Origin of the sequence: Allosphingosinicella sp. (assembly GCF_046295735.1) — a bacterium.
GTDB lineage: Bacteria > Pseudomonadota > Alphaproteobacteria > Sphingomonadales > Sphingomonadaceae > Allosphingosinicella.
Genome location: NZ_JBKBMQ010000008.1, coordinates 1 through 53945, shown reverse-complemented (window position 1 = coordinate 53945; position 53945 = coordinate 1). Strand labels below are relative to the sequence as shown.

General features: G+C 69.7%; 56 protein-coding genes, 1 tRNA gene and 1 pseudogene (1 of these 58 running past the window's edge). 32 read left to right on the top strand and 26 right to left on the bottom strand.

The window, feature by feature from the left end; all coding sequences use genetic code 11:
* The 5 genes from ACK4K7_RS08945 to ACK4K7_RS08925 all read right to left on the bottom strand — a co-directional run.
* A protein-coding gene (locus tag ACK4K7_RS08945; RefSeq protein WP_431865316.1) for a transketolase crosses the window boundary here: on the bottom strand, positions 1–1880 show its 5' portion. It extends 436 nt beyond the left edge of the window; only the first 1880 of its 2316 coding nucleotides appear in the window; it begins with the start codon at positions 1878–1880; its stop codon lies beyond the left edge, outside the window.
* A gap of 55 nt (positions 1881–1935) precedes the next feature.
* A complete protein-coding gene (locus ACK4K7_RS08940) occupies positions 1936–3546 on the bottom strand; it encodes an alkaline phosphatase D family protein (protein WP_431865314.1) in 1611 nt (536 codons plus the stop codon).
* A gap of 233 nt (positions 3547–3779) precedes the next feature.
* Positions 3780–5159, bottom strand: a complete 1380-nt coding sequence (locus tag ACK4K7_RS08935) for a dihydrolipoamide acetyltransferase family protein (protein ID WP_431865311.1) — start codon at positions 5157–5159, stop codon at positions 3780–3782.
* A gap of 6 nt (positions 5160–5165) precedes the next feature.
* Positions 5166–6170: an alpha-ketoacid dehydrogenase subunit beta gene (locus ACK4K7_RS08930; protein WP_431865526.1), complete on the bottom strand. Its 1005-nt coding sequence runs from the start codon at positions 6168–6170 to the stop codon at positions 5166–5168.
* A 5-nt stretch (positions 6171–6175) separates the two neighbouring features.
* Positions 6176–7456 carry a 3-methyl-2-oxobutanoate dehydrogenase (2-methylpropanoyl-transferring) subunit alpha gene (locus ACK4K7_RS08925; protein ID WP_431865310.1) on the bottom strand — a complete coding sequence of 427 codons (1281 nt, stop codon included), beginning with the start codon at positions 7454–7456 and terminating at the stop codon, positions 6176–6178.
* A 215-nt stretch (positions 7457–7671) separates the two neighbouring features.
* Here ACK4K7_RS08925 and ACK4K7_RS08920 point away from each other — a divergent pair, with 215 nt between their 5' ends.
* Positions 7672–8175, top strand: coding sequence for a SixA phosphatase family protein (locus ACK4K7_RS08920; protein ID WP_431865308.1), 504 nt, complete (start codon positions 7672–7674; stop codon positions 8173–8175).
* Here the strand turns inward: ACK4K7_RS08920 and ACK4K7_RS08915 are convergent.
* The gene (locus tag ACK4K7_RS08915) at positions 8172–8828 is read right to left on the bottom strand and encodes a uracil-DNA glycosylase (RefSeq protein ID WP_431865307.1); all 657 of its coding nucleotides are present in this window, start codon (positions 8826–8828) and stop codon (positions 8172–8174) included. The genes ACK4K7_RS08920 and ACK4K7_RS08915 overlap by 4 nt on opposite strands.
* Before the next feature lie 23 nt (positions 8829–8851).
* Here ACK4K7_RS08915 and folK point away from each other — a divergent pair, with 23 nt between their 5' ends.
* From folK to ACK4K7_RS08890, 5 genes are all read left to right on the top strand, one after another.
* Positions 8852–9355: a 2-amino-4-hydroxy-6-hydroxymethyldihydropteridine diphosphokinase gene (gene folK, locus ACK4K7_RS08910; protein WP_431865306.1), complete on the top strand. Its 504-nt coding sequence runs from the start codon at positions 8852–8854 to the stop codon at positions 9353–9355.
* A 17-nt stretch (positions 9356–9372) separates the two neighbouring features.
* A tRNA-Lys gene (locus ACK4K7_RS08905) sits at positions 9373–9448 on the top strand.
* 141 nt (positions 9449–9589) lie between these two features.
* Positions 9590–10990, top strand: a complete 1401-nt coding sequence (locus tag ACK4K7_RS08900; RefSeq protein ID WP_431865305.1) for a TolC family protein — start codon at positions 9590–9592, stop codon at positions 10988–10990.
* Positions 10987–12711: a type I secretion system permease/ATPase gene (locus ACK4K7_RS08895; protein WP_431865303.1), complete on the top strand. Its 1725-nt coding sequence runs from the start codon at positions 10987–10989 to the stop codon at positions 12709–12711. Before ACK4K7_RS08900 ends, ACK4K7_RS08895 begins: the two co-directional genes overlap by 4 nt.
* 1 nt (position 12712) lies before the next feature.
* The gene (locus tag ACK4K7_RS08890; RefSeq protein ID WP_431865301.1) at positions 12713–14017 is read left to right on the top strand and encodes an HlyD family type I secretion periplasmic adaptor subunit; all 1305 of its coding nucleotides are present in this window, start codon (positions 12713–12715) and stop codon (positions 14015–14017) included.
* Positions 14018–14038: 21 nt separating this feature from the next.
* Here ACK4K7_RS08890 and ACK4K7_RS08885 read toward each other — a convergent pair whose 3' ends face one another.
* The 3 genes from ACK4K7_RS08885 to ACK4K7_RS08875 form a co-directional block, all read right to left on the bottom strand.
* On the bottom strand, positions 14039–15187 hold the full coding sequence (locus ACK4K7_RS08885) for an aminotransferase (protein WP_431865299.1): 1149 nt from the start codon (positions 15185–15187) through the stop codon (positions 14039–14041).
* A gap of 95 nt (positions 15188–15282) precedes the next feature.
* On the bottom strand, positions 15283–16056 hold the full coding sequence (locus ACK4K7_RS08880) for a hypothetical protein (protein WP_431865298.1): 774 nt from the start codon (positions 16054–16056) through the stop codon (positions 15283–15285).
* 73 nt (positions 16057–16129) lie between these two features.
* Positions 16130–17392 carry a S8 family serine peptidase gene (locus ACK4K7_RS08875; protein ID WP_431865296.1) on the bottom strand — a complete coding sequence of 421 codons (1263 nt, stop codon included), beginning with the start codon at positions 17390–17392 and terminating at the stop codon, positions 16130–16132.
* A 109-nt stretch (positions 17393–17501) separates the two neighbouring features.
* Here ACK4K7_RS08875 and ACK4K7_RS08870 point away from each other — a divergent pair, with 109 nt between their 5' ends.
* Genes ACK4K7_RS08870 through ACK4K7_RS08860 form a run of 3 tightly spaced genes read left to right on the top strand, consistent with a single transcriptional unit; the run spans position 17502 to position 19515 of the window.
* A complete protein-coding gene (locus ACK4K7_RS08870; protein WP_431865294.1) occupies positions 17502–17990 on the top strand; it encodes an RNA polymerase sigma factor in 489 nt (162 codons plus the stop codon).
* A complete protein-coding gene (locus ACK4K7_RS08865) occupies positions 17987–18703 on the top strand; it encodes a zf-HC2 domain-containing protein (protein ID WP_431865293.1) in 717 nt (238 codons plus the stop codon). The genes ACK4K7_RS08870 and ACK4K7_RS08865 overlap by 4 nt, the downstream gene beginning before the upstream one ends.
* Positions 18704–18747: 44 nt before the next feature.
* Positions 18748–19515, top strand: a complete 768-nt coding sequence (locus tag ACK4K7_RS08860; protein ID WP_431865292.1) for a transporter — start codon at positions 18748–18750, stop codon at positions 19513–19515.
* A 61-nt stretch (positions 19516–19576) separates the two neighbouring features.
* Here ACK4K7_RS08860 and ACK4K7_RS08855 read toward each other — a convergent pair whose 3' ends face one another.
* Positions 19577–20713 carry a cell wall hydrolase gene (locus ACK4K7_RS08855; RefSeq protein ID WP_431865291.1) on the bottom strand — a complete coding sequence of 379 codons (1137 nt, stop codon included), beginning with the start codon at positions 20711–20713 and terminating at the stop codon, positions 19577–19579.
* A gap of 167 nt (positions 20714–20880) precedes the next feature.
* Here ACK4K7_RS08855 and ACK4K7_RS08850 point away from each other — a divergent pair, with 167 nt between their 5' ends.
* On the top strand, positions 20881–21777 hold the full coding sequence (locus ACK4K7_RS08850) for an iron-containing redox enzyme family protein (RefSeq protein ID WP_431865289.1): 897 nt from the start codon (positions 20881–20883) through the stop codon (positions 21775–21777).
* Between the two features lie 11 nt (positions 21778–21788).
* On the opposite strand, the gene ACK4K7_RS08845 is transcribed toward ACK4K7_RS08850, so the two are convergent.
* On the bottom strand, positions 21789–22634 hold the full coding sequence (locus ACK4K7_RS08845) for an alpha/beta fold hydrolase (protein ID WP_431865287.1): 846 nt from the start codon (positions 22632–22634) through the stop codon (positions 21789–21791).
* Between the two features lie 50 nt (positions 22635–22684).
* On the opposite strand from ACK4K7_RS08845, the gene ACK4K7_RS08840 reads away from it, so the two are divergent.
* Positions 22685–23371 carry a hypothetical protein gene (locus tag ACK4K7_RS08840; RefSeq protein ID WP_431865286.1) on the top strand — a complete coding sequence of 229 codons (687 nt, stop codon included), beginning with the start codon at positions 22685–22687 and terminating at the stop codon, positions 23369–23371.
* A gap of 84 nt (positions 23372–23455) precedes the next feature.
* Positions 23456–25471 (top strand): ATP-binding protein, encoded by a 2016-nt coding sequence (locus tag ACK4K7_RS08835; protein ID WP_431865285.1) that lies wholly within the window; start codon positions 23456–23458, stop codon positions 25469–25471.
* A gap of 9 nt (positions 25472–25480) precedes the next feature.
* On the opposite strand, the gene ACK4K7_RS08830 is transcribed toward ACK4K7_RS08835, so the two are convergent.
* Both ACK4K7_RS08830 and ACK4K7_RS08825 read right to left on the bottom strand, forming a co-directional pair.
* Positions 25481–26395, bottom strand: coding sequence for a hypothetical protein (locus tag ACK4K7_RS08830; protein ID WP_431865284.1), 915 nt, complete (start codon positions 26393–26395; stop codon positions 25481–25483).
* Positions 26396–26410: 15 nt separating this feature from the next.
* Positions 26411–27385 (bottom strand): diacylglycerol/lipid kinase family protein, encoded by a 975-nt coding sequence (locus ACK4K7_RS08825; RefSeq protein WP_431865283.1) that lies wholly within the window; start codon positions 27383–27385, stop codon positions 26411–26413.
* 195 nt (positions 27386–27580) lie between these two features.
* Here ACK4K7_RS08825 and ACK4K7_RS08820 point away from each other — a divergent pair, with 195 nt between their 5' ends.
* The 3 genes from ACK4K7_RS08820 (at position 27581) to ACK4K7_RS08810 (ending at position 28599) form a co-directional block, all read left to right on the top strand.
* Complete coding sequence (locus tag ACK4K7_RS08820) at positions 27581–27973, top strand: PilZ domain-containing protein (protein WP_431865281.1); 393 nt, start codon at positions 27581–27583, stop codon at positions 27971–27973.
* A gap of 27 nt (positions 27974–28000) precedes the next feature.
* Positions 28001–28279, top strand: coding sequence for a hypothetical protein (locus tag ACK4K7_RS08815; RefSeq protein ID WP_431865280.1), 279 nt, complete (start codon positions 28001–28003; stop codon positions 28277–28279).
* Positions 28280–28368: 89 nt separating this feature from the next.
* Complete coding sequence (locus tag ACK4K7_RS08810; protein ID WP_431865279.1) at positions 28369–28599, top strand: DUF6894 family protein; 231 nt, start codon at positions 28369–28371, stop codon at positions 28597–28599.
* 42 nt (positions 28600–28641) lie between these two features.
* Here ACK4K7_RS08810 and ACK4K7_RS08805 read toward each other — a convergent pair whose 3' ends face one another.
* The gene (locus ACK4K7_RS08805) at positions 28642–29241 is read right to left on the bottom strand and encodes a DUF4142 domain-containing protein (RefSeq protein WP_431865277.1); all 600 of its coding nucleotides are present in this window, start codon (positions 29239–29241) and stop codon (positions 28642–28644) included.
* A 149-nt stretch (positions 29242–29390) separates the two neighbouring features.
* Here ACK4K7_RS08805 and lptF point away from each other — a divergent pair, with 149 nt between their 5' ends.
* The 8 genes from lptF (at position 29391) to ACK4K7_RS08765 (ending at position 37956) form a co-directional block, all read left to right on the top strand.
* Complete coding sequence (lptF, locus tag ACK4K7_RS08800) at positions 29391–30608, top strand: LPS export ABC transporter permease LptF (RefSeq protein ID WP_431865275.1); 1218 nt, start codon at positions 29391–29393, stop codon at positions 30606–30608.
* On the top strand, positions 30608–31702 hold the full coding sequence (lptG, locus tag ACK4K7_RS08795) for an LPS export ABC transporter permease LptG (RefSeq protein ID WP_431865524.1): 1095 nt from the start codon (positions 30608–30610) through the stop codon (positions 31700–31702). The genes lptF and lptG overlap by 1 nt, the downstream gene beginning before the upstream one ends.
* Positions 31703–33211, top strand: a complete 1509-nt coding sequence (locus ACK4K7_RS08790; RefSeq protein WP_431865273.1) for a lipopolysaccharide biosynthesis protein — start codon at positions 31703–31705, stop codon at positions 33209–33211.
* A 39-nt stretch (positions 33212–33250) separates the two neighbouring features.
* Positions 33251–34672, top strand: a complete 1422-nt coding sequence (locus ACK4K7_RS08785; protein WP_431865271.1) for an MmgE/PrpD family protein — start codon at positions 33251–33253, stop codon at positions 34670–34672.
* Positions 34669–35487, top strand: coding sequence for an NTP transferase domain-containing protein (locus ACK4K7_RS08780; RefSeq protein ID WP_431865270.1), 819 nt, complete (start codon positions 34669–34671; stop codon positions 35485–35487). Before ACK4K7_RS08785 ends, ACK4K7_RS08780 begins: the two co-directional genes overlap by 4 nt.
* 143 nt (positions 35488–35630) lie before the next feature.
* On the top strand, positions 35631–36359 hold the full coding sequence (locus ACK4K7_RS08775) for a sterol desaturase family protein (protein ID WP_431865522.1): 729 nt from the start codon (positions 35631–35633) through the stop codon (positions 36357–36359).
* A gap of 513 nt (positions 36360–36872) precedes the next feature.
* Positions 36873–37580 (top strand): HNH endonuclease, encoded by a 708-nt coding sequence (locus ACK4K7_RS08770; protein WP_431865268.1) that lies wholly within the window; start codon positions 36873–36875, stop codon positions 37578–37580.
* Positions 37581–37596: 16 nt separating this feature from the next.
* The gene (locus ACK4K7_RS08765; protein WP_431865266.1) at positions 37597–37956 is read left to right on the top strand and encodes a hypothetical protein; all 360 of its coding nucleotides are present in this window, start codon (positions 37597–37599) and stop codon (positions 37954–37956) included.
* A gap of 103 nt (positions 37957–38059) precedes the next feature.
* Here the strand turns inward: ACK4K7_RS08765 and ACK4K7_RS08760 are convergent, their stop codons facing one another.
* From ACK4K7_RS08760 to rpsM, 5 genes and pseudogenes are all read right to left on the bottom strand, one after another.
* Positions 38060–38857 (bottom strand): hypothetical protein, encoded by a 798-nt coding sequence (locus ACK4K7_RS08760; RefSeq protein ID WP_431865264.1) that lies wholly within the window; start codon positions 38855–38857, stop codon positions 38060–38062.
* Between the two features lie 261 nt (positions 38858–39118).
* Positions 39119–39271 (bottom strand): annotated as a pseudogene (locus ACK4K7_RS08755) (type II toxin-antitoxin system HicB family antitoxin); the annotation flags it as partial.
* 184 nt (positions 39272–39455) lie between these two features.
* On the bottom strand, positions 39456–40532 hold the full coding sequence (locus tag ACK4K7_RS08750; RefSeq protein WP_431865263.1) for a DNA-directed RNA polymerase subunit alpha: 1077 nt from the start codon (positions 40530–40532) through the stop codon (positions 39456–39458).
* A 100-nt stretch (positions 40533–40632) separates the two neighbouring features.
* Positions 40633–41022 (bottom strand): 30S ribosomal protein S11, encoded by a 390-nt coding sequence (gene rpsK, locus ACK4K7_RS08745; RefSeq protein WP_019831586.1) that lies wholly within the window; start codon positions 41020–41022, stop codon positions 40633–40635.
* 80 nt (positions 41023–41102) lie between these two features.
* Complete coding sequence (gene rpsM / locus ACK4K7_RS08740; RefSeq protein WP_431865261.1) at positions 41103–41471, bottom strand: 30S ribosomal protein S13; 369 nt, start codon at positions 41469–41471, stop codon at positions 41103–41105.
* Between the two features lie 471 nt (positions 41472–41942).
* Between rpsM and ACK4K7_RS08735 the strand changes: the two genes are divergently transcribed.
* Entirely contained in the window at positions 41943–42581 is a 639-nt protein-coding gene (locus ACK4K7_RS08735; protein WP_431865260.1) for a tetratricopeptide repeat protein, read from the top strand.
* Between the two features lie 16 nt (positions 42582–42597).
* On the opposite strand, the gene grxD is transcribed toward ACK4K7_RS08735, so the two are convergent.
* From grxD to putA, 4 genes are all read right to left on the bottom strand, one after another.
* Positions 42598–42924 (bottom strand): Grx4 family monothiol glutaredoxin, encoded by a 327-nt coding sequence (grxD, locus tag ACK4K7_RS08730; RefSeq protein WP_431865258.1) that lies wholly within the window; start codon positions 42922–42924, stop codon positions 42598–42600.
* An 11-nt stretch (positions 42925–42935) separates the two neighbouring features.
* Positions 42936–43169: a BolA family protein gene (locus tag ACK4K7_RS08725; protein WP_431865256.1), complete on the bottom strand. Its 234-nt coding sequence runs from the start codon at positions 43167–43169 to the stop codon at positions 42936–42938.
* 4 nt (positions 43170–43173) lie between these two features.
* Positions 43174–43500 (bottom strand): DUF1476 domain-containing protein, encoded by a 327-nt coding sequence (locus tag ACK4K7_RS08720; RefSeq protein ID WP_431865254.1) that lies wholly within the window; start codon positions 43498–43500, stop codon positions 43174–43176.
* 73 nt (positions 43501–43573) lie between these two features.
* Positions 43574–46630, bottom strand: a complete 3057-nt coding sequence (putA, locus tag ACK4K7_RS08715; RefSeq protein ID WP_431865252.1) for a bifunctional proline dehydrogenase/L-glutamate gamma-semialdehyde dehydrogenase PutA — start codon at positions 46628–46630, stop codon at positions 43574–43576.
* An 81-nt stretch (positions 46631–46711) separates the two neighbouring features.
* Between putA and ACK4K7_RS08710 the strand changes: the two genes are divergently transcribed.
* Positions 46712–47167, top strand: coding sequence for a MaoC family dehydratase (locus ACK4K7_RS08710; protein WP_431865250.1), 456 nt, complete (start codon positions 46712–46714; stop codon positions 47165–47167).
* 9 nt (positions 47168–47176) lie between these two features.
* Here the strand turns inward: ACK4K7_RS08710 and ACK4K7_RS08705 are convergent, their stop codons facing one another.
* Both ACK4K7_RS08705 and ACK4K7_RS08700 read right to left on the bottom strand, forming a co-directional pair.
* Positions 47177–47566, bottom strand: a complete 390-nt coding sequence (locus ACK4K7_RS08705; RefSeq protein ID WP_431865248.1) for a type II toxin-antitoxin system death-on-curing family toxin — start codon at positions 47564–47566, stop codon at positions 47177–47179.
* Position 47567: 1 nt separating this feature from the next.
* A complete protein-coding gene (locus tag ACK4K7_RS08700) occupies positions 47568–47792 on the bottom strand; it encodes an AbrB/MazE/SpoVT family DNA-binding domain-containing protein (protein ID WP_431865246.1) in 225 nt (74 codons plus the stop codon).
* 115 nt (positions 47793–47907) lie between these two features.
* Here ACK4K7_RS08700 and ACK4K7_RS08695 point away from each other — a divergent pair, with 115 nt between their 5' ends.
* The 6 genes from ACK4K7_RS08695 (at position 47908) to ACK4K7_RS08670 (ending at position 51911) form a co-directional block, all read left to right on the top strand.
* Positions 47908–49086 carry an acetyl-CoA C-acyltransferase gene (locus ACK4K7_RS08695; RefSeq protein WP_431865244.1) on the top strand — a complete coding sequence of 393 codons (1179 nt, stop codon included), beginning with the start codon at positions 47908–47910 and terminating at the stop codon, positions 49084–49086.
* A gap of 63 nt (positions 49087–49149) precedes the next feature.
* Positions 49150–49398 carry a type II toxin-antitoxin system Phd/YefM family antitoxin gene (locus tag ACK4K7_RS08690; protein WP_431865243.1) on the top strand — a complete coding sequence of 83 codons (249 nt, stop codon included), beginning with the start codon at positions 49150–49152 and terminating at the stop codon, positions 49396–49398.
* The gene (locus tag ACK4K7_RS08685) at positions 49395–49853 is read left to right on the top strand and encodes a PIN domain-containing protein (RefSeq protein WP_431865241.1); all 459 of its coding nucleotides are present in this window, start codon (positions 49395–49397) and stop codon (positions 49851–49853) included. The genes ACK4K7_RS08690 and ACK4K7_RS08685 overlap by 4 nt, the downstream gene beginning before the upstream one ends.
* Positions 49837–50232, top strand: coding sequence for a YkvA family protein (locus ACK4K7_RS08680; protein ID WP_431865239.1), 396 nt, complete (start codon positions 49837–49839; stop codon positions 50230–50232). The genes ACK4K7_RS08685 and ACK4K7_RS08680 overlap by 17 nt, the downstream gene beginning before the upstream one ends.
* 271 nt (positions 50233–50503) lie before the next feature.
* Positions 50504–51346 carry a metal-dependent hydrolase gene (locus tag ACK4K7_RS08675; RefSeq protein WP_431865238.1) on the top strand — a complete coding sequence of 281 codons (843 nt, stop codon included), beginning with the start codon at positions 50504–50506 and terminating at the stop codon, positions 51344–51346.
* Between the two features lie 136 nt (positions 51347–51482).
* Positions 51483–51911 (top strand): hypothetical protein, encoded by a 429-nt coding sequence (locus tag ACK4K7_RS08670; protein ID WP_431865236.1) that lies wholly within the window; start codon positions 51483–51485, stop codon positions 51909–51911.
* 26 nt (positions 51912–51937) lie between these two features.
* On the opposite strand, the gene ACK4K7_RS08665 is transcribed toward ACK4K7_RS08670, so the two are convergent.
* The gene (locus tag ACK4K7_RS08665) at positions 51938–52150 is read right to left on the bottom strand and encodes a DUF2945 domain-containing protein (RefSeq protein WP_431865234.1); all 213 of its coding nucleotides are present in this window, start codon (positions 52148–52150) and stop codon (positions 51938–51940) included.
* 88 nt (positions 52151–52238) lie between these two features.
* Between ACK4K7_RS08665 and ACK4K7_RS08660 the strand changes: the two genes are divergently transcribed.
* A complete protein-coding gene (locus ACK4K7_RS08660; RefSeq protein ID WP_431865233.1) occupies positions 52239–53420 on the top strand; it encodes a glycosyltransferase family 4 protein in 1182 nt (393 codons plus the stop codon).
* Positions 53421–53945: the final 525 nt, after the last annotated feature.

The window sequence follows — 53945 nt, the reverse complement described above, 5'->3', positions numbered from 1 at the left end:
CCGGCGAGCGCGCCGTCCTTCCACGCCTCTCCCTCGCGTTCCGGCTGCCGGACGGTGCGGGTGGTGAGGCGCAGATAGACGCTTTCCCCGTCCGGCGCCTGCATCAACCGAAAGCTTTCCTCCATCATCAGCGCGAGCTCGTCGGCGAAGGCGGGTTCGTAGTGGCGCAGCCCGGGCTGGCCGAGCGCGATCAGCGGCGGGTTGATCGACTGGTGCGCGCCGCCCTCCGGCCCCAGCGTCAGCCCCGAGGGCGTCGCGACCAGCATGAAGCGCGCGTCCTGGTAGCAGGCATAGTTGAGCGCATCGAGGCCGCGGGCGATGAACGGATCGTAGACGGTGCCGATCGGCAGCAGCCGCTCGCCGAACAGGTCGCCGGCAAGGCCGAGCGCCGCCAGCATCAGGAACAGATTGTTCTCGGCGATGCCGAGCTCGATATGCTGGCCCGCCGCCGTCGCGCCCCATTTCTGCGCGGAGGGGATCTTCGCCTTCGCGAACACGTCCGCCAGCTCCTGCCGGCGGAACAGGCCGCGCTGGTTCACCCAGGCGCCGAGATTGGTGGAGACGGTGACGTCGGGAGAGGTGGTCACGATCCGGTCGGCGAGCGGGCCGCCCGCCTTGGCGAGATCGAGCAGGATGCGGCCGAACGCCGCCTGGGTGGACTGCTCCTCCCCGGCCGGCGGCGCGATCGCGGGCACCTCGGCCTGTCGCCAGGGGCGCTCCCGCTTCTCCCGGGCGATGCGGCTCTTTTCGACCAAGGCGCGGACGCCTTCCGCGCTGTTGCCGCCGAGCCCGGCGAACGGCTCCCACTCCTCGCCCTCGGCGATCCCCATCCGCTCGCGCAGCGCGGCGATCTGGCCCGGGTTCATGAGGCCGGCATGATTGTCCTTGTGGCCGGCGAACGGCAGCCCCTGGCCCTTCACCGTATAAGCGATGAACAGGGTCGGCACGTCGTCCCGCGCGGCGTCGAACGCCTCCACCAGGCTTTCCATGTCGTGGCCGGCGAGGTTGGTCATCAGCGCGTGGAGGGCATCGTCGTCGCGGGCGGCGAGGACCGGCGCGGCATCCGGCGCCTCCTTCTCCAGCCGCTCCCGCCAGGCGGCCCCGCCCAGATAGGTGAGCGCCGCATAATCGGCGTTCGACACCTGCTCGAGCCAGTCGCGGAGCGCCGCGCCGCCTTCCTCCGCGAACGCCGCCTCCAGCCGCTTGCCGTATTTCAGCGTCACCACCCGCCAGCCGCAGCTCGCGAAGATCTCGTCGAAGCGGCGGAACATGCGCTCCGCCGTGGTCGCGTCCAGCGACTGCCGGTTATAGTCGACGATCCACCAGCAATTGCGGATGTCGTGCTTGTAGGCCTCGATCAGGCATTCGTAGATATTGCCTTCGTCGAGCTCCGCATCGCCCATCAGCGCGACGAACCGGCCGGCCGCGCCCGCGTCCATCATCCCATGGGCGACCAGATAGTCCTGGACGAGGCTCGCAAATGCGGTGACCGCGACGCCAAGGCCCACGGAGCCGGTCGAGAAATCCACCGGGATCCGGTCCTTGGTCCGGCTGGGATAGCTTTGCATCCCCTTGAAGCCGCGGAAATTCTCCAGCTGCTCGCGGCTCTGGGTGCCGAGCAGATAGTGGATCGCGTGGAGCACCGGGCCGGCATGGGGCTTCACCGCCACCTTGTCGTTCGGCCCCAGCGCATGGAAGTAGAGCGCCGCCATGATCGCCGTCATCGAGGCGCAGCTCGCCTGGTGCCCGCCGACCTTCAGGCCGTCGGCGCTCTCGCGCAGATGATTGGCATTGTGGATCGTCCAGGCGGACAGCCAGCGCAGCCGGTCGTCGAGCAGGCGAAGGGCATCGAGGTCCGGCGCTTCGGTTTTCTTCAGCATGGCGCCGCCCTTAGCGCCAATCCACCCGAATCTGCACCGGCTTTTTCTGCCCGGCTCAGGCGATGCGGTTGGCGCCGCGCGCCACCTCGGCGCGGTGACTGCCGGACAAGGCCGTGCGCCGTTGCCGCACGGTCTCGAGGAAGTGCCACTCGTTCACCGCCCGCTCCGGCGTCAGCGTCAGCGACATATAGCCGCGCCGCGACGTGTCGGCCCAGGCGAGCTGCGGATTGTGGGCGACGAGCGCGGCCGCGACCTCGGCCGGGTCGCGCGCCGCATAGGCTTCGAGGCCGGGCGAGGTGACCGACTGCACGCCGAAGTCGACGCCGGCGGGCGTGCCGCCGAGATCGAGGTTGAACGCCCAGCCGTTGTGGCTGTCGCCGGACAGGGTGACGAGGCTGGCGTCGGCGTCCAGCGCCGAGCGAAGCAGCCGCTCGCGCGCGGCCGGATAGCCGTCCCAGGCGTCGAAGTTGAACGGCAGGCCGGCGGCGGCGGCGGCGAAGACGATTGCGGCCTGCTGCCGGATTTCGGCCGGCGCATGGGCGGGAGTCCAGTCGCGCATGCGCGGGGAGAAAGCGAGCGACCCGACCACCACCTGCTGGGCGAGCACATGCCAGCGCGCCGGCGCGCGGAAGCCTTCCGCGAGCCGCCGCTCCTGCTCCGGGCCGAGGATGGTGCGGGCCGGATCGCGCCACGCGCCGTCGCGGAAGGCGGCGAGCGCCGCCGCCGGATCGCCGCCGCCGCGCAGGATCTCGCCGAGCTGCGGCGGCCGGTCGCGCGCGGTGAGGCGCGTCTCCGGCCGGTGGAGGACGGCGAGATCGCCGATGCGGTAGCTGCGGAACATGTCGTCCGATACGGGCATCCATTCGCGCCACGCCCGCACCGCCGCCGCCTTGCGCGCGTCCCACGGCCCTTCCGTCTCCGGCTGGTGGTTCTCGGCGCCGCCCTTCCAGGCGTCGTTCGCGCTTTCATGATCGTCCCACATTATCACGAAGGGGAAGAGCTGGTGGAGGCGCTGGAGATCGGGATCGGAGCGATAGGCGGCGTAGCGCAGCCGATAGTCGGCGAGCGCCACCGTCTCATGGTCCGGGAGGATGTCGCGGCCGGCCACCGCCTGCCCGGCGCCCGGATAGGTGCCGACCGGATATTCGTAGATATAGTCCCCGAGATGGACCATCAGGTCGAGGTCGCTTCGCCCCGCCGCATGGGCGTAGGCGTTGAAATGGCCGAACGGCAGGTTCGAGCAGGAGAAGACGCCGAGGCCGAAGCGCGCCACCGGCCCGTCCGGCAAGGTCCGGGTGCGCCCGACCGGAGAGGGGCGCCCGGCCGCGTCGAGGAAGCGGTAATAATACCAGCCGCCCGGCGCGAGGCCGCCCGCCAACGCCTTCGCGCACCAGTCCCGCTCGCCCGCCGCGACGGTTTCGCCCTCCGCGGTCAGGCGGCCGAAATCGGGATCGGCCGAGACCTGCCAGACCAGCCGCGCCGCATCGCCGGCATCCGGCACGTAGCGGGTCCACAGCATCGCCTCGCGCGCGCCGGGCTCGCCGCTGGCGACGGCATGGGTGAAGCCCCGCGCCGACAGCAGCTGCGCCGCGCCCGGGACGGCGAGGGCGCCGATCCCCAATGTGGCCGCCTTCAGCAGCAGCCGCCGGTCGATTGCGAACGTCATGTCCCCCTCCCCTGCCCCGGGATCATGACGCGTCGATGACGCGAGGGGAAGGGGGGGCGACGCCTCCGCGCTTCAGACGCAAGCCTCCCCCAACCGTTCGGCCTGAGCTTGTCGAAGGCCGCCCCTTTCTTCCAGCACCGGGAAAGGAGAAGAAGCGGCCTTCGACAGGCTCAGGCCGAACGGTTGAGGGTTGGCGAAGGCCGGAAGGGCGGCCGTGGCGAGCCCCGCCCCCCTCAGCGCATGCTGAGGAGCTTCAGCGGGTTCTCGAGCACCTTCTTCAGATCCTGGATGAAGCTCGCCGCGTCCCAGCCGTCCACCACGCGGTGGTCGCAGGACAAAGACAGGTTCATCATCTTGCGGATCTCGAGCTCGCCGCCGACCACGACCGGCATCTCCTTCACCTTGTTGACCGCGATGATCGCGACCTCGGGGCGGTTGATGACCGGGGTCGAGACCACGCCGCCCATCGGCCCCAGCGAGGAGATGGTGATGGTGGATCCGCTCAATTCCTCGCGCGTCGCCTTGCCGGCGCGGGTCGCCTCGGCAAGGCGCAGGATCTCGGCGGCGAGGCCCCACATGTCGCGGCTCTCAGCGTTGCGGATCACCGCCACCGACAGGCCGTTCGGCGTCTGCGTCGCCATGCCCATGTGAACGGCGCCGGAGCGGTGCACCACATTGGCGTCGTCGTCGTAGCGGGCGTTCAGCATCGGATAGTCGGGCAGCACCCGGCACATGCCGGCGATCAGGAACGGAAGCATGGTGAGCTTCGGATTGCTGCCGCGGTCCGCGTTCATCATCGCCCGCGTCTGTTCGAGCGCGGTCACGTCCACTTCGTCGACATAGGTGAAATGGGGGATGCGGCGCTTCGCCTCCTGCATGTTCTCCGCGATCTTGCGGCGCAGGCCCACCACCTTCACATCCTCGTCGCGGCCGCGGCGGGCGGACCCGTGCGCGCTGGCGCCGCCGCCATGATAGAGGAGATAGGCGTCGAGATCGGCGTGGCGGATGCGGTCGCCGGCGGTGCGGACCTCGGCCAGATCGATGCCGAGGTCGCGCGCGCGCTGGCGAACGGCGGGCGAGGCGAGCACCTTGCCGGCGCTTTCCTTCGGCGCCTCGGCGGGCGCCGCGGCCTGCGCCTCAGCGGCGCGGTCGGCGCGCCACTCGCCCTGGCGGCGGTCCTCCTGTCCGCGATCGTCGGCGCGGCGCTCGTCGGGGCCGGTGCGGCGATCGGGCGTGGTGCGGCGCTCCGCCGGCTCCACGTCCGCGCTCGGTACCGCGGCCTCAAGACCCTCGGTCATCTCCGGCATGCCGTCCGCCATCGGGACTTCCGATCCCGTCTCGGCCTCGGCTTCGGCCGCGGCGGCGCTGTCGGCGTCGGTCTCGAACACGACCAGCACCGATCCGATCGGAATCTGGTCGCCGACTTCGCCGGCGATCTCGACCACCGTGCCGGACACCGGCGATTCCATTTCGACGGTGGCCTTGTCGGTCATCATGTCGGCGATCTGCTGGTCTTCCTCGACCCGGTCGCCCACCTTGACGTGCCAGGCGACGATCTCGGCCTCGGCGATGCCTTCGCCGATGTCGGGCAGCTTGAATTCGTAGCGCGCCATGGCCGGTCAGTCCTCCAATGCTTTCTTGAACGCGGTGCCGAGACGGATCGGACCCGGGAAATAAGCCCATTCCAGCGAGTGCGGATAGGGCGTGTCCCAGCCGGTCGCCCGCTGCACCGGCGCCTCCAGATGATAGAAGCAGCGCTCCTGGACGAGCGCGGCCAGTTCGGCGCCGAAGCCGGCGGTGCGGGTCGCCTCGTGGACGACGACGCAGCGGCCGGTCTTCTTCACCGACTCCTCGATCGTGTCGATGTCGACCGGAACGATGGTGCGCAGGTCGATCACTTCGGCGTCGATCCCCTGCGCCTCGGCGCAGGCGATGGCGACATGGACCATCGTGCCATAAGCGAGGATGGTGAGCTGCTCGCCCGGCCGCGCGATCGCCGCCTTGCCGATCGGCACGGTGTAATAGCCGTCCGGCACCTCGGCCGCCGGATGCTTCGCCCAGGGCGTCACCGGCCGGTCGAAGAAGCCGTCGAACGGGCCGTTGTAGATGCGCTTGGGCTCGAAGAAGAGGACCGGGTCGTTGTCCTCGATCGCCGCGATCAGCAGGCCCTTGGCGTCATAGGGGTTGGACGGAATGACCGTCTTCAGCCCGGCGACATGGGCGAACAGGGCCTCGGGCGACTGGCTGTGCGTCTGGCCGCCGAAGATGCCGCCGCCATAAGGCGAACGGATGGTGAGCGGCACGCACCACTCGCCGGCGGTGCGGTAGCGGATGCGCGCCGCTTCGGAGACGATCTGGTCGAAGCCCGGATAGATGTAATCGGCGAACTGGATTTCGGCGACCGGCCTCAGGCCGTAGGTCGCCATGCCGACCGCGACGCCCATGATGCCGTTTTCCGAGATGGGCGTGTCGAACACCCGGCTGCGGCCATATTTCTTCTGGAGCCCGGCGGTGACGCGGAACACGCCGCCGAAATAGCCGATATCCTCGCCCAGCACGACGACGCCCGGATCGCGCTCCATCATCAGGTCGTGGGCGCTGTTCAGCGCCTCGATCATGTTCATGACGGTCATTTGCGCTTGGCCTCCAGTTCGGCGACCATCTGCGCCTGCTGCTCCTTCAGATGCCAGGGCATCTCCTCGAACACGTCCTCGAACATGGTGCGCACGTCTTGCGGGAAATCGATGCTGGAGGCGACGAGCACGCCCTGCTTCTCGGCCTCCTTCTGCGCGGCGCGCACGTCGGTGCCGAGCGTGTCGAGCAGCTCCTGATGCTGTTCCTCGCTCCATTCGCCGAGTGCGATCAGGTGGCGCTTCAGCCGCTCGATCGGATCGCCGAGCGGCCATTTCGCGCCGGCGCCCTGCGGCCGGTAGGCGGTGGGGTCGTCGCTCGTCGAATGGCCTTCCACCCGGTAGGTGAACATCTCGATCAAAGTCGGACCCAGATTCTGGCGCGCCCGGTCGGCCGCCCAGCGGGTCGCGGCATAGACGGCGAGCGCGTCATTGCCGTCGACCCGCAGCCCGGCGATGCCGTAGCCGACCGCGCGCGCGGCGAAGGTGGTGAGCTCCGCGCCGGCGATGCCGGAGAAAGTGGAGATCGCCCACTGGTTGTTGACGATGTTGAGGATGACCGGCGCGCGATAGACGCCGGCGAAGGTGACGGCGGCGTGGAAGTCGCCCTCCGCGGTCGACCCGTCCCCGATCCAGGCGGCCGCAATCCGGCTGTCGCCGCGGATCGCCGAGCCCATCGCCCAGCCGACCGCCTGCGGATATTGCGTGCCGAGATTGCCGGAGATGGAGAAGAAGCCCTTCCCCTTGTCCGAATACATGATCGGCAGCTGGCGCCCTTTGAGCTTGTCGCCGCGGTTCGAATAGACCTGGCACATCATCTCGACGAGCGGATAGTCGCGCGCGATCAGCAGGCCCTGCTGGCGGTAGGTGGGGAAGCACATATCCTCCCCGTCCAGCGCATGGGCGGCGGCGACGGCGATCGCCTCCTCGCCGGTCGACTTCATGTAGAAGCTGGTCTTGCCCTGGCGCTGGGCGCGGTACATGCGGTCGTCGTAGACGCGCACCATCATCATGTCGCGCAGCATCCGGCGCAGCTTGTCCGGATCGAGCCGCGGGTCCCACGGGCCGACCGCCGCCCCCTCGTCGTCCAGCACGCGCACCAGCGAATAGACGAGCTCATGCGTCTCGCGCGGGCTCGCCGCCACGTCCGGGCGGCGGAGGCTGCCGGCGGCGGGTATGTCGATATGGCTGAAGTCCGGCTCGTCGCCCGGCCGGGTATCCGGCTCCGGGACATGGAGCGCGAGCGCCGGTCGGTTGCGGCGCTCAATCTGGTCGGTCATTCCTGTACCCTGTCCTCTTCCCGATCCGGCTTCCCCGCCCCCGCGGCCGAATCGAAATGCGTCGAAGGAAGCCGCGCGCGAAGGCGCCGCCCCCAAGGATGCGCCGCCTCTAATCGATTTTTTTCGGACTTGCACCCCTCCCCCGCGCGCCGCCGGCGGCGGCTTGCCGGGACGGCGGAAATCCGGCAGCCAGCGGAAGCAAAGGAGCCCTGCTGATGTTGGTCGCCCACCTGCCGATCCCGCTCCTCGCCGCGATGTGCGCGCTCCTGTCGCTCGGCGGCTGCGCGACGGCGGGGCGGCCGGCTGCCGATGCCGCTCCGGCTTTCTACGTGATGCGCCACCTCCACACGCCGCAGGGCGAGCGCGACCCCGACCTCACGGCCGAAGGCCAGGCGGCGGCGGAGCGCCTCCCCGCCCGCCTCGCCGCGCATCCGCCGCGCGCCATCTACGTCACCCAGTGGAAGCGCACGCAGCAGACCGCCGCCCCGGTCGCCGCCCGTCTGGGCCTGACGCCGATCCGCTACGACGCCGCCGATCTCGACGGGCTGGTCGCGCGGGCGCGGGCGGAGCGGGGCCCGGTGCTGATCGTTGGCCATTCGAACACGGTGCCGGACATAATCGGGCGGCTGGGCGGCGTCCGCCCCGCCGACCTGTCGCATCCCGATTTCGGCGACGTGTGGATCATCCACCCGGACGGCCGCACCGAAACCGCCGACTAGGCGGTGCCGACGTCCAGCGCCCGGGCGAACACCGCCTCGAACATTTCGGCGGTGAGGCGGCCGGTATTCTGATTGTATCGGGAGCAATGATAGCTGTCGATCAACACCCGGCCGTCCGGCAGGCGGTGCTCGGCGAGATGGCCGAACTTGTACTGCGACAGCTTGCCGCCGGCGGTGCGCACCGCCGATCCGTGCGCGATCTGGCCGAGCGCCACCAGCACCCGCACCTTTTCCAGCCCGGCCAGAGACATCATGTAGTAGCTGCGGCAGGTCGCGATCTCGTCCGGCGTCGGCTTGTTCTGCGGCGGAAGGCATTTCACCGAATTGATGATCGCGGCGCCGGTGAGGCGCAGTCCGTCGTCGATCCGCTCCTCATAGTCGCCGGCGGCGAGGCCGAACTTCTTCAACGTGGCGTAGAGCAGGTGGCCGGCATGGTCGCCGGTGAACGGCCGCCCGGTGCGGTTCGCCCCCCACATTCCGGGCGCCAGGCCGACGATGGCGAGCCAGGCGTCGGGATCGCCGAAGCTCGGCACCGGCGCGTTCCACCAGTCCGGATGCTCGGCGCGAAGCTGCTCGCGGAAGGCGACCAGGCGCGGACAGAGCGGGCAATCGCGCGGCGGTTCGGCCGCGGGCACGGGGCTGGCGATGGACATGGGCAGCGTCTAGTGCCGCGGGAATGGGCATGACAAGCTATGCGATCGCGCTCGGCTCCAACCGCCATGGGCGGCACGGCGGACCGGCGGCGACTCTCGTTGCCGCCGCCGAGCGGCTCGCCGAGATCGGGCGCGTCTCGGCCATGTCGCCGGTGCGCGCGACGCCGGCGCTCGGCCCGGCCGGGCGCAGCTTCGCCAATGCCGCCCTCCTGCTCGAAACCGACCTCGATCCGGCGGAGCTGCTCGACGTTCTGAAGTCGATCGAGTACGCCTTCGGGCGCAGGCCGGGGCGGCGCTGGGGTCCCCGGGTCCTCGATCTCGACATCCTGTTCTGGTCGGAAGGGTCCTGGTCGGACGCCGCCTTGGTCGTCCCCCATCCGGAGCTGCGCCGCCGCGCCTTCGTGCTGGAGCCGCTCGCCGCCATCGCGCCCGGCTGGCGCGATCCGGTGTCGGGCGCCAGCGTCCGCCAGCTCCTCCACCGCCTCCGCCGCCCATCCCCGGTTGACCCGCGCCGCGCCCGCTCCTAGGTGGAACCCCCGGTCACGGGCCCTTAGCTCAGTCGGTAGAGCAACTGACTTTTAATCAGTAGGTCGCTGGTTCGAACCCAGCAGGGCTCACCATCTTTTCCATCTTCTTCCGCCACTTACGGCCCGCGCCGCGCTCCGCGGCGCCTTGAAAAATGCTGTGGGCTTAGGCGCTTAGGGCTTCCTTTCTGCTGCAGTCCCTCGTAAAGCCACGGGGTTGGGGCGGGGGTAGAGTCGGTGCAGAAATCGTTCCTGTCGTTGCTGGCGCTCTCGCTCGCTCTGGGAGGCGCGGCGGGCGCGCAGACCGTGCCGGTGCTTCCGGAGCCGACCGGCGATCCGCGCCGGATCGATCCGGCGTCCGATCCCATCCTCCAGCTGCGCCGCGACTCCGCGCCTTTCGGCCAGTTTCGCGACGCCGTGGCCGCCGCCGTGGCGCGCCATCCCGGCGCCGGCGAATTCGCCGCTCTGGCCGACGAAGCGGAGGCGGTGGTGGCGCAGGCGCGCGAGATGCAGCGCCCAGTGGTCGATGCCGCGATCACCTCCTACCGGATCATCGCGCGGGAATTCTCGAACGATCCCGACAATATCCTCGAGCGGTCCCGGCCGGTGCAGCGCACCGACGCCACCTTGTCCGCGCAGCAGACCCTGTTCGATTTCGGAGCCGGCGACGCGCGAGTCGCCGCCGCCGGCGCCCGCCTCCGCGCGGCCGGCGCGGATTACGAACATGCCGCGGACCGGATCGCGCTCGGCGCGGTCGCGGCCTGGTACGACGTGTTCGGCTACCGCGCGCTCGTCGGCCTCACCGAGGCCTTCATCGCCAGCCAGGGCGACCTGCGCGCCTCCGTGGAGGAGCGCATCCGGCAAGGGGTGTCGGCCGAGGGCGACCTCGCCCGGATCGACTCCCACGTCGCCCAGGCGGAGACGCGCCTCGCCCGCTACCGCCGCTTCCTCGCCAATGCCGAGGCGCGCTTCACCGAGCTGACCGGCAGCCCGCCGCCGACGCAGCTGGAGCGCGCGCCGATCCCCGCTTTGCCGGCCGAGAGCCGCGACCATGCCTCTTATGCCGCGATGAACGTGGCCGCCGTCCGCTCGGCACAGGCGATCGCCGATTCCGCGCGGCAGGAAGCGAGGGCCCTGCGCGCCGACACGATGCCGCAGCTGTCCGCCGGCGTGGACGCAGGTCGCTACGGCGTGTTCGAGAACGACCGCGACTATGACATTCGCGGCCGGCTTACGGTTCGCCAGCGCCTGTTCGGCGGCGTCAACGCCCGCGCCGACCAGGCCGACGCCCGCGCCCGCAGCGCCGACGCCCGCGCCACCCGCATCCGCGAGGAAGCCGCCCGCGACGCCGCCATCGCCTGGTCCGACGTGCGGGCGCTGGAGCAGCAGCTGGACGCGATGGAGGCGAGCTATATCGCCGGCCGCCGCTCCCGCGACGTGATCGCCGAGCGGTTCCGCGCCGCCCGCGGCAACCTGTTCGACGTGGTCGCGGCGGAGGAGGCCTACTTCGAGTCCGCCACCTCCTACATCCAGGCGCTGACCGAACTCGACGCCGCGCGCTACATCCTGCTGTCGCGAACGGGGCGGCTGCTCGAGATGCTGGCGATACCGACCGACCGGCTGGGGGAAAGACCGTGAGCGACGACACTCTGATCCGGGCGCCCAAGCCGCGCTTCGCGCCCTGGCTGTTCCGGCCGATGCTGAAGAACAAGGCGACCTATACCAAGGTGGCGGTCGCGGCGGCGCTGATCAACGTGTTCGGCCTCGTCACCGCCCTTTTCACGATGACGGTCTACGACCGGGTGGTGCCGAACAACGCGACCCATTCGCTGATCGCACTGTCGATCGGCCTCGGCATCGTCATCGTCTTCGATTTCATGCTGCGCCTGCTGCGCGCCTATTTCGTCGACCATGCCGGCGCGCAGATCGACCGGGAAGTGGGCGAGCATGTGTTCAGCCGGCTGGTGCAGATCCGGCTCGATCTCAAGCGGGGATCGACCGGCGCCATCGCCGGCATGATGCGCGAGCTCGAAACGCTGCGCGACTTCTTCACCTCGGCGACGCTCACCGCGATGGTGGACGTGCCCTTCATCCTCCTCACCTTGCTGGTGGTCGCGCTGATCGGCGGCTGGGTGGTGCTGGTGCCGGCGCTGATGGTGCCGCTCGTCATCCTGGTCGGCTGGGCCACCCACCCGGCGCTGGAGCGGCTCACCGCCAAGTCGATGGGCGAAGGGCTGCTGAAGCAGTCGGTGCTGGTCGAAACGATCGGCGGACTTGAGACCGTCAAGGCGTCGGGCGCGGGCACGCTGCTGAGCCGCCGCTGGGCGCAGGCGGTCGAGCAGCATGCCGACGTGTCGATGCGCCAGCGGCTCGTCTCCACCATCGGCATCACCGTCGCGACCTCCGCCGGCATGATCGCTTATGCGGGCGTGGTGATCGTCGGCGTCAACATGATCGCCGAGCGGACGCTGACGATGGGCGGGCTCATCGCCTGCTCGATCCTCGCCGGCCGGGCGATCGCGCCGCTCGCGCAGATCTCCCAGCTTCTCTCCCGCATCGCCGCCACCCGCACCGCCTACCGCCAGCTCAACGAGATGATGGAACTGCCGCCGGAGGGACCGGAGGGCGAGGCGCTGCGCATCAACGTCGCCGGGAAGATCGAATTCCGCAATGTCGGCTTCCGCTATCCCGGCACGCCGGAGCGCGCGCTCGATGCGCTGAGCTTCACCGTCGAGCCCGGCGAGCATGTCGCCCTGCTCGGCCGCGTCGGCTCCGGCAAATCCACCGTCGCCCGCATGATCCTCGGCCTTTATCCGCCCGAGGAAGGCGTGGTGATGATCGACGGCACCGACATCCGCCAGATCGATCCCGAGCATCTGCGCCGCCATGTCGGCTCCACGCTGCAGGAAAGCATCCTGCTGACCGGCTCCATCCGCGAGAATATCGCGCTCGCCCGCGGCGAGGTGGACGACGAGGAGCTGCTGCGGGTGTCGCAGATTTCGGGCACGCACCAGTTCCTGGGCCAGATTGCCAACGGCTACGACCTGAAGCTCGCCGATCGCGGCGAGGGGTTGTCGGGCGGCCAGCGCCAGTCGATCGCCATCGCCCGGGCGCTGGCCGGACGGCCGCCGATCCTGGTGATGGACGAGCCGTCGAGCGCGATGGACAGCCAGACCGAGACCGCCCTCATCCAGCGGCTCCAGGAGGAGTTGAACGGCCGCACCCTCATCCTCATCACCCACCGCCCGCCGCTGCTGCAGCTGGTCGACCGGATCATCCTTCTCGACCGCGGCAAACTCGTCGCGGACGGGCCGCGCGACGCGGTGCTGAAGCAGCTCACCCGACCGAAGGCCGCCTGAGATGACCGACACCCATTTCGAAGACCGGCTGACGGAAACGATCAAGCCGCGCCTCGCCTCCAGCATCCTGCTGTGGGCGGTCGCCGCCTTCTTCGTGATCTTCATCATCTGGGCGGCGGTGACGGAGCTCGACCGCACGGTGCGGGCGCAGGGCCGGGTGATCCCGAGCTCGCAGCTCCAGGTCGTCTCCAATCTCGAAGGCGGCATTGTCTCCGAGATCATGGTCCAGCCCGGCCAGGAGGTGGAGCGCGACGCGGAGCTGATCCGGCTCGATCCCACCCAGTCCGGCGCGGATCTCGGCAGCGGCCAGGCCTCGGTCGGCGCGCTCAACGCCAAGATTGCGCGGCTCCAGGCGGAGATCGCCGGGCGCGAGCCGCAATATCCGCCGGCGATCGACGCCTCGACGGCGGAGCAGATCCAGATCGAGCGCTCGCTCCACATCTCGCGCATGGCCGAGCTGTCGGGCTTGCTCGGCGCGGCCCAGGCCCGCATCTCCCAAGCCGAGCGCGCGGTCGCGGAGGCGGAGGCCGCCTATCAGGCGCGCGTTTCCGCCCGCGACGCCCGCGCCGCCGAGGTCAACCTGCTGCGCCCGCTGGTGGAACGCGGCATCGAGCCCCGCTTGTCGCTGATGCAGGCCGAAAGCGCCGCCGCCGTCACCGCCAGCGAAGCCGCCGCGAGCGCGCAGAGCATCGCCCGTGCGCGCGCCAGCGTGGCCGAAGCGCGCGCCAGCCTCAACCAGCTGCGCCAGGACTGGCGCGCCCGCGCCGCCGGCGAACTCGCCGCCGCCCAGGCGGAGCTTGCCGCCCGCCGCTCGAGCCTCCCCGCGCTGGCCGACCGGGTCGAACGCACCGTCGTGCGCGCGCCGATGGCGGGGCGGATCAACCGCGTGCTCGTCACCACGGTCGGCGGCACCGTCCGCCCCGGCGAACCGATCGTCGAAATCGTCCCGTCCGAGGAAAGCCTGCTGGTCGAAGCCCTGGTGACGCCGCAGGACATCGCCTTCGTGCGCATGGGCCAGCCCGCCCGCGTCGGCCTTACCGCCTACGACCAGTCGGTCTACGGCACGATGGACGGGGAAGTGGTGAACATCTCGCCCGACGCGGTGCTGAACGAGCGGACCGGCGAGAGCTTCTACACGGTGCGGGTGCGGACCACGACCCAGCTGCGTAGCCCGGCCGGCAACGCGCTCGCCATGGGACCGGGCATGGTGGCGGACGTGAGCCTGCTGGGCGATCGGCGCACCATCCTGAACTATATCCTGACGCCGATCACCCGCCTCAGCGACACCGCGCTGCGCGAGCGCTGAGCGGCGGCGACGCGTGGGGCGTCAGAGCCTCCGCGCCCGCGCCAGCCCTTCGATGCCGCGCGCGAGCACCTCTTCGCCTTTGGCGAAGCACAGCCGCACGACGCTGGTCACCGGCGCCTCGGCGTAGAAAGCGGACAGCGGGATGGCGGCGACGCCGGTCTCCCGCACCGCTTGCTCGCAGAACGCCGTGTCGCCCGACGCGACGCCGGAGTGTTCGAGATCGACGTTGAGGAAATAGGTGCCCTCGGCCGGCAGCACCGCGAAGCCTTCCGCGCCGAGCCCCGCCGCCAGACGGTCGCGCGCCGCCGCGAAGCCCGCCCGCATGCCGGCATAATAGTCCGCGCCCTTGGCGAGCCCCTGCGCCACCGCCGCCTGCAGATTGGGCGCGGTCGAGAAGGTCAGGAACTGGTGCGCCTTCGAGAAAGCGTCGGCGAGCGGCGGCGGGGCGACCGCCCAGCCGACCTTCCACCCGGTGAGCGAGAAGATCTTGCCGGCCGAACCGATCTTCACCGTCCGTTCGGCCATGCCCGGCATCGCGGCCAGCGAATGGAAGACGCGCCCGTCGAACACGAGATGTTCCCACACCTCGTCCGAAATCGCCAGCGCGTCGCGGGCGACGCAGTGGCGGGCGAGCAATTCCAGCTCCTCCCGACCGAACAGGCGCGCCGTGGGATTGTGGGGATTGTTGAAGATGACGAGACGCGTGCGTTCGCCGAACGCCTCGGCGAGCGCGTCCTCCTCGATCCGCCAGTCGGGCGGGGTCAGGCGGACCAGCTTCGGCACGCCGCCGGCGCGCAGCACCATCGGCAGATAGGCGTCGTAGAGCGGCTGGAACAGCACCACCTCGTCGCCCGGCTTCACCAGCGCCAGGATCGCGGCGGCGAGCGCCTCGGTGGCGCCGGAAGTGACGACGACCTGGTCCGGCGCGACCTCCAGCCCCTGGTGCGCCCGATAATGGTCCGCCACCGCCTCGCGCAGCGCCGGAAGGCCGCGCATCGGCGCATATTGGTTGGACTGGGTCCGCAGCGCCTCGGCGGCCGCCGCGACGACATCGTCCGGCCAGCCGAAATCGGGGAAGCCCTGGCCGAGATTGACGGCGCCATGTTCGCGGGCGAGCCCGGAGAAATGTTCGAACACGGTGGTCGGAAGGCCGGCGAAGATCGGATTCATGGCGCCCGGTCCTACCAGCAACCGCTCCCGGGCGCGAGGATGCGAGCGGGCACTTCGGCGCCCGCTCGCATCCTTTCAGGCTGTCGGCTCCGGCCTCAGTCCTGGCGGCGCGCCTCGCGGCGCACGTCCGCCCGGCCCATCGCGGACACGAGGGCGTCCCCCGACACGCTGAAATTGTCGGCCGGCAGCTCGGCGGTGCGGTTGCCGACCTCCACCAGCACGCTGTCCACCGCACCGTTCGCGCGGGCGCGGACATCCTGGACGGTGCCGATCGCGCGGCCCGACGTGTCGCGGACGATCATGCCCGGCGCCACCGACAGCGCGCCGGCCGCGTTTGCCGCGGCCGATCCGGCGGCGGCGAGATTGCCGAGGCCGAGGCCGAGCTGGCCCTGACCGGAAGCGGAGCCGGAGCCCTGCGCCGCGCCCGAGCCGGCGAGATTGCCCGCGCCGCGCGCCGTCCCGGCGACTCCGCCGACCGTCTGGCCGATGAAGTCGGTGCCGACGCCCTGCGCTCCGACATTGGCGCCGGCCGAGCCGCGCGCGCCCGCGCTGCCCGACGCGCGGTTGGAGCCGAGCGCGCCGTCCACGGCGCCGCCAAGACCGCCATCGGCATCGGCGCCGACGTCGGCGCGGCCGGAGCGGCGATCGACCCGCGCCTGGCCGGAACCGCGCACCGTCCCGTCGACGGTCTTGCCGAGCCCGCCGCCGGTGCCGGCGCCCTGCCCGCCGAGTGTGCCGCCGAGCGTGCCCTGCACGGCGCCGCCCAGCGAGCCGCCGAGGCCGCCGCCGCTGCCACCGAGCAGCTGGGCCGAAGCCGGCACGGCCGCGAGGGCGAGGGCGGCGGTCGCGATCGTCAGATTGAACTTCATGGCTCTGTCTCCTTTGCCTTGATCCTTCGAAGGGCAAACGAGACGGACTCCGGCTTTAATCCCGGGCGTGCGATTATTTTCCGGGAACGGGCGTGCGGCACGGGCCGCAGACCAGACCGCGGCCGAAGGCGCGGTTGTTGCGGGCCGCCGCTTCGGCGTCGAGCGCCGCGATCGGCGCGCCGCGCCCGCCGATATGGGCGGCGAGCCGTCCGGCGACCAGCGGCACCGCATAAGAGGTGCCGCGCACGGCCACCACGCCGCGCCCGCCGGCGGCGGCCATGTCGGCGCCGGGCGCGGCGTAATCCAGCCGGCGCGCGCGCCCCGCCTCGATCAGCACGCGGCCGCGCCCGTCGACGCCCGTCACGGCGATCACATTGTCGTAGGAAGCGGGATAGGCCGGAGGCGCGGCCGGGCCGTCATTGCCGACCGCCGCGACGATATAGAGGCCCTTCGCCTGCGCCGCCCCGACCGCGCGGCGGACCAGCGGATTGGGAGGACCGACGAGGCTCATCGCCACCACCCGTGCGCGCTGCTCCACCATCCAGCCGAGCGCGCGGGCGACGGAGGTCGCGCTGCCGCCCGCCGGATCGGTGCCGTAGACATCGGCGACGAGCAGCGGCGCGCCGGGCAGCGCGCCGCGCACCATGCCGCTCCCTGCCACCAGCGACGCCACCGCCGTCCCATGCGCGCTGGGCCGGGGGGCGCCGGCCGCGAAGCCGCGCTGCTGCACCGGGCCGGCGAGCGCGGGATGGGCCGCGGCGCCGCCGTCGATGATCCCGACACGCACCGCCCCCGCCGCCCCGCCACCGGATTGCGCCAGGGCGGCGGCGCTCATCGCCGGGAGTACGGCCGCGCCGCTCTGCATGTGGACGTGATTGGCGGTGAGCTCCGTCCCCGGCAGCAGCCGCGCCAATTGGCGCAGCGCGCGGGCGAGAGCGAGGCCGGGCGGCGCTTCCAGCACCACCGTTCTGAGCTCCAGCCCCTCGATCCGCTCGTCGGAGAGAATGCGGAAGCCCGCCGCCGCGGCCGCCGCCAGCCCCGCCGGATCCGGGTCCACCGCCACGATCTCGCCGCGCACGGCCGGGCCGAGCTCCGTCATCTCCAGCCGTTCGGGGTTCGCGCGGACCAGCTCGCGCAGGCGGAGGTCGCGCGCCTGGAGCAGCTCGCGCGCGCTCATCCGCACGCCGTCGGCAAGGCCGAGCGCGCGGTCACCCGCGCGGCCCACCTCCGCCGCGATCCCGCCGACGTCCGGCACCTGCGGCAGCCTCGGCAGGAGCTGCGCGCCCGCGCCGCCCGCCGCCAGCACCGCCAGCGCCGCCGCCAGGGCCGTCTTCATTCGTCGATCGAGCCGCATCGCGCCGCCTTTGCCATATTTTTCCTTGCTTCAGGATGAAACGGATGGCCCGGTACGTTTCCTCCACGAACAGGCATTGGAGACCCGCCTCTTGCAGGCTTTCGAGCGCGAGCTGCTGACGCTGCTGCCCCGGCTGCGCCGGTTTGCGCGCTCGCTTGCCCGCGATGCGGCCGATGCCGACGATTTGACGCAGGTCGCCCTGGAACGCGCCTTGAAGGCGCGGGACCAGTGGCAGCCGGGAACGAGACTGGATGCGTGGATGATGCGGATCATGCGCAATTGCTGGATCGACGAGGTGCGCAGCCGCACTCGCCGCGCGCAGACCTTCGCGCCGGAGGAAGCGGGCCTGTCGGTCGGCGTCGCGGCGAACGAGGATATCGAGCGCGCCGCCGAGATGCACGACGTCGACAAGGCGATGAACCGCCTCCCCGCCGAGCAGCGGGAAGTGATCGCGCTCGTCCTCGTCGAAGGGCTCGCCTACAAGGAGGCGGCGGACATTCTGGACATACCGATGGGCACCCTCACCTCGCGCCTGACGCGCGGCCGGCAGGCGCTTGCCCGAATGCTGGAGGCGGCATGATGGCGGCGGTGACGGACGAGATGCTGATGGCCTATGTGGACGGGGAGCTCGACGCCCCCGCCCGGCGCGAGGTCGAGGAGGCGATCGCCGCCGATCCGGCGCTCGCGGCCCGCGCGGAGGCGGAACGGCGGCTGCGCGCGCGCATCGCCGGCCATTATGCCCCGATCGCCGACGAAGCGGTGCCGGAACGGTTCCGGACCCTGCTGGGTGTCGCGGAGCCGGGCGCCGAGATCGTCGATTTCGCCGCGGCGCGGGAGCGGCGCCGGCCCTGGCTTTACGCTCGCAACTTCGCGGCGATCGCGGCGACCTTCGTGGTCGGCATGCTGGCGACGCAGCTCGTTCCGGGCGGCAGCGGGCCGATCGCCGTGGAGGACGGGGGGATGGTGGCGCAGGGGCCGCTCGCGCGCGCGCTCGACACCCAGCTCGCCTCGGCGCAGCCGGTGGACGCCGCCACCCGGATCGGCGTCACCTTTTCCGCCGAGGACGGGCGGATCTGCCGTAGCTTCGACACCGACGCCCTTGCCGGCCTCGCCTGCCGCGATCAGGGCGCCTGGCGGGTCGTGATGACCGCCGCGGCGCCGCGCGCCGGCGGCGAATATCGGCAGGCGGGAAGCGGCGCTGCGCTCGTCCTCCAGGCCGCGCAGGACATGATGGCGGACGCCCCGCTGGATGCCGACGCGGAGCGGCGGGCGCGCGACGCCGGCTGGGATTAAACCGCCCCGCCCCCTCGTTCCTCTTCCGACCAGAGGAGGAACGCATGAAATATCTGTCGCTGATCCCGTTCGTGCTCGCCGCCGCGCCGGCGCTCGCCGCCCCGCGCGCCGAGCTGTCGACCGGCGTCGAGCATCAACAGGGCGAATTCGGCACCGGCCAGCGCATCGAGACGCTGACCGTCAACAATGCCGTCCGGATCGACGGCGATCGGCTGAGCCTCTCGGCGCAGCTGCCGTGGCACCGCCAGGAAGCGCCGGGCAATGTCGTGGGCGGCGGCGGCGGGCTGCTCGGCCTCCCCATCGTGATCGATCCGACCCGTCCGCCGACCCGCGAGGTGCGGGAAGGGGTCGGCGATCTCCGGATCGGCGCCGGCTACCGCCTCCCGGTGCCCGGCGGCATCGAACTCGGCCTCGCGGGCGAGGCGAAGCTGCCGACCGCCGCCCGCGGGCTCGGCACCGGCGCGGCCGATCTCAGCGTCTCGGCCGAAGCGTCGAAGCGCATCGGCGACGTCACGCCCTTCGTGGCGGTCGGCTATGCCATGCCGGGCGATCCCGAAGGCTATGATCTGCGCAACGCCCTGTTCGCGCGCGGCGGCGTCGCCGCGCAGCTCGCGCCGCGGGTGCGGGCGCAGCTGGCCTATGGCTATGCGCAGAGCGTCAGCCCCCTCGTTCCCGACGAACAGAAGCTCTCGGGCGGCCTCAACGCCGGGCTCGGCGACCGGCTGAGCCTCGGCCTCTACGGCAGCGCGGGCCTGTCGGCGGGCGCGGCGGACATGGGCGCCGGGCTACGGCTCGGCTGGCGCATCTTCTGAACGGGTGCAACGACTCACTCCCCCCCCTGCACCCCGGGAGGGGAACTGGGGCGCGCGCCTGCTAGCGGCCGCCCGCTTGTGCCGCTGCTTCGTTATGTTCGGCGCGGCGGCCGAGGGGAGGCTCCGTCGTGGCCGTGCCCTCGCCCGTCAGCATCCAGCGCTGGCTGGCGGTCAGGCGGTCCGCGCCGCCGGCGGCGCGTTCGGTGATGATTGCGGTCGCGGTTTCGCGGCGCAGCGGCTCGTAGCGGCGCACGATCGGCCGCTGTGCGATGTCGACCGCGCCGGCCGCCGCGCCCGGCTGCTGCGGCAACGCCGCCTGCGCCTGGGCGGCAGCGGTGGCCGCGGCGGCGTCCTTCGCCTCGGCCTCGGCCAGGGCTTGTTCGGCGGGAGCGGCGGTGAGGCCGCGCATCTTGGCGGGCGCGGGTTCGGCGCCGGCATGGCGGCCGGTGAAGGCCGGCGGACGGCCCCAGCCGCCTTCCCAGCGGTAGAAGATGTGGGTGCCGACATTGGCGGCCTTGACCAGGTTCGCCGCCCAGTAAGGCACGACCCAGTTGGTGTGGTAATGGGTGGACCAGCCGACCGGGGCATAGACCTTGCCCGCCAGCGCCTCCTCGGCGATCCGCTTCGCCTGCGCCCAGAGGTCGGCATGCGGCGTGCGGGCGAGCGCGCCGTCGCAGGTGAAGGTGAACTGGCAGCCGGTCCGGCGCTCCGCCCCTTCGAACACGACGCCGCACACGGTGGAGGGATAGGCTGGGTGGCGCACCCGGTTGAGCACGACCTGCGCCACCGCGCGCTGGCCGTCGGCGCCCTCGATCGCCGCTTCGTAATAGACGGCGGCGGTCAGGCATTCGACGGCGCGCAGCCGGTCCGCCTCGCTGGCGGCGGCGAGCACAAAGGGACGCGCGGCGGGATTGGGCGTGTCGGACAGCGGGATGGACGCGTTCCACGCCACCGCATCCTCGGGAGTCACTTCCTTGAAGGCGAGCGGCTCCGGCGCCGGCGGGGCCGCGGCTTCGCCCGGGCGGAAGGCGGGCACGGCGGCGCTCGCCGCCACGCCGCGCACCTGCGGCCCGCTTTTGTCGATCGCCACGCTGATCCCCGCGAGCATATAGAGGCCGGCGACGGTGGCGAGCACCAGCCAGCTCCAGATATGCTGCCGCACAAATGTCGGCAGGCGCAGGACAGGGAGTTTGACCACCGCTCTCGTTCAAACAGGTTGCAGGAAGTGGTGCTTCATATAGCTAATACAGTGTGAATGCAAGCTGAAGGAGGAACTGCCCGCCGCTCACGGCGGGCGCCCTGCCCCGGAACATCGCCTCCGCTGATCGGTTGAGAGGCACGCTTCCTTCTTCAGCACGAGTTCCCATGGCCACCCGTCTGCGCCCCGATCAGCCCTCCCACGTCCCCACCTTCCTTTCCGACGACTTCCAGCGCAGCCTGGCGCGCTGGAACCATGAGCGGCTGGCCCCGGGCTTCCCAACTCCCGACTGGCGCAAGCAGCTGGAGCGGGACACGGCCATGCTCCGCCTGGAAGGCGCGTTCCTGGAGGAGCTGCGCGCCGGCATCGCCGCGCGCGCCGCCGAGGCGCCGACCGACCCCGACGGCTTCATCGCCTGGTTCGAAGCGCTGCAGGAGGACGGCCCCGGCCAGGGCGACCCGCTCTTCCCCTGGATCGCCGAAAAGGCCGACCTCTCACAGATGCGCTGGTTCCTGGAACAGGAAGCGGCGGGCGAAGCGGGCTTCGACGATCTCGTCGCGATGACCCAGGTGAAGCTGCCGGTGCGGGCCAAGCTGGAGCTGGCGCGCAATTACTGGGACGAGATGGGCCGCGGCAATCCCAAGGGCATGCACGGGCCGATGCTCGACGTCCTGATCGACACGCTGGAGATCGCCCCGGACATCGACGAAACGGTGATGGAAAGCCTGGCGCTCGCCAATGCGATGACGGCGATGGCAACCTCGCGCCGCTATGCCTGGCATTCGGTGGGCGCGCTCGGCGCGATCGAACTCACCGCCCCCGGCCGATCCGCCGCCACCGCGAAGGGCCTCGAGCGGCTGGGCTTTAGCCACAAGGAGCGGCGCTACTTCACCCTCCACTCCGTGCTCGACGTCAAGCATAGCGAGGACTGGAACCGGGAGGCGCTGCGCCCGCTGGTGACGGAGGATCCGGCGCGTGCCACGGCGATCGCCGAAGGCGCGCTCATAAGGCTGGAATGCGGCGCCCGCTGCTTCGCGCGCTACCGCCGCGAACTCTGGGACTGACGCGAACGCCGTCAGCCGGCGAGCGCCCCCATCTCCTCGATCGCGGCGACCATTTCATCGGCGGCGCAGAGATGGGCCATGTGGCCGATCCCGGGCAGCTCCGTCAGCCGGGCGTTCGGGATGAGCCTGGCCAGCGGCCGCGCGTGAACGGCCGGATTGACGACGCGGTCCGACGTTCCGGTGAGGATGTGGGTCGGTGCCTCGATTCGGTCGTGCCGGATCAGCGCTTCAGGCGAGAAGGGCATGATCGCGGCCGTGTCCTCTCCCTCCGCCACCATCGCCCCGGTCGCGAGCACCTCGTCATAGGCATAGCCCGCCTTCCATTCGGGCGGCGGCGATTGCGGCGAGAACATCAGCATGTGGACACCTTCCAGCAGCGGCCGGTCGAAGGTCGCCTCGGCGAGCCGCGAGAAGGCCGGACCGGCAACCGGTAGGGCGCGCGGGGCGATCAGCAGATGTTCGAGCGGCCGCGGCTCGGGAAAGGCGAGCGGCGCGATCAGCACCAGCCCCGCCACCCGTTCCGGATGCCGCTCCGCCAGCGACAGCGCCACCGTGCCGCCGAAGCTGTGGCCGACGATCAGCGTCCGGCCGATGCCGAGCGCGTCCATCCCCTCGACGATCTGATTCGCCTGGTCGTGCGGGCTGCCCTCGAAACGCCGGCGCACGCTCTTGCCGTGGCCTGGGCGGTCCACCGCCGTCACCCGGTGGTGGCGCGCGAGGCGGTCGAACGGCCCCGCCAGCCAGTCGCGGTGCGTGGTGACCGCGCCGTGGATGAGGAGCAGGTCGGGGCCCCGGCCCGCTGTGACGGCGTGAAGGCTGCGCCCGTGCGGCAGCGCGATGGTCCTGGTTTCCGGCATGCCCCATCAACAGATGCCGGCCCGATTGGCTCCGCGCGATCTTTTGGGGCATGAGCCGGCGCATGAGCGACACGCGTCACGATCCCGCCCGCCGCGCCCACATCATCGTCCTCGCCATCCTTCAGTCGGTGATGGCGGTCGAGCTCTTCCTGCTGCTGCTGCGCGGCCGCTGGCTGCACGCTTTCCTGGTCGCGGCGATCATGACGGCGATCCTGATCCCGGTCCTCTTTCCCCGCCGCCTGCCGGTCCGCATCCCGAGCGAGATTCAGCTGCTCGCCATCCTGTTCATCTTCGCGACGCTCTTCCTGGGCGAGGTGCACGATTATTACGAGCGCTTCTGGTGGTGGGACCTGGTGCTGCACGGCACGGCGGGGCTGCTGCTCGGTCTCCTCGGCTTCCTCATCGTCTACATGCTGAACGAGAACGAGCATGTCGATCTGCACATGCGGCCCGCCTTCCTCGCCCTGTTCGCCTTCTTCTTCGCGGTGGGGATCGGCGCGCTGTGGGAAATCTTCGAATTCGCGATGGACCAGATGTTCGGCACCAACATGCAAAAGCCGATGCTGGGCGATCCGTCCGGCCTCACCGACACGATGTGGGACCTCATCGTCGACACGATCGGCGCGGCGGTCGTCAGCCTGGCGGGCTGGCGTTATCTGCGCCGCCGCCGCCGTGCCTATGTCGACGATTGGGCGCGGCGCTTCATCGAGCGCAACCCGCAGCTGTTCGGACGCTGAGCGGCCCCGCCACAAGGACGGGGCGAATCCCGCCTCGCCCGCGCCGCCTTCCCATGGCGCGCGCCTTGATCTAGTTTCCGCGCCATGTCGGACGAAAGGATGGACGTCACGGGCGGCGGAGGCGGCGCGGTGTCGTGGCGGCGGGGCTGGGCGAGCGTGGGCGCGCTGCTGGCGACGATCCTGCTCGTCGGCCTGATCGTGATGGTGACGATCACCAACCGCGCGCGCGACCAGGCCATGGCCTATGAGCGGCACACCCAGGACCTCATCCTCCTCACCCGCACCGTCGACGCCACCATCGCCCGTTCCGAAGCGGCGCTCGGCCGCTATGTGCTGGACGAGGAGCAGACGACCGGCACCATCTATTACAACGAATGGCGGCTCGCCGGGCGGCAGATCGGCCAGCTGCAGCGCATGGTGCGCGGCGACGCCGACCAGTCCGGCCGCGTCGCGGAGCTGCGCGGCCTCTACGACGAGCGCGGGCAGGAGCTTGCCGCCGCGGCAACGGCCGCCTCGCGCCGCCAGGGCAGCGGCGGCATTGCCCTGTTCTACCAGGCGGGACAGTCGCCCACGCTCCCGGCCCTGCGCTCCCAGCTTGAGGAGATCGCCGCCGCGGAACGGACGCGGCTGGCCGACCGCACGGCCGAGACGCGCATCTTCGCGCAGCAGGCGGACCGGCTGACCGAATGGCTCGGCTGGCTGGGCGTGCTGGTCGGGGTGGGCGCGATCCTGCTGGGGATTGCCGCCTATCGCGCCCTGACCGAAGGACAGCGGGCCCGCGCCGAGGCGGAGACCGAATCCTACCGCGCCTCGGCGCTGGAGGAAGCGGTGCGGGAGCGGACCCGGGAGCTTCGCGAGGCGAACGATCGGCTGATGGCGGAAGCCGGCGAGCGCGCCGCCGCCGAGGAGAAATTGCGCCAGGTCCAGAAGATGGAGGCGGTCGGCCAGCTGACCGGCGGCATCGCGCACGATTTCAACAACATGCTCGCGGTCGTCGTCGGCGGCCTCGACCTTGCCCGGCGGCGCCTGCGCGGCTCGTCGCCCGATGTGGAGGCGCAGCTCGACAATGCCATGGAGGGCGCGAACCGCGCCGCCGCGCTGACCCGCCGCCTGCTCGCCTTCGCCCGCGCCGAGCCGCTGCTGCCCGAAGGCATCGCGCCGTCCGAGCTGGTGGACGGCATGCACGACCTCATCGACCGCACGATCGGCGAGCGCATCCAGGTCCGCACCCGCTTCGCCGAGCAGCCCTGGCACGTCTGGGCCGATGCCAACCAGCTCGAGAATGCGATCCTCAACCTGTGCGTCAACGCGCGGGACGCGATGGAGGGAAGCGGCGACCTCAGCATCACCGTCGACAATATCGCATTGTCCGACGGGGAGGTCGGCGAGCTTCCGGGCGGCGACTATGTCCGCATCGCCGTGGCCGACACCGGATCGGGCATTTCGCCCGAAAATCTGCAGCGGGTGTTCGAGCCCTTCTTCACCACCAAGCCGGTCGGGAAGGGCACCGGCCTCGGCCTCTCGCAGATCTTCGGCTTCGCCCGCCAATCGGGCGGCGACGTCGCGATCGATTCAGAAGTCGGCCGCGGCACCACCGTCTCCATCTACCTGCCCCGCTCCCGCCAGGCGGCCGAGCAGGTGGCGGAGCGCGAGGAGCATGCGGCCTCCCATTCGGCCGCGCCCGAGACCAGCCATGAAGGCGCCGTGATCCTGGTGGTGGAGGACGATCCCCGCGTCGCCCGCTCCACCGTCACCGCGCTGGAGGAGCTGGGCTATGTGCCGATCGCCTGCGCGAGCGGCCGCGAGGCGCTGGAGATCCTCGATCAGGACCGGCGCATCGAACTGGTCGTCACCGACGTGATGATGCCGGAAATGACCGGCCCCGAGCTGATCCGCACGATGGCCCGGCGCCACCCCGACCTCGGCGTGCTGTTCGTCACCGGCTATGTCGGCGAGGCGGGCGATGCCGACGATCTCAGCGGCTACGACATCCTGCGCAAGCCCTTCACGGTGAGCGCGCTCGCCGACGCCGTCGCCGCCGCGCTTTCGCACCGCGTCAGCGAACTGCCCGCCGCCTCCCGCGCGGCCGCCGGCCGCTGACCCCCGGCTTCACCTGATCGCGCGCTGCCGCAGCAGACGCGGCAGCAGGGTCAGGGCGCCCAGGATCGGCCAGCGCCGCTGCCAGTCGGCCAGCTCGATCGCGGTGCCGGCGTGCCGGTTGATCTTCCAGGCGAGATAATCGATCCCGCCGGCATAAGTGCCGCTCGCCTTGGCGAGGCGGAGGAGCGACAGCGCCTTGCCGGCCCGCCGGCGCCGCGCCCATAGCCGCTCCGCGCTCAGGCGCTCGGCGGCGCTCGCAGGACGCAGCGCTTCCGCTTTCTCCCCCAGTCCGGCGGCCACGAGCGCGGGTCCGGTGAAGCGCAGATAGCGGTCCGGATCGGCATCGACGACCGATCCCGCCCTTCCCTTCCGCTCGGCGCGCAGCTCCGCCGAATAGGTCAGCGCGAAGGCGGTGCGCCACAGATCGAGCGCCTCTCTGCCCCCGAACAGAGGCCGGGCGGCGGCGAGCAGGGTCGGCGCCGCGCGCGCCACCGCGCCCACCGCCGCCGCGGATGCCGCCTCGTCCGCCGCCCAGGCGAGCCGCGCCGGCTGCGCGAACCGCGCCCAGACGGAGACGGACAGCGTCTCCGGCCCGCACAGCCGGTGGAAATCCGCCTCGCTCAGCACGGCATATTTGGCGATCAGCCCGTCATGTTCGAACGGGAAGACATTGGGCGGGATCAGGCGGTTGGCGGGCGCCAGCCAGCTCTTGCCGAACGCGGCGCGGTAGTCGGAGACGATCAGGTAGAAATCGAGCATCAGCCCGTCGAGCGCGCGTTCGCGCAGGCACGATCCGTAGAACAGCACCGCCCGGGCGGCGGACCCGTAACGGCGCGCGATCGCCTCCGCCATGGCGGCGGCGCGCGGATCGATCGGTCCGGCAAGCTCGCCGGCGACCAGCTCGGTGAGCGCGGGCGCGGTCATCGCCTCGGCGGCGGCTCAGGCGGCCAGCTTCAGGAACGGGACCGGCGCGGTCGGCTTCAGCACGATCGGCCGGTCGGCCAGCGCCTCGAAGAGCTCCCCGTCCAGGATCACGTTGGAATGATCGCCTTCGATGCGGATTTCGTCGCCGCTTTCGAGATGCACGCCGCGCAGCGTGCCGCGCCCCAGCCGGCCGCGCACCGCGGCGGACAGCGCGGAGAGCAGAGCCCAGAGGTTCCGTTCGATCACGAGGAGCTGCATCACGCCCGCGCGGGTCCCCTCGCCGGGCATGTTGCCGCGGAACAGGAGCTTCTGGAGAGTCGTCACCATAAGGAAGGCGAAGCGGCCCTGCAGCTCGCCGCTCTTCAGCACCGACACCTTGAGCGGCTCCGGACGCGGCGGCAGGAAGGCGGGCGCCCGGCCGATCAGGATCGACACGAGCCCGAGCAGCAGCGCCACGCCGTGGGCGATCCCGTTCGGCAGCCAGGGATAGAGCTTGTGACGGCAATAGAGGATGGTGTCGGCGAGCCCCGCCCCGCCCAGGAACATGCCCAGCACCGGCCGCGCCGCCCCGTTCCCCTCGCTCAGCGAAATGAGTTCGCGCGAGACGATGTGGTCGCTCAGATCCTCGCTTCTCGCGAGCGTCAGCACCCGTTCCAGCGCCACCAGCGGATCGCCGAACGCGCCGAGATCATGGGCGATGAGATTGGTCTTGCCGTTCGGAAGCACGGCGATCGGCGGCGGGGCGCCTTCGAAATGGCCGCCATGGTAAAGCTCGGTGAGCGCCGCCTGCACCGTGCCGTCGCCGCCGTTGATGACGAGCACCCTCGGCTCCACGCGCGCGATCGTGGCGAGCGCCGTCCCGATCTGGTCGACGCTTTCCACTTCGTAGTGGAAGATGTCGCGATTGCGGGCGCAGAAGCTGCGGACGCGCGGCAGCAGCGACCGGTTGCCGGTCGACCGCGGATTGGACAGGAGTGCAACCCGCGCCATTATGCCGCCACCCTTAGACGCATCGACCATTCTCCCGCGGCCCCGCCCGCCGGGATACCGCCGAGGATCAAGGTGGCGCACCATCGCGGCCAAATCGTGGCGAAGGCCGGAAGATTGTGGCTTTGGGCGCATCTTTACCTTCCGCAAACCCCTGAAGCCTAAAAGCTTTGCCGGGACGGGGCGACAGGAGCGAATATGGGCCTCGGCGGCGAACTGAGCTTTCCGCAAAACTGCAACGAACGCGCCTCGCCGCGCGAGACGGTGGCGCTGCCGGGCAAGGTCCGTCCGCTCGGCGCGCCGGCCGCCCCCATCCGGATCGTCGACATCAGCGCCTCCGGCTGCCGCTTCACGGCCCCCGGCGCTATCGCCCGGCGCGACGAGATCTGGATCGAGATCGGCCATCTGGAGCCGGTCCGCGCGCTCGTCATCTGGGTGTCGGCGGGTCTGGCGGGCTGCCGCTTCTATCAGCCGCTGTCGCCCGGCGACCTGCGCCGCGCCAGCCAGCCCGGTGCCCCGCGCACCGCGTCGGCCGACGCGGTGGCGCCCGCCCGCGCCGGCCACCCGCTGCGCAAGCGGCTGGCGGAATAGCCTTTTTCGTGGCAGAGGCGTCCCGCCATGACCGAGGACGCCGATATCGCCGCGATCCATGCCGAGACGCTGGCCGTCCAGGCCGTGCTGATCGCCGTTCTCCGCCGCCTCGCCGCCGAGCGGGACGATCTCGGGCCGATCATCTGCGGCGCGCTCGACGATGCGGAACGGGTGATGGACGCGGTGACGCTGCGGCTCGGCGACAGCGTGCCGATCTCCAGCACGGTGGGCGTGCTGCGGGTGATCGAGCAATTGCGTAGCGCCATCATCGCCGACGAAAGCGCCTGCGCGCCTCAGGCGGATTGAGCGCTGGCGGCGGCGAATCGCGGCTGCGGCGGAGTGACAGCGGCCGCGCGCGCGGCTAATTGCCGGGTGAGGGAGGGGGACGTACAATTATGCCCGTTTACTATTTCAATCTCCGCGCCGAGGAGAGCGCCGAGATCGATCTCGTCGGCCGCCGCTGCCGCGACGCGCAGGTCGCCCGCTGGGAAGCCGCCGCCCGCGCCCGCCAGGTCGTTCGCGCCCGCCTCGCCCGCGAGGATGCGACGCTGAACGGCTGGATCGAGGTCGAGGACGAGGAGAATCGCCCCGTCCTGCGCGTCCCGCTCCGCGCCGCCGCCTGCTGAGCCGGTTCGGCCGAGGCGGGGAGCGGAACGGGAAGAGCGCGGTCAGCCGCGCTCGCCGGCGCGCCGACGCGGCGGCTCGGCCTGCGGCTGCGGCTGCATCGGCGCCGTCCGCATATGCGTGCCATGGGTCTGGAGCTGGCCGAGATGCATCTCGACCGCCGGCGCGGCCCGGGCGGCGAGCGCGCGGAGCGTCGGATTGTCGCCGGCGGACGCGTAGCCGCGGTGCAGGTTCAGCGCCTCCTGGTGCGCCGCCACCTGGGCGTCGTGGTACATCATGTCGAACTGGTTCGGACCGGCGGCGCGCAGGCGGTTGAGCATGTCGGCATGGTGCGGCGCCATCTGCATGGGCGGCGGCTCCAGCCCGGCCTGGCGCGCGGCCTCCATCATCTCGTTCGACATGCGGGTATGATCCGCGATCATCATCTGTGCGAAGGACCGGACGGCCTCGTTGCGCGACATCTGGAGGGCGAGGCGGCTCGATTCGATCTCGAACATGTCGCCGCTGCTCGCCATGCGCATATACATCCGGGCCGCTTCGCTCATCGCCATGGCGGCGGGACCGGCCATGCCGGAGTCGCGCGCGTTCGTGGCGCATCCGCCCAGCAGCATCGCTGCGCCGGCGGCTATCATCAAGCTTTTCATGGGAAATTCGCTCCTCGTGGCGGGTCGCCCCCGGCCCGATGATCCATACGGTTCCGCGGCTACTCTGTTCCCTCGCGGCGCCCCGTCCGCGAAGTAAAGCGCAGGGGCCGTCCTTGCCTTCCCTGCCCCTCCCTGCCACATCCCCGGCCATGGCGATGGGGAAGCAGATCGACCGCTATCTCGCGCGGCTCATCTTCGTGCCGCTCGTCGCGACGCTGACGCTCGCGGCGATGCTGCTGCTGCTCGACAAGATGCTTCGCCTGTTCGACTTCGTCGTGTCGGAAGGCGGGCCGGTCGGCGTCGTGTTCCGGATGCTGGCCAATCTCATCCCGGAATATCTCTCGCTCGGCATTCCGATCGGACTCTTGCTCGGCGTGCTGATGGCGTTCCGCAAGCTCGCCATCTCCTCCGAGCTCGACGCGTTGCGCAGCGTCGGCCTGTCCTACGGCCGCCTGCTGCGCGTGCCGTTTCTGTTCGCGATCGCCTTGATGGGGCTGAACCTCGCCATCGTCGGCTTCGTGCAGCCGGACGCGCGCTACGGCTACGAACGGCTGCGCTTCGAACTCCGCTCCGGCGCGCTCGGCGCCTCGATCCGGGTCGGAGAGTTCGCCAATCTGGGCGGCGGGATGACGCTGCGGGTGGAACGCAGCGAGAATGAAGGCCGCGAACTGCACGGCGTGTTCGTCCGCGCCGAAAGCCGCGACGGCCGCAGCCTCGCCGTCACCGCCGACAGCGGCACCTTCCTCGCGACCGACGATCCGGACACGATCATTTTCCGGCTGTCCGAAGGGCGGCTGGTCCACAACGCGCCCTCTTATCCCGCGCCGCGGGTGCTGAGCTTTGCCAGCCACGACCTTCCGATCGATCTTCCGGCGATCGAGGCGTTCCGCGGCCGCGGCGACGGGACGCGCGAGATGACGCTGCCGGAATTGTGGCGGACGAGCTTCGACCCGGCGGCGACTGAGGCGCTGCGGATCTCGTCCTGGGCAACCTTCCACTATCGCGCGGTCGAGATCGTGATGATGCTGTTCATGCCGCTGCTGGCCGTGGCGCTCGCCGTTCCCCCGAAGCGCAGCACGTCGGGGCTCGGCATCTTCCTGTCGATCGTGTTCGTCGTCACCTATCACAAGGTGAACCAATATGGGGAGCAGATGGCCGCGCTCGGCCGGGTGGACGCGGTGCTCGCATTGTGGGGTCCCTTCTTCCTGTTCGGCGGGCTGATCGTGTGGATGTACTACACCCTCGCCCACCGACCCGGCGGGCAGCCGATCGGCGCGCTCGAACGCGCCTTCTCCAAATCCGGCAAGGCGGTCGCGCGGCTGCTGCGGCTCGGGCCGAAGCGCAGGCGGATGCTGGCGCCGGCATGATCAACGTCCAGTTCTTCCCGTCGCGGCGGATCGCCTTCTACATGGCGCGCCTGTTCGTGATGCGCAGCCTCGCCGTGCTCGCCGCGCTCGTCGTCATCCTGATGACGCTCGATCTGCTCGGCGAATCGGGCGACATCCTGGCGGTCGAGGGCAACAGCCAGAGCGACCTTTGGCGCTACGTGGGTCTGCGCATCCCGCAGCTGATCGAGCGCTTCCTGCCTTTCTCGGTGCTGCTCGGCACGCTCATCACGCTGGCGACGCTCAACCAGAACAGCGAGATCGTGTCGATGAAGGCGGCCGGCATCTCCGCCCACCAGATCATCGCGCCGCTGATGGTCGCCAGCATCTTCATCGCGGCGTTCAGCTTCGTCTTCAACGAGCGGATCGTGACCCGCGCCACCGCCGCGCTCAACGCCTGGACGGCGGTCGAATATGGCGAGGTGCCGCCGGAGACCGGCATCCTCACCAACGTCTGGGTGCGGCACGAGGACGATCTCTTCTTCGCCCGTCAGGTGAGCGGCCGCGGGGCCGACACGCGCCTGTCGGGCGTTTCCGTCTACGACCGCAGCGGCGGCACGCTGGAGGCGGTCCTCACCGCGGATAGCGCCCGTCCAGAAGGCGGCGCCTGGCGCCTCGACCGGGTGACCCGCTTCGACGTCGCCTCGGCGGAGCGCAGCGAGGAGGCGAGCCTGCGCGTCGGCGAGGGCGTCGATCCGATCCAGTTCACGCTCGCCCGGGTCAATCCGGACGAGCAGGATTTCTGGATGCTGCGCGAATCCATCGCCGCGCTCAAGGTCGCGGGCCGGCCGACCGCCGGGCTCGAGGCCAATCTGTGGCACAAGATTTCGGGGCCGCTCTCCTCGCTGCTGATGCCGCTGCTCGCCGCCGTCGCCGCCTTCGGCCTCGCCCGCTCGGGGCAGCTGTTCGTGCGCGCCGTCATCGGCATGGGGCTGGGCTTCGCTTATTTCGTGGCCGACAATTTCGCGCTCGCGATGGGCAACTTCGGCGCCTATCCGCCGCTCCTCGCCGCCTGGGGGCCGTTCGCCTTGTTCCTGCTGATCGGCGAAGCGGTGCTGATCCGCACCGAGGAATAAGTGGTCCGGCCACCCGCCGTCACCCGGGGCGAAGTCGCGAAGGGCGCCGGCCTCGCCGGCCTCGCCCGCCTGGGCGCGGCGATCGAGCTGCTCGCACAGCCGCTCTACATCTGGCTGTTCGGCCTCGCCACCTACGGCATCTATGTGGTGCTGTGGGCGGCGGTGAACCTCGTCACCAACCTCATCGACCTGTCGATGAACTTCGCCCTGCAGCGGATCGTGCCCACCGCGGGCGACGAGGCCCGCGCGCACGGCGCGGTCAAGGCGGCGCTGCTCGTCACCGTCGGCCCGGCCATGCTGATCGCCTTGCTGGTCTCGCTGAACGCGGGGGCGGTCGCCGGCATCTTCTCGGCGGCGCCGGAGGACGAGGCGCGGCTCGGCACCGCCGTCGCCCTGTTCGTGTGGGCGCTGCCGCTCTGGACCTTCGTCGAAGTCGCGACCTCGGCGGCCCGCGCCCGACGCGCCTTCGGGCCGGAGATCCGGCTGCGCATCTTCTGGGAACAGGTGGCGCGGATTCTGTTCGCGCTCGGCTTCTTCGCACTGGGCCTGGGGAGCCTGGGGCTGATGCTCGCCCATCTCGCCTCGCTGGCGCTGACCGCCGCCCTGTGCGTGCCTCTGCTCGCCCGCTTCTACTACCTGCGCCTGCTGGTGACGGCGCCGGTCGGCGGCGCGCCGCTGCGCGACCTGATCGGCACGGGCGCCGCGCTGGTCCCCGCCAATCTGTCGCGGCGGATGCTGATCGACGCGCCGCCGGTGGTGCTGAACCTGCTCCTGCCGGGCGCGCAGGGCGCGGCGGCGGCGGGCCTGTTCGAAATCGCGCGCAAGCTGTCCACCCTGCCGAACATCGTCCGGCAGTCCTTCCAATATGTGCTGGCGCCGCTGGCGTCGGCCCAGGCACATGCCGACCGCGCCCAGATCGGCGCGATCTACAGCTTCTCCAGCCGCATCTCGACGGCACTGGTCGTCCCGCTCGCCGGCCTGCTCGCCTTCGCCGGGCGGGACGTGCTCAGCGTCTATCGGCCGGAAGCGATGGCGGCCCTGCCGCTCCTCTATGTGCTGGTCGCCGCCCGCGCGGTGGAGGCGGCGGCGGCACCCGCCTCGACCATCGTCGAGATGACCGGCCATCGCGGCCTGCCGCTGCTCAACAGCCTGATCGGCGCCGCCGTCTGGGCGCTGCTCGCCTTGTGGCTGGTGCCCGGCATGGGGACGCTCGGCATGGCGATCGCCGTCGCGGTCGCGACCGTCGCCATGCCCTGGGCGGCCGCGATCGAGCTCAAGGCCAGCGACGGCCTGTCGCCGTTCGACCGGCCGGTGCTGAAATGCCTGCTGATCGCGCTGCCGGGCGTCGGTTTGATGGGCCTCACCGAATATCTGACCGGCGGGCCGCTGCGCTTCGCCGTCGTCCATCTCATCTGGGGCGCCACCACCTGGCTGACGCTGCGCCATGGCCTGCCGCGCGAGGACCGCGAAGCGCTCGGCGCCTTCGCCCGCAAGCTGCGCCTGGTCTGAAGGCTTTCCAAGCCGGGCCCGTCCGCTTATTCGGCGCTGATGTCGGACAATCCCGTCATCGCTTTCGGCCGCTGGCTCGCCGAGACGCCCGCCGACTGGCCGGACGCCGCCTGGCAGGCCGCGCACCGCGCCTTCATCGACATCGTGGCCGTGTCGGTGCCCGGCGCCGCGGAACCGGTTACCCTGCGCATGTTCGACACGGTGGCCCGGTGGGGCGCCGGACCGTCGACGGCGATCGGCTTCGGCGCGAAGCTCGCCGCGCCCTGGGCCGCGCTCGTCAACGGCACGGCCGCCCATGCGCTCGACTTCGACGACAATTTCGATCCGGCCAAGGCGCACGCCACCGCCGTGCTCGCACCCGCCATCCTGGCGCTGGGGGAACAGGAAGGCGCGTCGGGCCGCGACTGTCTCGACGCCTATGTCGCGGGTCTCCAGATCCTCGGCCGGGTCGGCCAGGGGGTCAATCCGGTCCACCGAAACCGCGGCTGGCACGCGACCGCCACCGTCGGCGCGGTCGGCGCCGCCGCCGCCTGCGCCCGCCTGCTGCGCCTCGACGCCGAGCAGGCCGGCTTCGCCCTGTCGATCGGCACCAGCATGGCCGCCGGCTTCATGTCGCAGTTCGGAACGATGGTGAAGCCGATCCATGCCGGCCTCGCCGCCAAGGCGGGCGTGATGGCCGCGGCGATGGCGCGGGGCGGCATCAATGCCGGGCTGCACACGCTGGACGGCCGGACGGGCATGACCCGGCTGATGGTGGGGCCGGACTATGAACAGCTGCGCGACGGCCTGACCCATGTCGAGCATGGCCAGACCTTGCGCTTCGAAACGGAAGCGGTCGGCGATCCGCTGCTGATCCTGTCGAGCGGGCTGAAGGTGAAGCGCTTCCCCAATTGCGGCAGCGCGCACCGGGCGATGGACGGGCTGCTGGAGCTGAAGGACCGCCACGGCTTTACCGCCGAAGACGTCGCCGAAATCCATGTGCGGGCGCCGGTCAGCCACCTCAACAACCTGATGTACACCGACCCGCGGGATCCGCTTCAGGCCAAATTCTCGCTGGAATATGGCTTGGCGGTGGCCCTGATCCACGGCGGCTGCCGGCTCGGCGACTTCGAAGGCGACATGGCGATGCGGCCGGACGTGCGGGCGCTCTATCCCCGCATCCACCGCCACCCGGTCGACAAGGCCGAAGGTGAATTCCCGACCGAGGTGGAGGTGCGGCTCGCCGACGGCCGGCGCTTCGAGACCCGGGTGCGGATGCCGGTCGGCAGCCTCGCCGCCCCTTTCTCGATGGACGATTATTGGGCGAAGTTCGAGGGATGCGCCGCGGGCGCGATGCCCGGCGACGCGCGCGAACGGCTCCGCGCCGCGCTGGAGCGGCTGCCGGAGCTCGGCGATCTCTCGCCGCTGATGGCGCCGCTCGGCTTCACTTCCCCGGCCGCCGGGGCTAGGGATCGGGCATGAGCGACCGCCGCTACACCGCCCTCGTCCTCGCCGCCAGCCGCGGCAATCGCGACCCGCTCGCCCAGGCCGGCGGCGTCAGCCACAAGGCCTTCATCGACATCGCCGGCGAGCCGATGCTGCTGCGCGTGGTGCGCGCGGTCGCGGAAAGCGGCCGGGTCGGGCGCATCATCATCTCGATCGAGGCGGAGGCGGCCGACGAGGCGCGCCGCATCCTGTCCGTGCTGCCCGGCGCCGGCGACTTCACCTATGTCGCCTCCCGCGCCAATATCGGGACCAGCGTCAGCGCGGTCACCGAAGCCCATCCCGAGGCGCTGCCGCTGATGATCACCACCGGCGACAATGCGCTCCACACGCCGGAAATGGTCCGCCACTTCTGCGACTCGCTGGACCGGGTGAGCGAGGACGCCGCGCTGGGCCTCACCCCCGCCCGCTACATCCTCGAAAAATATCCGGGCGAGACGCGGGCCTTCCACCGCTTCCGCGACGGCGAGTTTTCGAGCTGCAACCTCTATGCCCTGCTCACGCCCAAGGCGATGGCCGCGCCGCGCGTGTTCAATTCGGGCGGGCAGTTCGGCAAGAAGCCCAAGCGGCTGATCGGCGCCTTCGGAATCGTCGCCTTCCTGCTCTACAAGAGCCGGCTGCTGAAGCTGCGCACCTTCCTCAAATTCCTCTCGCGGGCGATCGGCGTGCGCACCGCGCCCGTCCTCCTCCCCTTCGCCGAAGGGCCGATCGACGTCGACCGGATGCAGGATTGGGAGCTCGCCAATCGCATCGTCGCCGACCGCGAGGGCGCTTCCGGCCATTCGGCTGCCTGAAATCCGCCTCATTGCAAATTCATGACCGGCTCACATATGGAGCGGCATGGCGGCAGGCATGCGCCGATGACAGGGAAAACCAGGTGAAACTCGCACATACGCTGCGCCCCTCTTTCTGGAGGCGCGAACATCATCTCGACAAGATGACGTTGAAGGAACTGGTGGTCGCCTATTTCCAGTATCCGGCGATCATCGCCTATCTGCTGCTCTCCGTCGTGGCGCTGGGCGTCTTCGCCTGGAGCCCGGCGCCGCTCGCGCCGACGCTGGTCACGGTCGCGGTGGCGAGCTTCATCTATCCCTTGGTGTGGTACGTCCTCCACCGCTGGGTGCTGCACAGCCGCTGGATGTTCAAGGTGCCGCTGCTCGCCTCCACCTGGAAGCGGATCCACTACGATCACCACCAGGACCCCAATCATCTCGAAGTGCTGTTCGGCGCGCTCCACACGACGCTGCCGACCATCGCCATCGCGACGGCCCCGATCGGCTACGCCATCGGCAGCTTCTGGGGTCCCGAAGCGGCGATCGGCGGCGCGGCGATGGCGTTCGCCACCGGCCTCGTCACCACCTGCTTCTACGAATTCTGCCACTGCATCCAGCATCTCGCCTACAAGCCGAAATCGAAGTGGCTGGCGGAAATGAAGAAGCGGCACATGGCGCACCATTTCCACGACGAGAACGGCAATTACGGCATCACCACCTTCCTGTGGGACAAGCTGTTCGGCACCTTCTACGACCGCGCCGAGCGGCCGGAGAAGAGCCCGACCGTGTTCAACCTGGGCTACACGCCGGAGATCGCCGAACGCTATCCCCACGTCGCCCGCCTGTCCGGCGGCGTCGCCACCGGCCACCCGAGGAAGCGCGGCCGCGACTGAAGGCGCGCACCACGCGGCGGCAGGCCGGGACGCCCGCAAGGCGCCCGCGAAGGACCTGCCGGGCGCGCCAAATCTGAGATGCCGCGGGCGCGCAAAAGCTTGGTTGCGCGGGCTTGGTCGCACCTTGTCCGGGCTGAACCGGCTCCGAACCTGAACCTGACAGCGGTTTCGTCTTCGAAAAACCCGCGGATTCGCGTCGAACTTCACTTCATGCACGTGTTGCGCAACCAAAAGTGCGAACTTCGTCCATCCGGCGCGGAAACGGCGGGCGCGGCGGAGCGGCCGATGAGCAGACGATGTCAAAGAGCGCTTGCCGCGAAGGGTCGCAGGCGAATTCCTACATTGCAAGTGGGGTGGGGGTTCGCGCGGCACCAAGCAAAGGCTTGCCTCCTTCGCTAACGACAATAGGCTGGAACTCGGCCGGCTGGCGATGCCGGCCATGGAGGCAGGGTGGCCAGTCGCGTCAGATGGAACGAGGCGGAGACCAAGCGCGCCCTCTACCTCTATTTCCAAATGCCGTTCGGCCAGATTCATTCGGGCAACCCCGAGATCATCGCGCTCGCCGAACGGATCGGCCGTACGCCGTCCTCGGTGGCGATGAAGCTCGCCAATTTCGCGAGCCTTGATCCCGCCATCACCCGCACCGGGCGCAAGGGGCTGGAGGGCGCCTCCGCCCTCGACCGGGCCATCTGGGCCGAGTTCAACAAAGATTGGACCGGCGCCATTCTGGACGCCAGCGCCTTGGAGGAGCAGCAGCCTCCGGCGCCCCACGCCCTGCATGAATCGCGCGCAACCTTCTCCTACGAGGCCCCTGCCGGAGCGACCACCACGCGCGTGGAGATCGAGCAACGCCTGGGCCAGGCTTTCTTCCGCCGCGCGGTGATGGCCAATTTCAGCAACGCCTGTTGCGTCACCGGCATCGCCGATCCGCGGCTCCTCAACGCCAGCCACATCGCGCCCTGGAAAAGCGACGTCGCAAACCGCCACAACCCGCGCAACGGCCTTTGCCTCTCCGCCACCTTCGACCGCGCCTTCGACCGCTATCTTATGACGGTGACACCGGACCTAGAGGTGCGGATTTCGAGACAGCTGCTGCAAAGCGCGAGCAAGGCAACCCGGGATTATTTCACACCCTATCACGGCCGCGCGCTGAGGGAGGCCACCCACTTGGCGCCCGACCCGGCCTTCCTGCGCCGGCACAATGCGCAGTTTCTGTCCTGAAGACGGAGCGATGAACATGATCACGCTGTTCGAATATCTCTACCGCGACGCGGGCAACTACAAGGCGTTCGGATCGGTCGCGCTGGAGGGCGCGCTGACTGAGGAGGAACTGGAGCAGGTACGCGCTCGCTTCCTCGCAAACGACAGCCTGTTCATCACCGAGCAGATCGAGGTGCCCGCGCTTTATCCGCAGCTCTATCAGTGGAGCGGCGGCCCCACGGGAGACGACCACTGCTGGCATGAGTTCGCTGGCATCAGGGTCGTGCACGGGGGAGAAGTGCCTGCCGACATCCGCATCGTGGGCAGCGCACAAGATTTTGTGAAAACCCTTATGGCGGTAGGAACTTGGAAGGAGGAACGATCCCGACATTTTTGACCCGGTGTGGAGCGGACCCCATCCCGCCCGACACCGTTCATTCATTTCACCAATGGAGAAAACGGATTAACCTGCCTCTCCCGCCGACGGGAAGTTCCTTCGTTTAGAACAACTTGTTGAAGAGCTTGGAATCCGCCTCAAGCAGCCGGCGCAGCATCTGGTTCGTGTAGAACATGTCTGGGCTCGCCTGCGTGGGGAGCACGTGGGTTGAATAGTCCGGCGCCTCCGGATCAAGGGTGAAGGTTACCAGCCCCAGCCCATGGATGGTGCACAGCGCCTTCAGCCGACCAAGATCGTCCTCGCTAGTAGTATTCGGTACGACGATGTAGCTCTTGTGGGAAAACAGTCGGTAAGCGACCGCCTGCCCGAAGGCGACCACCGGCTGCCCCGGGTCGATCTTGATCTCGGCGGCGACAATCTGTGGCTCGAATTTCAGAAGATCTTGGACACGCGGCTTTAGCACCCCGATCACGTCCGGCGTTCCCCACTTGCCCCTGAGCACGCTGCCACCGAGCGACACCGCCTCGTTCGCGTCTTCGGCGACGTCGATTAGCCATTGGGCGAAACTCTGATAGAAGTCCGCTTCCGAGAAGCGCACCGTTTCATGCGCTTCTGTCTCGACCTCCACCACCTCGGCGGCAACCGCTCGATCCTCGGCGACAGCTTCACGTGAGTCCGCATCAACATATTTGGCGAGCTGATAAGTACCGCGGGCGACCTTCACGATGTCAGAACTGGTCGTCAGTAGTGCGTGCAGTCCACCATGCACGCTGTTGTACGGCGTTTCGGGATCTCGCCCGTGAACGGTTTTGAGCAGGTCTGACCAACGAATGCCGCCCGGTCGCTCCTCAAGGACGCGCCTTGCACTTTCTTGGATCTGCTTTCGATTTAGCTTGGCCATTGCCCCTCCGTCGGTACCTTGGATGAACTCGCTGCAAAAAGAAAGCGGCCAGCCTCACCGCGCGAGCCTAAGGCCGCGCACGGAGACAGGCGACCCACTTCGCTCACGACCCGGCCTCCTGCATCGGCACAACGAGCAGATCTCTCCTGAAGACGGAGCGATGAACATGATCACGCTGTTCAAACCGGAGAGGGAAGATAGTCGAACCAGTCGAGGTCAATGTTTGCGGCGCAGAGCTTTACCACCGAGCGCCGAATCTCCTCACGCCGCAGAGCGGCGGAGGCGGGGTTCCGGAACGGGTCGGTCCATCTCCTCGGCAGCCTCGATCCAGCAGGTGATCGCGTCGTAGACGTTTTCAAGCGCTTCGTGCGGCGTCTCGCCATCGGACATGCAGCCGGGCAGTTCGGGTACAGTCGCCGGGAATCCGCCGCCGTCCCCCGGTCAGCGGCTCGATGACTCACGTTGTATATGCCGCTTGCATTCATCCGGTCAGCTTTCCTCTCGAGCCGCCCTATGTTTCGCCGCGGTCCGGGCAAAAGAAAAGGGCCGCCTCTCGGCGACCCTTCCCTTTCCCTGAAGCCGGGTGGAAGTACCACTTTTACCCGAGCAATTCCTGCTCCAGCTTCTTGGCCATTTCCTCGATATTCTCGGGCGGCCAGCCGGGGATGTCCATGCCGAGGCGCAGGCCCATGCTGGACAGCACTTCCTTGATCTCGTTGAGGCTCTTGCGGCCGAAATTCGGCGTGCGGAGCATCTCGGCCTCGGTCTTCTGGACGAGATCGCCGATGTAGATGATGTTGTCGTTCTTGAGGCAGTTGGCGCTGCGCACCGACAGCTCCAGCTCGTCCACCTTCTTGAGGAGGTAGCGGTTGAGCTGGTTGGCGTCGCGCTCCGCGTCGGCCGCGCCGACGCCGGCGCCGGCATGGGCGTGACCGCCGGTCGGGGCGGAGGCCGGCATCAGCGCGTCGTCGAAATGGACGAACAGCTGCAGCTGGTCCTGGAGGATGCGGGCCGCATAGGCGACCGCGTCGTCGGGGCTGATCGTGCCGTCGGTCTCGACGGTAAGCGTCAGCTTGTCATAGTCCAGCTCCTGGCCGACGCGGGTGTTCTCGACCTTGTAGCTGACCTGGCGGACCGGGCTGTAGAGCGCGTCGACCGGGATGAGGCCGATCGGCGCGTCGGCCGGGCGGTTGGAGGCGGCGGGGACATAGCCCTTGCCGGTCTCCGCGGTGAGCTCCATGTTGAGCGTCGCGCCTTCGTCGAGATGGCACAGGACGAGGTCCGGGTTCATCACTTCGATGTCGCCGGTGGTCGCGATCTGGCCGGCGGTGACTTCGCCCGGACCGGTGGCCGACAGCTGCAGACGGCGCGGCTGATCGCCCTCCATGCGCAGCGCGACCTGCTTCACGTTGAGGACGAGATCGGTGATGTCCTCGCGCACGCCGGCGAGCGAGGAGAATTCGTGCAGCACGCCCTCGATCTTGATCGAGGTGACGGCGGCGCCCTGCAGCGAGGAGAGCAGGACGCGGCGCAGCGAGTTGCCCAGCGTCAGGCCGAAGCCGCGCTCCAGCGGCTCGGCGACGAAGGTCGCGCGGCGGCGGCTGTCGCCCGCGGCCTTCTTCTCGAGGGCGTTGGGCTTCTTCATTTCCTGCCAGTTCTTTGCGTTGACGGCCATGTTGTTCCTCTGGCGGTTGGGGGGCGCCTGTCCGGACGGCGCCGTCCCGTTGATCTTCATGCGACCGGCGGCATGGGGCGCGGACCCATGCCGTCCGGCGTCAGACGCGGCGGCGCTTGGAGGGGCGCACGCCGTTGTGCGGGATCGGGGTCACGTCGCGGATCGACGTGATCTGGAAGCCGACCGCCTGCAGCGCCCGCAGCGCGCTCTCGCGGCCCGAGCCCGGGCCCTTCACTTCGACTTCCAGGGTGCGCACGCCATGTTCGGCCGCCTTCTTGCCCGCATCCTCGGCCGCGACCTGCGCGGCATAAGGGGTGGACTTGCGCGAGCCCTTGAAGCCCATCATGCCGGCCGAGGACCAGGCGATGGCATTGCCCTGCGCGTCGGTGATGGTGATCATGGTGTTGTTGAAGCTGGCGTTCACATGCGCGACGCCGGCGGTGATGTTCTTGCGCTCGCGCCGCCGAAGGCGCTGAGGTTCGCGTGCCATAGTCTCTACCTACCTAATCTCGTGTGTAGCCGGGGCGACTCCCAAGAGCCTCCGGCGGAGTAAACCGTCTCCCGGACGGTTTACTTCTTCTTGCCGGCGATCGGCTTGGCCTTGCCCTTGCGGGTGCGCGCATTGGTGTGCGTGCGCTGGCCGCGGACCGGAAGGCCCTTGCGGTGACGCAGGCCCCGATAGGACGCCAGGTCCATCAGCCGCTTGATGTTCATCGCGACTTCGCGCCGGAGGTCGCCCTCGACGGTATAGTCGGAATCGATCGCTTCGCGGATCTGGAGGACTTCCTGGTCGGACAGGTCCTGCACGCGGCGCTCGGCGGCGATGCCGAGCTTGGCGGTGATTTCCCTGGCCTTGGTGCGGCCGATGCCGTGAATGTAGGTCAGCGCGATCTCCACGCGCTTGTTGGTCGGGATGTTGACACCCGCGATACGTGCCATGTGATGCTTTCTCCTGCTCCACAGGAGGGCTGGCCACCCTCCCATCTCAGCGCTTCGTGGCCCCGCCGAAACGGACATAACCGGCGCGCGCACGAGGCGCCGCCGGCGGGCCGGATTAACGGGATGGGCGGCAAATAGGAGCAGGGACCAACCGTGTCAAGCGAGCGCCGGCCGGTTGCGCGGACCATCTGTCGGCGACGCTTACAGAATTGGCAAGGATTAAAGGCCGTTCACCATCGAAAGCCGCGCGGATCCGCGCTTCGCCGCAACTGGCACGCGCCATGTATCCTTCACCGCGTCCACATATTCCACTCGAGGGGCGGGCCTCGGCGCTTTCTTCCGGTCGCGCCGCCCGCCCTTTTCTTTTTCCGCCCGGCTTCCGCTGCCTCTCCGCCGTCGCCGCATCGGCGGGGAACTTACCGCTTGCGCGATCGGCCCCGTCTCCGCACGATGGCGGCGGGGGGTGTCCGGATGAAAAGGTTGGCTGCGCTCCTGCTGATGCTGGCGGCACTCGGGTCCTGCTGGGAGTTAGGGCCGGAAAGGCCTCCCGAGACCAAGGACCGGCTCCCGCCGGAGATGATGGAGCGGCTGGTGGCGGAGCCGATCGCCGCGGTCCGGGCACACGGCATCGACGCGGGGCGCGCGGATTTCGCACGGCTTCTGAGCGCCGAGGAAGCGCGGAGCGGCGCCGCAAGCGTCGAAGCCGCCGATCTTCACATGTCGTTCGGCATCGGCCTTTTCCTGCTCAGGACCGAGGAGGAACTGGACGGGCGCGCGCTGCTGCTCGCGTCCCGGGACTATGTCCACGCTTCGATCGACCTTTACCGCGCGGCGTTCGGCCCCGGCCATCCGGAAGTGGCGGTCGCGCTCCACAGCTTCGCGGACATCGAGGCGGAGATTCACGGGCAACGCCTGACCCCTGCCGCCGAAGCGGCCCTTCGCGAGGCGGTGCGGATCCGCCGCGCGACGCTCGGTGCCCGTCATGCGGAGACCCGGGGCGCCGTGAGGCGGCTGGCGTCGCTCAGGAACAGCGAACCGGACGATTCCGCCGGCCGTGCTCCGGACGAAGCCGGTACGGCCGTCGCAGATCTCGAAGCGCAGCCGGAATAGCCGGCGAACGGCCCGCTCAGGCCTTGGCGACCTGCTTTTCGTCGAGGAGCTGCTGCAGCTCGCCGGCTTCGAACATCTCCATCATGATGTCGGAGCCGCCGAGAAATTCCCCCTTCACGTAGAGCTGGGGGATGGTCGGCCAGTCGGAATAGGCCTTGATGCCCTGGCGAATCTCGGGGTCCTGGAGCACGTCCACCGTCTCGTACTGGACGCCCAGATGATCGAGGATCGCGACGGCGCGGCTCGAAAAGCCGCATTGCGGGAAGAGCGCGGTACCCTTCATGAACAGGACGACGTCGTTCTGGTTGACGATCTCGTCGATGCGGCTGTTGGCGTCGGCCATGTCTTCGCTCCTCAATCGGGGGTGGCGGTGGTGAGCTGGAGCGCGTGGAGCACCCCGCCCATCCGCCCGCCCAGCGCCTCGTAGACGCGCTGATGCTGTTTCACCCGGGGCATGCCCCGGAAGCTTTCGGAGACCACGCGGGCGGCATAATGGTCGCCGTCGCCGGCCAGATCGGTGATCTCGACCCGCGCGTCCGGGATGCCTTCGCGGATCAGCCGCTCGATCTCCTCGGCCGCCATCGGCATCGGATCAGTCCATGCTCTCGATGAACTGCCGCCGCGCCTCGACCTGCTTGTGGTCGAGCTGCTCGCGGATCCGGGACTCGTCGCACTCGACGCCCGCGGAGGTGAGGTCGCCCAGCACCTTGCGGATGACGTCGCCGTCGCCCGCTTCCTCGAAATCGGCGCGGACCACGTCCTTGGCATAAGCGTCCGCCTCGGCCTCGGTCAGGCCCATCAGCTTGGCCGCCCACAGGCCGAGCAGCCGGTTGCGGCGCGCCGTCACCTTGAACTGGAACTCCTGGTCGCGGGCATACATGTTCTCGAATGCCTTTTCGCGGTCGTCGAACGTGGTCATGGCGGTCCTTCGCTTTCTTTCAACGGCCCAGATAGGGCCCGCGCGGTCCCCGCGCAACGTGAGTTCGGATCGATCAGAGCCCGACATCCTCGAGGCTGAGCAGGGTGGCGTTGCCGCCCGCGCTGGTCGTGTCGGTCGAGGTCACGCGCTCGGCGCAGAAGCGGGGCAGATAATGCGGCCCGCCCGCCTTCGGACCGGTGCCCGACAGGCCCTCGCCGCCGAACGGCTGGGAGCCCACGATCGCGCCGATCATCGACCGGTTGACGTAGAGGTTGCCGACGGTGGCGGCGCCTTCCACCGCCTCGGCCGCGCGGGCGATGCGGCTGTGGAGGCCCATGGTGAGCCCGAAGCCCGACGCGTTCACCCGCCGCACCGTTTCGGCGAGGCTGCCCGCCCGCCAGGTGGCGACGTGCAGCAGCGGGCCGAACCATTCCCTGTCGACATCCTCCACTCGGTCGACGCCGATCAGGGTCGGCGGGACGTAGAGGCCGCCTTCGGGCGCGCCGATCGTGTGGAGCCAGCGGTCCTGCATCCGCTCGCGATGCCCCATCAGCTTGTCATAGGCGACGCGGTCGATCACCGGGCCGACATCGGTGGCCGGATCGGCGGGATCGCCGACGACCAGGCTATCCATCGCGCCTTTCAGCATGTCGAGCGTGCGGTCGGCGATCTCTTCCTGAAGCAGCAGCACGCGCAGCGCCGAGCAGCGCTGGCCCGCGGAGCGGAAGGCGGAGGTGACGACGTCCACCACCACCTGCTCCGGCAAGGCGGTCGAATCGACGATCATCGCGTTGATTCCGCCCGTCTCGGCGATCAGCGGCACGATCGGCCGGTCGTCGTCGGCGAGTAGGGTGCGGGCGATCTTCTTGGCGGTGGCGGTGGAGCCGGTGAAGGCGACGCCGGCGATGCGCGCATCCTCCATCAGCGTCTGGCCCGTCTCCGGCCCGCCGGGCGCGAAGACCAGCGCAGCCTCGGGAATGCCCGCCCCGTGGGCGAGGCCGACTGCGAAGGCGGCGATCTCGGGCGTTTGCGGCGCCGGCTTGGCGACGACCGTATTGCCGGTCACCAGCGCCGCCGTGACCTGGCCGAGGAAGATGGCGAGCGGGAAGTTCCAGGGCGCGATGCACACCCAGACGCCCCTGCCCTCCATCCTGAGCAGGTTGCGCTCGCCGGTCGGCCCGGGAAGCTCCACCGGCTGCAGGCCCGCGCGCGCCTGGGCGGCATAATAACGGCAGAAGTCGACCGCCTCGCGCACCTCGGCGAGCGCGTCGCCGATCGTCTTCTTCGCCTCCTGCACGCAGATGCGCATCAGCTGGTCCCGCTCCCGCTCGAGCAGGTCGGCCAGGCGGTCGAGGCAGGCCGCGCGCTCTTCCACCGTGCGGGCCGACCAGGCCGGGAAGCCGGCGAGGGCGCGGGTGACGGCGTCCTGCCCCCTCTCCCCTTCAGGGGAGGGGTTGGGGGTGGGGGCTGTGGGTGAGCTGCCTTGGCTGCGTGTCGTCGCGCCGACCGGCCCCTCCCCAAACCCTTCCCTGAAGGGGAGGGGCTTCTCGACCACCTCCGCCACCCGCCGCAGCTCCCGCCGCTCGAGCAGGTCGATGCCGCGGCTGTTCTTGCGTTCCGGCATGAACAGGTCCTCGGGCAGCGGGATCGATGGATGGCGGCTGCCGCCGACCGCCGCCACCTTGGCGACCGGATCGGCGAGGATGTCCGCGTCCGTCATCCGCTCGTCGGCGAGCTGGTGGACGAAGGAGGAATTGGCGCCGTTCTCCAGCAGGCGGCGCACCAGATAGGCGAGCAGGTCGCGATGCCCGCCGACCGGCGCATAGATGCGGGTCCGGTAACCCTGCTCCCACACCAAATTTTCGTAGAGCCCCTCGCCCATCCCGTGCAGCCGCTGGAACTCGAAGTCGCGGCTCTTGCCCGCCCATTCGAGGATGGTGGCGACGGTGAGCGCATTGTGGGTGGCGAAGGCGGGATAGATGTGGCGGGCGGCGAGCATGTCGCGCGCGCAAGCGAGATAGGAGACGTCGGTCGCCGCCTTGCGCGTGAACAGGGGATAATCGACGAGGCCCTGCTCCTGGGTCCGCTTGATCTCCGTGTCCCAATAGGCGCCCTTCACCAGACGGACCGCGATGCGGCGCCCGGTCTTCTCACCCAGCGCATCCGCCCAGGCGAGCGTCGGACGGCAGCGCTTGCCATAGGCCTGCACCGCCATGCCGAGCCCGTCCCAGCCCTTGAGCTGCGGAAGGCCGGCCACCGCCTCGATGATGTCGAGGCTCATCTCCAGCCGTTCGCTCTCCTCCGCATCGATGGTGAAGGCGATGCCGGCGTCCCGGGCGAGGCCGGCCAGCGCCTCCACCTGTTCGATGAGGTGCGGCACGCAGCGCTCATATTGCGCGACTTCGTAGCGGGGATGAAGCGCGGACAGCTTGACGGAGATCGAATGGCCTTCCTCCGCCACCCGCCCCACCGCGCGGATCGCATCTTCATAAGCGGCATAATAGCGGCCGGCGTCGGGAAAGGTGCGCGCCGCTTCGCCCAGCATGTCGAAGCTGGCGGTGAAGCCTCTGTTCTCGCGCTTGCGCATGCGCTGGATCGCTTCGTCGATGGTGCGGCCCATGACGAAGATCTCGCCCATCATCCGCATCGCCGCGCCCACGCCCTGGCGGACGAACGGCTCGCCGGCACGGGCGATCAGGCGCTTCAGCGCGCTCGCCTGCTCGGTCTCGCTGACCAACGCGCGGCCGATGACGAGGCCCCAGGTGGCGGAGTTGACGAGGGTGGAGTGGGACTTGCCGGCATGGGCGCGCCAGTCGGCATTGCCGAGCTTGTCGGCGATGAGCTGGTCGGCGGTCTCGGGATCGGGCACGCGCAGGAAGGCTTCGGCGAGCGACAGCAGAGCGACGCCTTCGGACGTGTTGAGGCGATATTCCTGCAGGAACTGGTTGACCCAGCCGGACGCCTGGGCGGCGCGCAGATCGGCCAGCATCGCCGACGCGCGGTTCTCGACCCGGCGGCGCGATTCGGGGCTAAGCCGCGCATCGCGCAGCAGCGGCGCCAGCACCTCGGGTTCAGCGGCACGGTGCAGCCGTGCGATTTCCTTGCGCGCCGAAGCCGTAGCGTCAGCCATTCTCTCTACTCCCGAGGGCTTGAGTATCGCCGCGGCGCGGCCTTAGGATCGGCCCCCTAACGCCTGACGAAGGGAGGCTCAATGCCGGTCGCCGACATCGACGAGATCAGACAGCGCGTGGGGGAGGAGATCGGGGTCTCCGACTGGATCGAGGTGGACCAGAAGGCGATCGACCTGTTCGCCGACGTGACCGGCGATCACCAGTTCATCCATATCGATCCGGAGGCGGCGGCGCGGACGCCGTTCGGCGGCACGATCGCGCACGGCTTCCTCACCTTGTCGCTGCTGAGCCAGATGGCGTCGGGCGTGATGCTGCGGCCGCCGACCACGAAGATGGGCGTCAATTACGGCTTCGAGAAGGTCCGCTTTCTCGCCCCGGTCCGCGCCGGCAAGCGCGTCCGCGGCCGTTTCACCCTCGCCTCGTTCGACGAGAAAGGGCCGGGCCGCTACCAGTTCGTCCACAATGTGACGGTGGAGATCGAAGGCGAGGACAAACCCGCCCTCATCGCCGACTGGATCGGGATGGTGTTCGCTTAGAGTATCCGCTCAAGGACGAGCCACGAGGTGGCCGCGGAACCATTCGGCCATGTCCTGCTCCGACAATTCCCCTGCCGCCAGCGCGAGGAAGGCGACCACCACTTCCGCATCGTTGGCGGTAAGGTCGTAGCCGTTGAGGTTGACGAAGGTTTCGCTCACCACCGCCGCGGTGCGCTTGTTGCCGTCGACGAATGGGTGATTGCGCGCGATTCCGAAAGCATAAGCGGCGGCGAGGGCCGCCACGCCCGGTTCTTCATAAGCGGCCAGGTTCATCGGGCGGGCGAGGGCGCTTTGGAGGGCGCCCGCGTCCCGCACGCCCGCGCCGCCGCCATGCTCCGCAAGCTGTTCGGCATGAGCGACCTCGGCCAACTCGGCCGCGATCCACAGCCATTGGGCCATTCTACTTTGCCAGCTCGCGCAAGGCTATCCGCCGCCGGCGCATCACTTCGCGCGCGGCCGCCATCTGCGCCTCGAAGTCGGCGCGGGGCACCGACAGCTCGATGCCGCGCGGCGTGCGGCTGACGGACAGGGTGCCGCCGACCTCCACGCCGAGCTCGGCGAGCAGATCCTTCGGCAGGATGACGCCTGCCGAATTGCCGATCTTGGTGACCTTGAGTGCGTTCATACCACGGTTATAACATGTGGGTCACCGTGGGTCCAGCCCGCCCACGCCGCATCGGCTTCCCACCGCGCGCGCGAGTCGCTAGGACCGCTTTACGTTCACGTCAGAGGATCCTGCCATGACTCGCGAAGCCGTCATCGTTTCCACCGCCCGCACGCCGATCGGCAAGGCCTATCGCGGCGCTTTCAACGCCACGCCTTCGCCGACCCTCGCCAGCCATGCCATCAAGGCCGCGGTGGAGCGGGCGCGCATCGATCCCGCGGAAGTGGACGACGTCATCATGGGCGCCGCCCTGCAGCAGGGCGTGCAGACGACCATCGGCCGCACCGCGGCGCTGCGCTCCGGCCTGCCGGTGACGGTGGCCGGCATGTCGATCGACCGCCAGTGCGCGTCGGGCCTGATGTCGATCGCGACCGCGGCCAAGCAGGTGATCGTCGACCGGATGGACGTCGTCGTCGCCGGCGGCGTCGAATCGATCAGCCTGGTCCAGACGCCGGAAATGCGGGTGGGGCCGGATCCCGAGCTGCTGTCGATGCACAACGGCGTCTACATGCCGATGATCCAGACGGCCGAGGTGGTCGGCAAGCGCTATACGGTGAGCCGCGAGCGCCAGGACGAATATGCCCTGCGCTCCCAGCAGCGCACCGCCGCCGCGCAGGCGGCCGGCCTGTTCGACGACGAGATCGTTCCCGTCACCGCGAAGATGATGGTGAAGGACAAGGAGACCGGCGAGACCTCCATGAAGGAGGTCACGCTCTCGAAGGACGAGGGCAACCGGCCGCAGACGACGCTGGAAGACCTCCAGAAGCTGCAGCCCGTGATGGGCCCTGAAGCGATGATCACCGCCGGCAACGCCTCGCAGCTGTCCGACGGGGCGTCGGCCTGCGTCGTCATGGAGGCGTCTCTCGCCGCCGAGCGCGGGCTCCAGCCGCTCGGCCGCTATCTCGGCATGGCCGTCGCCGGCACCGAGCCGGACGAGATGGGCATCGGCCCGGTCTTCGCGGTGCCGAAGCTGCTGAAGCGCTTCGGCCTCGGCGTCGAGGATATCGGGCTTTGGGAGCTCAACGAGGCGTTCGCGGTCCAGGTGCTCTATTGCCAGGACCGGCTCGGCATCCCCGACGACCGGCTGAACGTCAATGGCGGTTCGATCTCGATCGGCCACCCCTACGGCATGTCCGGCGCGCGCCTCACCGGCCACGCGCTGATCGAAGGCAAGCGCCGCGGCGTCCAATATGCGGTGGTGACGATGTGCGTGGGCGGCGGCATGGGCGCCGCCGGCCTGTTCGAAGTGCTGTAACGGCATTGATCGTGCTGGCCGGCCTCGCTATGTTGCAACCGTAGCAACAGAAAGGGGCCGGCCATGGCGGCGCTGTCGATCCGCGAGCTCAACGCCAACATCTCGAAGGTCATCGCCCGCGTCGAAGCGGGCGAGACGATCGACATCGCCCGCAACGGCAAGGTGGTGGCGGAACTGCGGCCCAAGCGGCGCCATCGTCCGGACGACTGGTGGGAGGCGTGGCGGCAAACCGAGGCGCTGCTCGAACGCGGTCTGCCCCTCGGCGTCGGAACTCTCGGCGAGGACGACAAATATGGCGACGCGCCGCTGTGAGGCTGACCCTCGACAGCAACATCCTCGTCTACGCCTTCGACAACGCGGCATCGGCGAAACGAGACGTTGCCCGGTCGCTGCTGCTCGACCTCCGCGATGCCGATCTCGTCTTCACCGCGCAGGCTCTGGCGGAATTCGCCAATGTCGTCCGGCGCAAGCTCCCGGCGAGCTATGACGTCGCGAAGGACCAGATCGCGCGCTGGGCGCGGCTCTATCCCGTGCTTTCGACGTCGGGCGACGACGTGATCCGCGCCGCCGATTTCGCCGCGCGTCACAGAATCCAGCTCTGGGATGCGGTGATCTGGCAGGTAGCCCGGTCTGGTGGAGCGACGCTGTTCCTGAGCGAAGACCTGCAGGACGGTTGGATGCGCGAGGGCATGACGGTTCTCAACCCCTTCAACGCCGCGAATTCCGAGCGGTTGGCGAAAGCGATCGGCGATGCCGCGCAGGACTGATCGCCGCGCGCGTCGCGCCTCGCTCGTCAAAAGGATCCGGATCGAGGCGCATGCCGCATGGCTGGCGGCGCGCGATCCGCGCACGCCCTGGCATGCCCGGGCGTTCGGCTTCCTGGTGGCCACTTACGCGCTCTCGCCGATCGACCTCATCCCGGACTTCATCCCGGTGCTGGGGCTGGTCGACGACATCGTCATCATTCCCGCGGGCATGTGGCTGTTCGCGCGGATGGTGCCGGAAGAACTGTTCGCGGAGCACCGCGCCGCGGCGGCCGAGGCGGCGGAGCGGCCGACCAGCGTCGCCGGCATCTTCCTCATCCTCGGGCTCTGGGCGCTCGCGGCGATGGTCGTCCTGTCGATCCTGCGCTGGCACTATGCCTGAACGGCGAAAGGCCGCCCCGCGGGTCGCGCGGGACGGCCTTTCCATTGTCTAGCCGGAAGCGGCCCGTGCCTTAGGCGCGGACCTCCACGGAGGCCGCGCTCACCGGATCAGCCGCTTTGGGCTTGGGACAATGAGACATCAGACCACCTCCTTTCAGTTGTTGAACAGTTCCGCGTAGATGGGAGATCGACAAGCGAATTCAAGAGCTTGCTCCGCCCTATTGACAATCGTGTAAATGGGCGGGCACCTTCGCCCCCGAAGGAGCCCCGCCATGACCGCAGCCGCGACCCCGAGCGACCTCGTCATCGAACCCCGCAACCTTCGCTTCGGGCGGGAGCGCGCCGCCGCCCGCTGGTGGCTGGGCGGCGATCCTTATGGCAGCGCCTGGCACAATTCGCTGTCCCTCACCTTCCCGCAGGGCGAGGCCTTCTTCATCGAGACGGTGCGCCGCTTCCGCGACGAGGTTCCGGCGCCGCTGCGCGACCAGATCGACGCCTTCGTGAAGCAGGAGGCCTATCACACGCGCGAGCATGTAGCGTTCAACGACCAGGTGTCGGAGGCGGGCTACGACACGAAGCCGATGCTCGACTGGGCGCGCATGCGGCTCGACGAGACGCGGGAGCAGCATCCGGTGGCGCAGCTGTGCGTCACCGTCGCGCTCGAACATTTCACCGCCATCTTCGCGCATCAGATGCTGAAGGACCCCGGCCTGTTCGACGGCGCGCCGGACGAGGCGCGGCGGATGTGGCTGTGGCATGCGATCGAGGAGGTGGAGCACAAGGCGGTCGCGTTCGACACCTATCTCCACGTCACCCGCGAGCTGAAGCCACGGCGGCGCTGGCTGATCCGCTCCGCCGTGTTCTGGAAGGTGTCGCGCAATTTCGTCCGCTTCCGCACCCGCGACGCCATGGCCCTGCTCCGGCAGGACGGGATCAAGGGCGCCGGCGCCTGGGCGCGGATGATCTGGTATCTGGTCGGCCGCCCCGGCATCCTGCGCCGCGTCTTCCCGATGTGGCTGAGCTATTTCCGCCCGGGCTTCCATCCCTGGATGCACGACGACCGCGCCCTGCTCGACAAGGGCAAGCGCGAGCTGGGCCTCGGTTCCGGCGGCTGATCTTTCGCTTTCCGTCGAATTAACCGCGCGGATTCATCGCAAACGAACCTCTCGCCCGTAGAGGATCGTGCCGGACAGGTGCGGTCGGTTCGGGAAAGGGGGCGCGATGACTGGGGCACTGAGCTTGCGGGGTCGGGTGACGCTGCCTTTGCGCAGGTGGCTGGTCGGGCGGAGCTTCGCGTTCCGCGGCACGGCGGACGCGCCCGACGGGCGGATCCGGGGCCGGCCGATCGTCGGCGCGCGCAGCGTCGAGCGGATGATCGCGGAGCGGTGCCTGCGCGCCCGGTCCTTTCCCGGCCGCCCGCTCGACTGGGGCTGGACGCTGATGCTGACGCTCTACCATGCGCGGCTCGTCGGCCGGCGCATGACCGCGGGCGACCTCGAAGAGGCGCTGCCGCTCACGCCCGAACGCACGCGCGCGCTGATCGAGGACTTGTGCCGCGGCGGCCAGTGCATGCCGATCGCCCCGCCGTCGGACCCGGACCGGGTGTTCATCGCCCTCACCCACGACACCGCCGCGCGCATGGCGGACCATTTCGTCGAGATGGAAACGCTCCTGCCCTGAACCCAGCGGAGCGGTGACGCCCGGGTTCAGTCCAGTTCGGAGCCGAGCTTCAGCACCTTGGTGCCGTCTTCCTGCTCGATCAGGTAGGCGGGATCGTCCTTCGATCCGTTGCGCACCACCTTGCTGCCCTTCAGCGTGCGCTGGACCCGGCGTTCGAAGCGTTCAGCGATCTTGCCCTCGGCGGTGCCGGAGCCCCAGTTCCACCGCACCTTGCTGCCCTTTGCATGCGCGTTCGACATAGGCGCTTTCTCCTTCCGGGAAGGGAAAGCGCGGGCCTGGCCGGCGTTCCCATTGGCGGCGGGCGCCTGAAGCGCTATCGGGCGCCCGATGGACGTCACCGACCTGCGCATCGCCCTGTTCAGCGGCAACTACAATTATGTCCGCGACGGCGCGAACCAGGCGCTGAACCGGCTGGTCGAATATCTGCTGCGCCAAGGGGCGGCGGTCCGCATCTATTCGCCGACGGTGGAGGATCCGGCCTTCCCGGCCAATGGCGACGTCGTCCACATCCCCGCCCTTCCGGTACCCGGCCGCGCCGAATATCGCGCGCCGATGATGATCCCGCCGGCGGCCAAGCGGGACATCCGCGCTTTCGCGCCCAACATCTTCCACATCGCCAGCCCGGAGATCCTGGGCCACCGCGCCGTGACGATGGCGCGCAAGATGGACGTGCCGGTCGTCGCCTCGGTCCACACCCGGTTCGAAACCTATTTCCGCTATTACAATCTCGCCTTCCTGGAGCCGCTGGTCGAGGCGGGGCTGCGCCGCCTCTACCGCCGGTGCGACGCGATCTTCGCGCCCTCGGATTCGATGGCGCAGCTGCTGCGCGACCAGCGCATGAACTATGACGTCGGCATCTGGACGCGCGGGATCGACCGGGAAATCTTCCATCCCGGGCGGCGCGATCTCGAATGGCGGCGCGGGCTCGGCATTGGCGACGACATGCCGGTGATCGGCTTCATCGGCCGGCTGGTGATGGAGAAGGGGCTCGACGTGTTTTCCGACACGATCGACCGGCTCGCCCGGCGCGGGGTGGCGCACAAGGTGCTGGTGATCGGCGAAGGGCCGGCCCGCGCCTGGTTCGAGAAGCGGCTTCCCCAGGCGGTGTTCGTCGGCCACCAGACCGGGGCCGATCTCGGCCGGGCGGTGGCGTCGATGGACATGCTGTTCAACCCGTCCGTGACGGAGACGTTCGGCAACGTGACGCTGGAGGCGATGGCCTGCGCCCTCCCGGTCGTCGCGGCGATCGCGACCGGCAGCCAGAGCCTCGTCACCGACGGGGTGACCGGCCGCCTGGTCCGGCCCGGCGCCTGCGACCAGTTCGCCGACGCGCTCGCTTTCTACTGCCGCGACCCCGACGCGCGGCGCCGCGCCGGCGAGGCGGGCGAGGAAGTGAGCCGCCGCTACGGCTGGGACGCGGTCAATCAGGAACTGGTCGACCATTATCTGCGCATCATCCGCCAGCACCGCGAAGGCGGCCGCCAACCCCGCCGCAGCCCGGTGCCGTGACCTTCTTCCCCCTCTCCCCCTAGGAGAGGGCTTTCGCCGCCTCCGCTTCGCTGCTCCGGGCGAAGCTGTCTGCGCCGCGGGCACGGGCCTCCCTCCAGCCCCCTCTCCCTCTGGGAGAGGGCTGGGGTGAGGGTCCCGGCCTCCGCGAGGACGCCCCGCCTTTTCGCCACCCCCGGTGCCCCTCACCCAACCCTCTCCCGGGGGGAGAGGGCTTCTGCCGCTTCCGCTTCGCTGCTCCGGGCGAAGCTGTCTGCGCCGCGGGGTCGGGCCTCCTCCAACCCCCTCTCCCTCCGGGAGAGGGTTGGGGTGAGGGTCCCGGCCTCCGCGAAGACGCCCCGTCTTTTTCGCCGCCCCCGGTGACCCTCACCCAACCCTCTCCCGGGGGGAGAGGGCTTTTGCCGCCTCCGCTTCGCTGCTCCGGGCGAAGCTGTCTGCGCCGCGGGCACGGGCCTCCCTCCAGCCCTCTCCCTCTGGGAGAGGGCTGGGGTGAGGGTCCCGGCCTCCGCGAGGACGCCCCGCCTTTTC

Excerpts from the sequence above, each read along its gene's own strand:
- ACK4K7_RS08820 (WP_431865281.1), top strand. The coding sequence starts at position 27,581 with ATGGGCCTCGGCGGCGAACTGAGCTTTCCGCAAAACTGCAACGAACGC.
- ACK4K7_RS08865 (WP_431865293.1), top strand. The coding sequence starts at position 17,987 with ATGATGGCGGCGGTGACGGACGAGATGCTGATGGCCTATGTGGACGGG.
- ACK4K7_RS08680 (WP_431865239.1), top strand. The coding sequence starts at position 49,837 with ATGCCGCGCAGGACTGATCGCCGCGCGCGTCGCGCCTCGCTCGTCAAA.
- grxD (WP_431865258.1), bottom strand. The coding sequence starts at position 42,924 with ATGGCCGACGCCAACAGCCGCATCGACGAGATCGTCAACCAGAACGAC.
- ACK4K7_RS08665 (WP_431865234.1), bottom strand. The coding sequence starts at position 52,150 with ATGTCGAACGCGCATGCAAAGGGCAGCAAGGTGCGGTGGAACTGGGGC.
- lptF (WP_431865275.1), top strand. The coding sequence starts at position 29,391 with ATGGCGATGGGGAAGCAGATCGACCGCTATCTCGCGCGGCTCATCTTC.
- ACK4K7_RS08760 (WP_431865264.1), bottom strand. The coding sequence starts at position 38,857 with ATGGCCAAGCTAAATCGAAAGCAGATCCAAGAAAGTGCAAGGCGCGTC.
- ACK4K7_RS08750 (WP_431865263.1), bottom strand. The coding sequence starts at position 40,532 with ATGGCCGTCAACGCAAAGAACTGGCAGGAAATGAAGAAGCCCAACGCC.
- putA (WP_431865252.1), bottom strand. The coding sequence starts at position 46,630 with ATGGCTGACGCTACGGCTTCGGCGCGCAAGGAAATCGCACGGCTGCAC.
- ACK4K7_RS08660 (WP_431865233.1), top strand. The coding sequence starts at position 52,239 with ATGGACGTCACCGACCTGCGCATCGCCCTGTTCAGCGGCAACTACAAT.
- ACK4K7_RS08700 (WP_431865246.1), bottom strand. The coding sequence starts at position 47,792 with ATGAACGCACTCAAGGTCACCAAGATCGGCAATTCGGCAGGCGTCATC.
- ACK4K7_RS08880 (WP_431865298.1), bottom strand. The coding sequence starts at position 16,056 with ATGAAGTTCAATCTGACGATCGCGACCGCCGCCCTCGCCCTCGCGGCC.
- ACK4K7_RS08885 (WP_431865299.1), bottom strand. The coding sequence starts at position 15,187 with ATGAATCCGATCTTCGCCGGCCTTCCGACCACCGTGTTCGAACATTTC.
- ACK4K7_RS08840 (WP_431865286.1), top strand. The coding sequence starts at position 22,685 with ATGAGCCGGCGCATGAGCGACACGCGTCACGATCCCGCCCGCCGCGCC.
- ACK4K7_RS08720 (WP_431865254.1), bottom strand. The coding sequence starts at position 43,500 with ATGACCACGTTCGACGACCGCGAAAAGGCATTCGAGAACATGTATGCC.
- ACK4K7_RS08845 (WP_431865287.1), bottom strand. The coding sequence starts at position 22,634 with ATGCCGGAAACCAGGACCATCGCGCTGCCGCACGGGCGCAGCCTTCAC.
- ACK4K7_RS08695 (WP_431865244.1), top strand. The coding sequence starts at position 47,908 with ATGACTCGCGAAGCCGTCATCGTTTCCACCGCCCGCACGCCGATCGGC.
- ACK4K7_RS08930 (WP_431865526.1), bottom strand. The coding sequence starts at position 6,170 with ATGAACATGATCGAGGCGCTGAACAGCGCCCACGACCTGATGATGGAG.
- ACK4K7_RS08785 (WP_431865271.1), top strand. The coding sequence starts at position 33,251 with ATGTCGGACAATCCCGTCATCGCTTTCGGCCGCTGGCTCGCCGAGACG.
- ACK4K7_RS08835 (WP_431865285.1), top strand. The coding sequence starts at position 23,456 with ATGTCGGACGAAAGGATGGACGTCACGGGCGGCGGAGGCGGCGCGGTG.
- ACK4K7_RS08825 (WP_431865283.1), bottom strand. The coding sequence starts at position 27,385 with ATGGCGCGGGTTGCACTCCTGTCCAATCCGCGGTCGACCGGCAACCGG.
- rpsM (WP_431865261.1), bottom strand. The coding sequence starts at position 41,471 with ATGGCACGTATCGCGGGTGTCAACATCCCGACCAACAAGCGCGTGGAG.
- ACK4K7_RS08775 (WP_431865522.1), top strand. The coding sequence starts at position 35,631 with ATGACGTTGAAGGAACTGGTGGTCGCCTATTTCCAGTATCCGGCGATC.
- ACK4K7_RS08690 (WP_431865243.1), top strand. The coding sequence starts at position 49,150 with ATGGCGGCGCTGTCGATCCGCGAGCTCAACGCCAACATCTCGAAGGTC.
- ACK4K7_RS08705 (WP_431865248.1), bottom strand. The coding sequence starts at position 47,566 with ATGGCCCAATGGCTGTGGATCGCGGCCGAGTTGGCCGAGGTCGCTCAT.
- ACK4K7_RS08860 (WP_431865292.1), top strand. The coding sequence starts at position 18,748 with ATGAAATATCTGTCGCTGATCCCGTTCGTGCTCGCCGCCGCGCCGGCG.
- rpsK (WP_019831586.1), bottom strand. The coding sequence starts at position 41,022 with ATGGCACGCGAACCTCAGCGCCTTCGGCGGCGCGAGCGCAAGAACATC.
- ACK4K7_RS08940 (WP_431865314.1), bottom strand. The coding sequence starts at position 3,546 with ATGACGTTCGCAATCGACCGGCGGCTGCTGCTGAAGGCGGCCACATTG.
- ACK4K7_RS08925 (WP_431865310.1), bottom strand. The coding sequence starts at position 7,456 with ATGACCGACCAGATTGAGCGCCGCAACCGACCGGCGCTCGCGCTCCAT.
- ACK4K7_RS08780 (WP_431865270.1), top strand. The coding sequence starts at position 34,669 with ATGAGCGACCGCCGCTACACCGCCCTCGTCCTCGCCGCCAGCCGCGGC.
- ACK4K7_RS08735 (WP_431865260.1), top strand. The coding sequence starts at position 41,943 with ATGAAAAGGTTGGCTGCGCTCCTGCTGATGCTGGCGGCACTCGGGTCC.
- folK (WP_431865306.1), top strand. The coding sequence starts at position 8,852 with ATGGGCATGACAAGCTATGCGATCGCGCTCGGCTCCAACCGCCATGGG.
- ACK4K7_RS08915 (WP_431865307.1), bottom strand. The coding sequence starts at position 8,828 with ATGTCCATCGCCAGCCCCGTGCCCGCGGCCGAACCGCCGCGCGATTGC.
- ACK4K7_RS08890 (WP_431865301.1), top strand. The coding sequence starts at position 12,713 with ATGACCGACACCCATTTCGAAGACCGGCTGACGGAAACGATCAAGCCG.
- ACK4K7_RS08805 (WP_431865277.1), bottom strand. The coding sequence starts at position 29,241 with ATGAAAAGCTTGATGATAGCCGCCGGCGCAGCGATGCTGCTGGGCGGA.
- ACK4K7_RS08765 (WP_431865266.1), top strand. The coding sequence starts at position 37,597 with ATGATCACGCTGTTCGAATATCTCTACCGCGACGCGGGCAACTACAAG.
- ACK4K7_RS08770 (WP_431865268.1), top strand. The coding sequence starts at position 36,873 with ATGCCGTTCGGCCAGATTCATTCGGGCAACCCCGAGATCATCGCGCTC.
- ACK4K7_RS08710 (WP_431865250.1), top strand. The coding sequence starts at position 46,712 with ATGCCGGTCGCCGACATCGACGAGATCAGACAGCGCGTGGGGGAGGAG.
- ACK4K7_RS08875 (WP_431865296.1), bottom strand. The coding sequence starts at position 17,392 with ATGAAGACGGCCCTGGCGGCGGCGCTGGCGGTGCTGGCGGCGGGCGGC.
- ACK4K7_RS08815 (WP_431865280.1), top strand. The coding sequence starts at position 28,001 with ATGACCGAGGACGCCGATATCGCCGCGATCCATGCCGAGACGCTGGCC.
- ACK4K7_RS08675 (WP_431865238.1), top strand. The coding sequence starts at position 50,504 with ATGACCGCAGCCGCGACCCCGAGCGACCTCGTCATCGAACCCCGCAAC.
- ACK4K7_RS08850 (WP_431865289.1), top strand. The coding sequence starts at position 20,881 with ATGGCCACCCGTCTGCGCCCCGATCAGCCCTCCCACGTCCCCACCTTC.
- ACK4K7_RS08920 (WP_431865308.1), top strand. The coding sequence starts at position 7,672 with ATGTTGGTCGCCCACCTGCCGATCCCGCTCCTCGCCGCGATGTGCGCG.
- ACK4K7_RS08810 (WP_431865279.1), top strand. The coding sequence starts at position 28,369 with ATGCCCGTTTACTATTTCAATCTCCGCGCCGAGGAGAGCGCCGAGATC.
- ACK4K7_RS08725 (WP_431865256.1), bottom strand. The coding sequence starts at position 43,169 with ATGCCGATGGCGGCCGAGGAGATCGAGCGGCTGATCCGCGAAGGCATC.
- ACK4K7_RS08830 (WP_431865284.1), bottom strand. The coding sequence starts at position 26,395 with ATGACCGCGCCCGCGCTCACCGAGCTGGTCGCCGGCGAGCTTGCCGGA.
- ACK4K7_RS08935 (WP_431865311.1), bottom strand. The coding sequence starts at position 5,159 with ATGGCGCGCTACGAATTCAAGCTGCCCGACATCGGCGAAGGCATCGCC.